Annotated in this window: 46 protein-coding genes (2 of these 46 running past the window's edge); 17 read left to right on the top strand and 29 right to left on the bottom strand. The window is 66.1% G+C overall.

What is annotated here, in order from left to right:
• The 5 genes from nucS to ACIPVB_RS02645 form a co-directional block, all read left to right on the top strand.
• A protein-coding gene (gene nucS / locus ACIPVB_RS02665) for an endonuclease NucS (RefSeq protein WP_400366724.1) crosses the window boundary here: on the top strand, positions 1 to 570 show its 3' portion. It extends 129 nt beyond the left edge of the window; the window shows 570 of its 699 coding nt (coding positions 130–699); the start codon falls outside the window, past its left edge; its stop codon occupies positions 568 to 570.
• Positions 571 to 1096: 526 nt separating this feature from the next.
• Entirely contained in the window at positions 1097 to 2188 is a 1092-nt protein-coding gene (locus ACIPVB_RS02660) for a hypothetical protein (protein ID WP_400366722.1), read from the top strand.
• Positions 2189 to 2198: 10 nt separating this feature from the next.
• The gene (locus ACIPVB_RS02655; RefSeq protein ID WP_400366721.1) at positions 2199 to 2903 is read left to right on the top strand and encodes an HAD hydrolase-like protein; all 705 of its coding nucleotides are present in this window, start codon (positions 2199 to 2201) and stop codon (positions 2901 to 2903) included.
• A complete protein-coding gene (locus tag ACIPVB_RS02650; RefSeq protein WP_400366719.1) occupies positions 2896 to 4086 on the top strand; it encodes a hypothetical protein in 1191 nt (396 codons plus the stop codon). The genes ACIPVB_RS02655 and ACIPVB_RS02650 overlap by 8 nt, the downstream gene beginning before the upstream one ends.
• A 91-nt stretch (positions 4087 to 4177) precedes the next feature.
• Positions 4178 to 6241 (top strand): bifunctional lysylphosphatidylglycerol flippase/synthetase MprF, encoded by a 2064-nt coding sequence (locus ACIPVB_RS02645; protein ID WP_400366717.1) that lies wholly within the window; start codon positions 4178 to 4180, stop codon positions 6239 to 6241.
• Between the two features lie 56 nt (positions 6242 to 6297).
• Here ACIPVB_RS02645 and ACIPVB_RS02640 read toward each other — a convergent pair whose 3' ends face one another.
• Complete coding sequence (locus ACIPVB_RS02640) at positions 6298 to 6504, bottom strand: cold-shock protein (protein ID WP_056225145.1); 207 nt, start codon at positions 6502 to 6504, stop codon at positions 6298 to 6300.
• Between the two features lie 320 nt (positions 6505 to 6824).
• Here ACIPVB_RS02640 and ACIPVB_RS02635 point away from each other — a divergent pair, with 320 nt between their 5' ends.
• Both ACIPVB_RS02635 and ACIPVB_RS02630 read left to right on the top strand, forming a co-directional pair.
• Complete coding sequence (locus ACIPVB_RS02635; protein WP_400366715.1) at positions 6825 to 7472, top strand: GntR family transcriptional regulator; 648 nt, start codon at positions 6825 to 6827, stop codon at positions 7470 to 7472.
• Positions 7473 to 7481: 9 nt separating this feature from the next.
• A complete protein-coding gene (locus tag ACIPVB_RS02630) occupies positions 7482 to 7910 on the top strand; it encodes a GNAT family N-acetyltransferase (protein ID WP_400366713.1) in 429 nt (142 codons plus the stop codon).
• 125 nt (positions 7911 to 8035) lie between these two features.
• On the opposite strand, the gene ACIPVB_RS02625 is transcribed toward ACIPVB_RS02630, so the two are convergent.
• A complete protein-coding gene (locus ACIPVB_RS02625; RefSeq protein WP_400366712.1) occupies positions 8036 to 8905 on the bottom strand; it encodes a CHAD domain-containing protein in 870 nt (289 codons plus the stop codon).
• Between the two features lie 108 nt (positions 8906 to 9013).
• On the bottom strand, positions 9014 to 9280 hold the full coding sequence (locus tag ACIPVB_RS02620; RefSeq protein ID WP_400366711.1) for a GlsB/YeaQ/YmgE family stress response membrane protein: 267 nt from the start codon (positions 9278 to 9280) through the stop codon (positions 9014 to 9016).
• Positions 9281 to 9789: 509 nt separating this feature from the next.
• On the opposite strand from ACIPVB_RS02620, the gene ACIPVB_RS02615 reads away from it, so the two are divergent.
• The 5 genes from ACIPVB_RS02615 (at position 9790) to ACIPVB_RS02595 (ending at position 13982) form a co-directional block, all read left to right on the top strand.
• Positions 9790 to 10695, top strand: a complete 906-nt coding sequence (locus tag ACIPVB_RS02615; protein WP_400366709.1) for a fumarylacetoacetate hydrolase family protein — start codon at positions 9790 to 9792, stop codon at positions 10693 to 10695.
• The gene (locus tag ACIPVB_RS02610; RefSeq protein WP_400366707.1) at positions 10692 to 11450 is read left to right on the top strand and encodes an SDR family NAD(P)-dependent oxidoreductase; all 759 of its coding nucleotides are present in this window, start codon (positions 10692 to 10694) and stop codon (positions 11448 to 11450) included. The genes ACIPVB_RS02615 and ACIPVB_RS02610 overlap by 4 nt, the downstream gene beginning before the upstream one ends.
• A 95-nt stretch (positions 11451 to 11545) precedes the next feature.
• A complete protein-coding gene (locus ACIPVB_RS02605; protein ID WP_400366705.1) occupies positions 11546 to 12577 on the top strand; it encodes a zinc-binding dehydrogenase in 1032 nt (343 codons plus the stop codon).
• Positions 12574 to 13335, top strand: a complete 762-nt coding sequence (locus tag ACIPVB_RS02600; protein ID WP_400366704.1) for an SDR family oxidoreductase — start codon at positions 12574 to 12576, stop codon at positions 13333 to 13335. Before ACIPVB_RS02605 ends, ACIPVB_RS02600 begins: the two co-directional genes overlap by 4 nt.
• The gene (locus ACIPVB_RS02595) at positions 13332 to 13982 is read left to right on the top strand and encodes a bifunctional 4-hydroxy-2-oxoglutarate aldolase/2-dehydro-3-deoxy-phosphogluconate aldolase (RefSeq protein ID WP_400366702.1); all 651 of its coding nucleotides are present in this window, start codon (positions 13332 to 13334) and stop codon (positions 13980 to 13982) included. The genes ACIPVB_RS02600 and ACIPVB_RS02595 overlap by 4 nt, the downstream gene beginning before the upstream one ends.
• Here ACIPVB_RS02595 and ACIPVB_RS02590 read toward each other — a convergent pair.
• Both ACIPVB_RS02590 and ACIPVB_RS02585 read right to left on the bottom strand, forming a co-directional pair.
• Positions 13979 to 14827, bottom strand: coding sequence for an amidohydrolase family protein (locus tag ACIPVB_RS02590; RefSeq protein ID WP_400366701.1), 849 nt, complete (start codon positions 14825 to 14827; stop codon positions 13979 to 13981). The genes ACIPVB_RS02595 and ACIPVB_RS02590 overlap by 4 nt on opposite strands.
• On the bottom strand, positions 14824 to 15813 hold the full coding sequence (locus ACIPVB_RS02585; protein WP_400366699.1) for an aldo/keto reductase: 990 nt from the start codon (positions 15811 to 15813) through the stop codon (positions 14824 to 14826). The genes ACIPVB_RS02590 and ACIPVB_RS02585 overlap by 4 nt, the downstream gene beginning before the upstream one ends.
• A 40-nt stretch (positions 15814 to 15853) precedes the next feature.
• On the opposite strand from ACIPVB_RS02585, the gene ACIPVB_RS02580 reads away from it, so the two are divergent.
• A complete protein-coding gene (locus ACIPVB_RS02580; RefSeq protein ID WP_400366698.1) occupies positions 15854 to 16183 on the top strand; it encodes an L-rhamnose mutarotase in 330 nt (109 codons plus the stop codon).
• Here the strand turns inward: ACIPVB_RS02580 and ACIPVB_RS02575 are convergent, their stop codons facing one another.
• From ACIPVB_RS02575 to ACIPVB_RS02555, 5 genes are all read right to left on the bottom strand, one after another.
• Positions 16184 to 16942, bottom strand: coding sequence for a FadR/GntR family transcriptional regulator (locus ACIPVB_RS02575; protein WP_400366697.1), 759 nt, complete (start codon positions 16940 to 16942; stop codon positions 16184 to 16186).
• 10 nt (positions 16943 to 16952) lie between these two features.
• On the bottom strand, positions 16953 to 18116 hold the full coding sequence (locus ACIPVB_RS02570) for a mandelate racemase/muconate lactonizing enzyme family protein (protein ID WP_400366696.1): 1164 nt from the start codon (positions 18114 to 18116) through the stop codon (positions 16953 to 16955).
• 31 nt (positions 18117 to 18147) lie between these two features.
• Positions 18148 to 19059: a carbohydrate ABC transporter permease gene (locus ACIPVB_RS02565; RefSeq protein ID WP_400366694.1), complete on the bottom strand. Its 912-nt coding sequence runs from the start codon at positions 19057 to 19059 to the stop codon at positions 18148 to 18150.
• Positions 19046 to 19918 carry a carbohydrate ABC transporter permease gene (locus ACIPVB_RS02560; RefSeq protein WP_400366692.1) on the bottom strand — a complete coding sequence of 291 codons (873 nt, stop codon included), beginning with the start codon at positions 19916 to 19918 and terminating at the stop codon, positions 19046 to 19048. The genes ACIPVB_RS02565 and ACIPVB_RS02560 overlap by 14 nt, the downstream gene beginning before the upstream one ends.
• Positions 19919 to 20059: 141 nt before the next feature.
• Positions 20060 to 21424 (bottom strand): extracellular solute-binding protein, encoded by a 1365-nt coding sequence (locus ACIPVB_RS02555; RefSeq protein WP_400366690.1) that lies wholly within the window; start codon positions 21422 to 21424, stop codon positions 20060 to 20062.
• Between the two features lie 126 nt (positions 21425 to 21550).
• Here ACIPVB_RS02555 and ACIPVB_RS02550 point away from each other — a divergent pair, with 126 nt between their 5' ends.
• A complete protein-coding gene (locus tag ACIPVB_RS02550; RefSeq protein ID WP_400366688.1) occupies positions 21551 to 22498 on the top strand; it encodes a sugar kinase in 948 nt (315 codons plus the stop codon).
• Positions 22499 to 22602: 104 nt separating this feature from the next.
• On the opposite strand, the gene ACIPVB_RS02545 is transcribed toward ACIPVB_RS02550, so the two are convergent.
• The 10 genes from ACIPVB_RS02545 to ACIPVB_RS02500 form a co-directional block, all read right to left on the bottom strand.
• The gene (locus ACIPVB_RS02545) at positions 22603 to 25935 is read right to left on the bottom strand and encodes a ricin-type beta-trefoil lectin domain protein (protein WP_400366687.1); all 3333 of its coding nucleotides are present in this window, start codon (positions 25933 to 25935) and stop codon (positions 22603 to 22605) included.
• A gap of 155 nt (positions 25936 to 26090) precedes the next feature.
• Entirely contained in the window at positions 26091 to 29192 is a 3102-nt protein-coding gene (locus ACIPVB_RS02540) for a ricin-type beta-trefoil lectin domain protein (protein WP_400366685.1), read from the bottom strand.
• 1743 nt (positions 29193 to 30935) lie between these two features.
• On the bottom strand, positions 30936 to 31211 hold the full coding sequence (locus ACIPVB_RS02535) for a hypothetical protein (RefSeq protein WP_400366684.1): 276 nt from the start codon (positions 31209 to 31211) through the stop codon (positions 30936 to 30938).
• A 1135-nt stretch (positions 31212 to 32346) separates the two neighbouring features.
• Complete coding sequence (locus ACIPVB_RS02530; protein WP_400366682.1) at positions 32347 to 32619, bottom strand: hypothetical protein; 273 nt, start codon at positions 32617 to 32619, stop codon at positions 32347 to 32349.
• 182 nt (positions 32620 to 32801) lie between these two features.
• Positions 32802 to 33464 (bottom strand): hypothetical protein, encoded by a 663-nt coding sequence (locus ACIPVB_RS02525; protein ID WP_400366680.1) that lies wholly within the window; start codon positions 33462 to 33464, stop codon positions 32802 to 32804.
• 928 nt (positions 33465 to 34392) lie between these two features.
• Positions 34393 to 35358: a hypothetical protein gene (locus tag ACIPVB_RS02520; protein WP_400366678.1), complete on the bottom strand. Its 966-nt coding sequence runs from the start codon at positions 35356 to 35358 to the stop codon at positions 34393 to 34395.
• 160 nt (positions 35359 to 35518) lie between these two features.
• Entirely contained in the window at positions 35519 to 35740 is a 222-nt protein-coding gene (locus ACIPVB_RS02515) for a hypothetical protein (protein ID WP_400366676.1), read from the bottom strand.
• 707 nt (positions 35741 to 36447) lie between these two features.
• Positions 36448 to 37230, bottom strand: coding sequence for a hypothetical protein (locus tag ACIPVB_RS02510; RefSeq protein ID WP_400366675.1), 783 nt, complete (start codon positions 37228 to 37230; stop codon positions 36448 to 36450).
• 237 nt (positions 37231 to 37467) lie between these two features.
• Positions 37468 to 38286, bottom strand: a complete 819-nt coding sequence (locus tag ACIPVB_RS02505) for a hypothetical protein (RefSeq protein ID WP_400366673.1) — start codon at positions 38284 to 38286, stop codon at positions 37468 to 37470.
• A 26-nt stretch (positions 38287 to 38312) separates the two neighbouring features.
• Positions 38313 to 45053, bottom strand: a complete 6741-nt coding sequence (locus ACIPVB_RS02500) for a PA14 domain-containing protein (protein WP_400366671.1) — start codon at positions 45051 to 45053, stop codon at positions 38313 to 38315.
• 155 nt (positions 45054 to 45208) lie between these two features.
• On the opposite strand from ACIPVB_RS02500, the gene ACIPVB_RS02495 reads away from it, so the two are divergent.
• Both ACIPVB_RS02495 and ACIPVB_RS02490 read left to right on the top strand, forming a co-directional pair.
• Positions 45209 to 45781, top strand: a complete 573-nt coding sequence (locus ACIPVB_RS02495; protein ID WP_400366669.1) for an ImmA/IrrE family metallo-endopeptidase — start codon at positions 45209 to 45211, stop codon at positions 45779 to 45781.
• A gap of 91 nt (positions 45782 to 45872) precedes the next feature.
• Positions 45873 to 46607 carry a hypothetical protein gene (locus tag ACIPVB_RS02490; protein WP_400366667.1) on the top strand — a complete coding sequence of 245 codons (735 nt, stop codon included), beginning with the start codon at positions 45873 to 45875 and terminating at the stop codon, positions 46605 to 46607.
• A gap of 145 nt (positions 46608 to 46752) precedes the next feature.
• Here the strand turns inward: ACIPVB_RS02490 and ACIPVB_RS02485 are convergent, their stop codons facing one another.
• The 9 genes from ACIPVB_RS02485 to ACIPVB_RS02445 form a co-directional block, all read right to left on the bottom strand.
• Complete coding sequence (locus ACIPVB_RS02485) at positions 46753 to 47292, bottom strand: hypothetical protein (RefSeq protein WP_400366665.1); 540 nt, start codon at positions 47290 to 47292, stop codon at positions 46753 to 46755.
• Between the two features lie 6 nt (positions 47293 to 47298).
• Positions 47299 to 48381: a helix-turn-helix domain-containing protein gene (locus ACIPVB_RS02480; RefSeq protein ID WP_400366663.1), complete on the bottom strand. Its 1083-nt coding sequence runs from the start codon at positions 48379 to 48381 to the stop codon at positions 47299 to 47301.
• 60 nt (positions 48382 to 48441) lie between these two features.
• Positions 48442 to 49875, bottom strand: coding sequence for a restriction endonuclease subunit S (locus tag ACIPVB_RS02475; protein ID WP_400366662.1), 1434 nt, complete (start codon positions 49873 to 49875; stop codon positions 48442 to 48444).
• Positions 49851 to 52250, bottom strand: coding sequence for an N-6 DNA methylase (locus ACIPVB_RS02470; protein WP_400366660.1), 2400 nt, complete (start codon positions 52248 to 52250; stop codon positions 49851 to 49853). Before ACIPVB_RS02470 ends, ACIPVB_RS02475 begins: the two co-directional genes overlap by 25 nt.
• An 808-nt stretch (positions 52251 to 53058) precedes the next feature.
• Complete coding sequence (locus ACIPVB_RS02465) at positions 53059 to 53754, bottom strand: hypothetical protein (protein ID WP_400366659.1); 696 nt, start codon at positions 53752 to 53754, stop codon at positions 53059 to 53061.
• A 1101-nt stretch (positions 53755 to 54855) separates the two neighbouring features.
• On the bottom strand, positions 54856 to 55113 hold the full coding sequence (locus ACIPVB_RS02460; RefSeq protein WP_400366657.1) for a hypothetical protein: 258 nt from the start codon (positions 55111 to 55113) through the stop codon (positions 54856 to 54858).
• Between the two features lie 435 nt (positions 55114 to 55548).
• Complete coding sequence (locus ACIPVB_RS02455) at positions 55549 to 56067, bottom strand: hypothetical protein (RefSeq protein WP_400366655.1); 519 nt, start codon at positions 56065 to 56067, stop codon at positions 55549 to 55551.
• A gap of 49 nt (positions 56068 to 56116) precedes the next feature.
• Positions 56117 to 56626: a hypothetical protein gene (locus ACIPVB_RS02450; RefSeq protein ID WP_400366653.1), complete on the bottom strand. Its 510-nt coding sequence runs from the start codon at positions 56624 to 56626 to the stop codon at positions 56117 to 56119.
• A 60-nt stretch (positions 56627 to 56686) separates the two neighbouring features.
• On the bottom strand, positions 56687 to 57007 hold the full coding sequence (locus ACIPVB_RS02445) for a hypothetical protein (protein WP_400366652.1): 321 nt from the start codon (positions 57005 to 57007) through the stop codon (positions 56687 to 56689).
• A 454-nt stretch (positions 57008 to 57461) separates the two neighbouring features.
• On the opposite strand from ACIPVB_RS02445, the gene ACIPVB_RS02440 reads away from it, so the two are divergent.
• On the top strand, positions 57462 to 57671 hold the 5' end (the start) of the coding sequence (locus ACIPVB_RS02440) for a peptidoglycan-binding protein (RefSeq protein ID WP_400366650.1). It continues 624 nt past the right edge of the window; only the first 210 of its 834 coding nucleotides appear in the window; the start codon lies at positions 57462 to 57464; the stop codon falls past the right edge of the window.

Raw genomic sequence — 57671 nt, 5'->3', positions numbered from 1 at the left:
TACAAGCCGTTGAACTGGATGAGCCCGCCCTGCAGCCTCACCCGCGAGCAGCCCGACGAGGTCGATGTCGAGGACGGCGTGATCGAGCGGTGGCGCGTGACCCACGCCAAGACCGGTGACGCCCTGCTGGTGCGCATCCACGAGATCGTCCACGACACCGCGCACGATCTGGGGGTCGACCCGGGCCTGATCAAGGACGGCGTCGAGGCCGACCTGCAGCGTCTGCTCGCGGAGCAGGTGTCGGTCGTGGGCGAGAACCTCACCCTGGTGCGCCGCGAGTACCCCACCGCGATCGGTCCGGTCGACCTGCTGCTGCGCAACGACGACGCCCCCGGCACCGTCGCGATCGAGGTCAAGCGCCGCGGCGACATCGACGGCGTCGAGCAGCTGACGCGCTACCTCGAGCTGCTCAACCGCGACCCGCTGCTGGCGCCCGTGACGGGCGTGTTCGCGGCGCAGGAGATCAAGCCGCAGGCCCGCGTGCTCGCCACCGACCGCGGCATCCGTTGTCTCACCCTCGATTACGACGAGATGAAGGGCGTGCAGTCCGGCGCCCCGCGCCTGTTCTGACGCCCCGGCCCCGGCGACCGTTCCCCGGCGTCGCCCGAGGAACCCGGGTTCCGGATGCCGGTGCCTCTCGCCCGGTGTGGGGCACCCACCGGATTCCCGGCGCCGGCGTCGCGCCGAAGGGCGCCCGAACTCCGGATGCCGCGACACCTCCCGGGCCCGTTCGCGGAAGCCGGCCGCGCGAGGACGCAGGGGGCGCCTCGCGCGACCGACGCGGACACGGCCGGCGCTCGCGCGACGGCCGAAGAGGTCGGGCGGGGTCTCCGCCCCCACGGAGACCCCGCCCATCACGGCATCCCCCGGGAGCCGGATCCGTCACCACCCGAACGACGGCGACGACCTCGACGCTAGGGCGCCCCGACGACGGCGCACCCGGACGGGCGGTCGATCCGGACAGTCCCGGACAACACCCGAACGGCCGCGCGGGCGAGTCGACGCGCCCGTCCGACCCGCCCGTCCCTTCGGCCGGCGCTCGCTAGAGTGGCGCGCAGCGGGCGACGCGGGGGGCGGAGTCGCGTGAGGGGGAGACGTGACTGCTGTGCCGACGCCGGGCGAAGAGGGCGACTCCCTCGACCGGATCGCCGCCGATCTGACCTCCCTCAAAGCGGCCGACGGGTGCTCCTTCGCACAACTGGGTCGGCGCGTCGGCACCGTGCGCGTCGCACGAGGTGTCCCCGCCGAGGCGGCCTCGCCCCCGCGCAGCACTGTCTACGACCTCTTCCGTCCCGGCCGCACCTGGATCGACACCGCGCTCCTGCGCGACATCGTGCGCGCGCTCGGTGCCGACGAGAGCGAGGCCGACCGGTGGGTCGAGCGCTGCGTGCGCGTGCGCCGCAGCGGCGAACGCGCCCATCCCGTGCGAACCGAGGCCGAGCCGCCCGCGCCGCCGGTACCGGCCCGCGCACCGGCGCGCCCACCGGCGGCCCCGCCGACGCGGAAGAAGCGGACGACCATGGCGCTGCTGCTGGGGGGCATCCTGCTCAACCTGCTCGGTATCGCGGTGGTCCAAGCCCTCGACCTGCCGATCTTCCTCGACATGGTGGGGACGGCGGCGACGGCGATCGTCCTGGGCCCGTGGCACGGCGTCGTCGTCGCCCTCGCCGGCAACCTGCTGGGCTTCACGGTGGGGGTCCCCGCGGCGGCGCCCTTCGCCCTGGTCAATGTGGCCGGGGCGCTGGTGTGGGGCTTCGGGGTGCACCGCTTCGGCATGGGCGACGACATCCGCCAATTCTTCGCGCTGAACCTCATCGCCGCCGTGGTGTGCGCGGCCATCGGCGCTCCCGTGGGCTTGCTGCTCTTCGGGGGATTCACCGGCCACGGCTTCGACGCCGTCACGTCGTCGATCGCGACCATGGGGGTACCCGTGATCGCCGCGGTCTTCTCCGCGAACCTGCTCACCTCGCTCATCGACAAACTGCTCACGGGGTTCATCGCGCTCATGATCTTCGTCTGGCTGCACGGGGCGGTGCGGGTACCGGCCACGCACATGCCCCTGGTCGAGCGCCTGAGCGCCCCCTCCCCCGCCCTTGAAGGATCGGGGCGGGGCGCAGCGCCCTCGACGCACGGATTCGGCCGGCTCGGTCGTCGCCCCGATCGATCCGGGCGGATGCCGCCCCGGTAGCGTGGTGCGCATGCCCGCACGCTCCCCCTTCTCCTGCGTCCTGTGGGACGTCGACGGAACCCTCGTCGACGCCTCGGAGGGCATCCTCCGCCGCTTGACGATCACCCTCGAGCACTTCGGACGCACCCCGCCGACGCGCGGCGAGCTCTCGCACTGGATCGGTCCGCCGATGTTCGAGTCGTTCCAGGCCAATGTCGACATGACCCCCGAGCAGGCCACCGAAGCCGTGGCGTTCTACCGCGGGCTCAACCGCAGCGAGGGCTACACCGTCAGCGCGCGCCTGTACCCGGGGGTCGCCGACCTCATCCACGACCTGCACGCGGCCGGCATCCCCCAGTCGACGGCGAGTTCGAAGCCCGAGGTGCAGGTGGTCGCCCTGATGGACCACTTCGGCCTCGAGCCCTCCCTCGAAGCGACCGTCGGTGCGTCGCTGGACGAGCGGGCCCTCGCGGCCAAGTCCGACATCGTGCGCGAGGCGTTGCGCCGTCTCGAGGCCCAGGGCCACGACACCTCTCGTCCCGTGCTGATCGGTGACCGGCACCACGATGTCGAGGGTGGGCGGGATGCCGAGGTGCCGGTGATCTTCGTGCGCTGGGGCTTCAGCTGGCCTCACGAGGCCGAGGGGGCCCAGGCCGCGGTCGACGACATCGACCAGCTGCGCGCCCTGCTGCTCGTCGACCGACCGGACGTCGCGGAGACCCCGGTCGGTGACTGAGATCCCCTGGCTGGTCCCCGCCGCGGTCGCCCTCGGGGTGGCCGCGGTGCTGGTGCTCGCCGTCGTCGTGATGGTGCGCGTCCATCGTCGTTCCCCTCGGATGCGCGCGGCGGCGCAGACCGCCCTACAGCAGGCGACCGAGGCCCTGGGCGGACTCGACGACGCCGTCGACGACCTCGACGTGGCGTTCGAGGCATTCGACGGCGTCGAGGCGTCGGACGTCCCGGCCGAGCTGCGCCGGGCGCGCGCGTCGGCCCAGCGCGCCCGCGATCGCGGCTTCGCCGAGGTGCTCGATCTCCGTGCCGACACGTCGGTCGCCGCTGCGCGGCGCGACCGGGCCGGACAGCTGCGCCAGTCGCTGCGGACGCAGACGGAACGCGCCGCGGCCGCGAACCAGCAGTTCGGGGAATGGGCGCGGACGCACCGCGACGTCGCGCTTCTGTACGCCACAGCGCGCCGCCGGCGCGAAGCGGTCGTGGCCGCGGCGGGCGACCCGGAACCCCTGCTCGCTGCCCTGCGGGACCGCTTCGACCCCGCGGACCGCCGCGAGGCGGAGCGGGCGGCGGGCGCGGCGTCGACCGCCCTTTCCGCGGCGGACGACGCCCTGTCGTACGACGATGCTGCGCACCTGCTCGCCGCGACGCGGGCCCTGCGCCGCGCCGCACGATGCCTGCGCGCCGTCGAGGACGAGCACCGCATCGCGGTGCAGGCGGCCGCGAACGCCGCAACCGAGATCGATGCGGCGCGCGCCGAGCTGACGGATGCCGTTTCGGCCGCCGCCGCGCGGCCCGAGGCGTGCGCGCCCGACGCTCCCGTCCGTCTGCGGGACGCGATGGCCACCCTCGACGATGCCGCCGCCCGGTCCGCGCGACGCCCCCGTGAGGCGATCGCGACCGTTGCGCGGGCGCGGGCCGCCCGCGACGTCGCCGTCCACGGAGCGCTCACCCCCCGCCGACGTCTCGAGGCGGCGCGTGCCGCTCTCCCCGGTACGCTCGCGTGCGCTCGCGCGGCGCTGGCGACCGCCGAGGCCGGCGACGCGGCCTCCGACGCGCGGCCCTCGATCGCTCGGCGTCTCGACCTCGAGGACGCGCGACGACATCTCGCGACCGCGCGCGCCGAGACCGACGCCGCACCGGCGCTCGAGGCGGCTCGCGCCGCATGGCGGGCCCTCTCCGCGGACTGACCCCGTACCGGCGCTCGAGGCGGCTCGCGTCGTTCGGCCCTCGCCGCGCACGGACCTGCGCGGCGAGGGGGCGTGCCCTATCGTGAGCGGCATGGGGCACGACAGCACGACGACCCGGCTTCGGACGCTCGCCCGACGCGTCCCGGTCACCCTGGGACTCACCGGCGTCCTGCTCGTGGTCGGTGTGGTCTCGCAGGGCCTGTGGACGCCGTTCGAGCGGTCCGATGCCTTCTCCCAGGTCGCCTACGGCCTGCCGGCCTTCGAAGCGGGGCGGTGGTGGACCCCTCTCACCGGGACGTTCTTCGTGTCGAAGCCCTGGGTGTATCTCGCGGGCGTCCCGGCGCTGGTCGGCATGGGGTATCTGGAGCACCGCCGCGGTTCGCGAGCGACCGCAGCCTTCTTCGCCATCGGCCAGCTCTTCTCCGTGATCGCGGCGGCCGGCGTGCTCTGGGTCGGCGCCTCACTGCCGTGGTCCTGGGCGCAGGAGCAGGCCACGGTGCTGGACGTCGGGCCCTCGGGCGGGGTGCTGGCCTGCGTCGCGGGTGCCGTGGCGCTCCTCCCATCGCCCTGGCGTCTGCGCGCGTGGACGGCACTGATCGCCGTCCTGTCCGTGACGTTCGTCTACTACGGCTCGCTCCCCGACCTCGAGCACGTTCTGGCCGTCGGCCTCGTCCTGGCGGTCGGTCGGTCGTTGCGTCCGCAGCGGGTGAGCGTACGCGAGCAGCGGATGCTCGCCTTCGCCATCGTGTGCGCGCTGGGGGCGATCGAGATCCTCGGCTACGTCGCACCCATGACGGGCCCGTTCGGCTACTCCGCCGCGACCTCCGGATCGTGGATCGACGTGGCCGTCAACACCGCGATCGTGCTGGCCGTCGCGACCGCGCTGCGCCGGGGGCGCCGGTGGGCGTGGATCGTGGTGCTGGTGTACAGCGCGCTCAACCTCGTCCTGGTCGTCCTGCTCATCGGCATCCTGATCCTGGTCGGCGTGATGGATCTCGAGGGCGATGTGAACGTCGATGTCACCAGCATCGCGGCCTCGTCCCTGCTGTGGGTGCTGGCGTCGGTGTATTTCGTGCTCGTGCGGGCGGCATTCCGCGCGCGTCCCCGGGCCGCCCTCGGCGACGCTCCCGCGCCGACGGTCGAAGAGGTGCGCGCGGAGCTTCGGGCGACCGGCGGCGGGACCCTGTCCTGGATGACGACGTGGGAGGGCATGTCGTACGCGCGGTTCGGACGCGGGATCGTCGCCTATCAGCGCCGCTCCGGAGTCGCCCTCGTCCTCGCCGATCCGCTCGGCCCCGTCGACGCGCGCGCGGAGACCGCGCGCGCCTTCGTCCGCGGTTCCGAGGCGGCGGGACTCGCGCCGTGCTTCTTCAGCGCCGGAGCCCACACCCGCGACGCTGTGCCCGAAGGCTGGCGCGCCATCGTCGTCGCCGACGACACCGTGGTCGATCTGCCCGGTCTGCAGTTCACGGGTAAGGCGTGGGGAGCCGTACGCACCTCGCTCAACCGCGCCCAGCGCGAGGGCATGACCTTCCGCCTGTCGCGATGGGACGATGAGACCTGGGGTGTGCGCCAACAGTTGCGGGCGATCTCCGAGAGCTGGGTCGGCGACAAGGGGCTGCCCGAGATGGGCTTCACCCTCGGCACCCTCCACGAGGCGGCGGACCCCGAGGTGCGGCTCGCCCTCGCGATCTCGCCGGACGGCGACGTCGACGGCTTCCTGTCGTGGCTGCCCGTGTACGGCGAGGACGGCGTGCGCGGGTGGACGCTGGACCTGATGCGCCGGCGCGACGGCGGGTTCGGTCCCGTCATGGAGTACCTCATCGGCTCCTCGGCCCAGCAGTTCTCGGCGGAGGGGGCGCAGGTCATGTCGCTGTCGGGTGCGCCGCTGGCGCACGAGTATCCCCCGGATGCCGGGGTCATCGCCGATCTGCAGCAGCGGATGGCCGCGATGCTCGAACCGGTCTACGGCTTCGCCTCGCTGCACCGCTTCAAGCAGAAGTTCCATCCGCGTTACGAGACCATGTACCTGCTCTACCGCGACGAGGCCGATCTCACCCGCATCGGTGCCGCCCTCACACGTGCCTTCCTGCCGCACGCGACTCTGCGACAGTTCGCCGCGGCGGGCAGGGACCTCGTCCGCCACGAACGATGAAACCCCGGCGCATCGTGGATGCGCCGGGGTTCGTGCCGAGTGGTCTCGGCGGAGGATCAGAGGGGGCGGATGTTCTCGGCCTGCAGGCCCTTGGGGCCCTGTGCGACCTCGAACTCGACGCGCTGGTTCTCTTCGAGCGAGCGATAGCCACCGGACTGGATCGCGCTGTAGTGCGCGAAGACGTCCTGGCTGCCGTCATCGGGAGCGATGAAGCCGAAGCCCTTCTCCGAGTTGAACCACTTGACCGTGCCCTGCGTGCTCATGGTGATGCCGTTTTCCGCTTGAGCCGGCACCGTGCGCACCGGACTGTGAGGCAAAGGTAACGGTCATGGCCCGCGCGCGCACGACTCCGTGACACAAACGTTGCGTCCGGCGAGGCGGACGGCGAAAGAGACCGAGCCCATACGACGCCCGGGCTGAGCAGAGCTCGAAGCCCGGGCGTCGACGGATCCCCCCGGATATGTCACGCGAGGCGTGACGGCGATCACTTTACCGTCGCCGGACGCCGCGCGCGACACGAATCGGAAGAATATGTCGATTGTGTCCAGGTTCTGTGATATCCGATGGACGTAAACTCCGCGTGATGGATGGTCGGCGTCGCGCTTCGGCCCTCGTCGACGATGCGTACCGGCAGCTCGGCGAGGCGATCGTCGACGGCCGCCTGCAGCCGGGTGACCGCCTGCGCGACGTCGAGCTGGCGGCTCTCATGGGCATCTCCCGCACGCCCGTGCGCGAGGCACTGCAGAGGCTCGAACGCATCGGACTCGTCGAGGTCGCCGCCAACCGATACACACGCGTGGCCGCGCTGAGCGACCGCGCCCGCCGCGACATGCGCGAGTACGCCGCGCACACCATCGGCGGGGCGCTGCGCGTCGCCGTCTTCCGCGCCTCCGAGGATGATCTCGTCGAGGCCGCCCGACGCCTCGACCTCATGCGCGACGCCTCGACGTCCGCCGCCTACGTCGACGCGATCCTCGCCCTCTACGCGCACGTGGTGCAGGCCTCCGGGAACGTCGTGTTCGCCAAAGCCCTGTCCCAGACCGACCTCGTGCTGCGCCGCAACCTCGAGGGGTGGCAGGGCGTGGACGACGACACCAGGATCCCGCTCTTCGCCGCCCTGCGATCCCAGATCCTCTCCCGTGACGCCAATGCAGCGACGTGGAGTTTCCTCTCCCTGCACGGTTTCGCGTGGTCGCGCAAGGACGAGGACGACGACACGGCATCCCGTTAGCGTGACCGCATGCCCCGCACCGAGCTGCACGACCTTCGAAACGACGACCGGGATGCCGCCTACGAGGCGGTCCGGGCCAGCCGGTCCGCGTGGCCCCGAGCCGCGTTCGCCGATCGTGCGCGCTTCGACGACTGGACGAGGCGTGACGACGTGTCAGCCTGGGTGGTCGGATCCGACGATGACATCGTCGGTGTCGCCGCCGCGATGGATGTCGACGGCGACCGTGAGATCCTCCTCGCCGTCTCGCCGTCCGCCGACGACGATGCCACCACCGATGCACTGCGGCTTCTGACCGCGCGCGAGCCCGAGCGGCCGCTGTACGCCTGCGTCGCGGCCGACGACCAGCCTTCGCACGACGTCCTCGCCCGGATCGGTTTCGTCGAGCATCGCCGCGACGGCGACGACGTCGTCTATGTGCTGCCGCCGACGCTGGAGTGACGCGGAGCCGCCGAGCGGCGATCTTAGACGGACGCACGCGACGGTCCGCGGCGCCATCCGCCGTCCGTTCGAAGGAGCTGCCGTATCCTCCTCGATCGCGGCTCCCGGGTCCGAGCCGCGAGGGGTCACCCCATCTTCTTCGCGGCCGCGCGCACCTTCTTCAGCGCCTTCGGCACCCGTTCGAGGTGCGCGTCGGCACGGATCTGTGCGTGACGGGCGATCTCGTCATAAGGAGCCGTCGCCTCCTGCGCGGTGAAGGCCCGGCGATGCGTCTCGACGGCGCGCTCGGCGAGCAGCAGATCGTCGCGGTGTTCCCCCAGCAGCGTGTGGACCCGCTTCGCTGCCCGTCCGAGTCGGCGATTGTCGCCACCGAGCATCGAGGCGTCGGCGGCGTTCACGGCCTCTGAGAGGTACCGAAGCCGACGGGCGGCCTTGCGCACGTCGTGCAGGCGGTCGAGCGAGCCATCGGAACGTCGCGCTGCACGCGCGAGTCGATCGACGTCGCGCCGCAGCAGACGCCGGAAGGTCTTCTTCGCCGCGGCATCGTCGAGATCGATGCGAAGACCCGCCTCGCGGATCAGCTGCCGTCGCGCGACCCCCGCCGGCGTCTCGTGCGCTTCGACGACGCGCGCGTGCAGGTGGCGGTATTCGGCGCGCTCGTCGCCGACCAGGCGACGCCGGGCGTCGGCGTCGTCGATGCCCAGCTCCGCCATCACCGCTTCCGCGCGCTCGGCGCGCACCTCGGCGTCGCGGGCCTCTCCGAGCACCTGGCCCCAGGGCTTCAGCGTCGCCCGGGTCTCGGCGAGGACGGTGTCGTCGGAGAGCCGTTCCAGGGACGACAGGATGGAACGCAGACGGCGCACCCGCGTGCGATGTGCGTGCACGCCGTCGGGTTCGTCGCGCAGGGCGCCCGGCTCGGTGCTCTCGACATCGGCCGATGCTTTCTGAACGATGCGGCGGGCGAGGGTCTGAGCGGTGATCGTGTGGCGGGACATCCCGTCACGCTAGAGCGCTCCGCACGCCGGCACGCCGGGGTTGACGTCCCCGCGAACGCGAAAAGGCCCGGGGCGCGGTCCAACCGCCCCGGGCCTTCTCGACCGATGTCAGCGCGCGGCGCGACGACCCACGATGAGGCCGTAGATCAGCAGGACGATGATCGATCCACCGATCGCCAGCAGCCACGTCTGCAGCGAGAAGAAGTCCTGGAGAGGAGCGTTGAAGAGCAGGCTGCCCAGGAACCCGCCGAGCAGAGCACCGACGACACCGAGCACGAGGGTGATGATCCAGCCGCCGCCCTGCTTGCCGGGGAGGATCAGTTTGGCGATGGCGCCGGCGATGAGGCCGAGGAGGAGAAATCCGAAGAATCCCATTGTTGTGTTCCTTTCAGCGAGTATGAACCGATGCCCGCTCGAGGCGGGACTCTCGTTGCATCCAGCTTCCTCCCAGCTAGGGGAAACGACAGGTGGGTTGCATCCGGCGGAAAATTCTGGGAGGGGCCCATGTCCGAGCCCATCCGCGTGCCACCGCAGCTGCGACTCCCGAGCTCGCGGTCGGCGGGAGACGCCTCGCGTCACTGCCCGTTTCCGCTCAGCCCGTGCGCGGAACAGTTCGGGCGCGGGCCGACGAATGACACCTCTGTAGTTTCGTAGCTATCACCGATCCGCGCGGTTCTACACATCCCCCTGCACAGATCCCCGGGCCTTTCCCACAGTTGTCCACAGAGTTATCCACACTGTGAACAAGCGTCATTCGTCCCTGCGTGCCGCGGCGGTCACTGCGACGAAGAAGCGCTCTCCGTGAAACATATGACGTAGTACTCTGGCGGACGTCGGCATCGACGCCTCCGCGATGCCCCGCGCATTCCGCATCGAGGAGACCCATGACCGCTGCAGCGTCGACCATCCCGGACCCCCGCCTCGCTTTCGCGCGCATCGGTGCGCGCGGTCGGGAACGACCCCACCTCCGAGCGGGTGGCTCGCTGCACGACCTCTCGGCTCTGACCCCCGACATCACGGGCGCCTGGCTGGCGGCGGGAGGGATGACCGAGGCGGTGGAGGCATGGCGAGCCGGCGCTCTCCCGGTCTCGACGTCCTCCGCCGAGAGATGGGGCGCCCCGGTGGCTACCCCCGGCAAGATCGTCTGCGTCGGATTGAACTATCGAGACCACGCCGAAGAGACCGGCGCCGCCCTGCCGAGCGAACCCGTCGTCTTCATGAAGGACCCGTCCACGATCATCGGGCCCTTCGACGACATCCACATCCCGCGCGCGTCGGTCAAAACTGACTGGGAGGTCGAGCTCGGCGTCGTCATCGGAGCCGAAGCCCGGTATCTCTCCTCCCCCGCCTCCGCCGCATCGCACATCGCCGGGTACGTCGTCTCGCACGACGTCTCGGAGCGGGAGTTCCAGCTCGAGCGCGGAGGCCAATGGGACAAGGGCAAGAGTTGTGAGACGTTCAACCCGCTGGGCCCCTGGTTGGTACCCGCCTCCGAGGTGCCCGATCCGCAGGAGCTCGCCCTTCGCCTGTCGGTGAACGGCGCCGTCCGACAATCCGGATCGACGTCCCGCATGATCTTCGACGTCGCCCATGTGATCTGGTACCTGAGTCAGTTCATGGTCCTGCGGCCCGGGGATCTGATCAATACGGGAACCCCCGCCGGTGTGGCGATGGGGCTCCCCGACCAGCCCTATCTGCGCCCCGGCGACGTCGTGGAGTTGAGCATCGACGGACTGGGCACGGCGCGGCAGACGGTCGTCGACGCCCCCCTGGGTGAAGGGGACCGATGATGATTCCCCAGGACCACGCCGGCCTCATCGCCGTCGTCACCGGCGGTGCGTCGGGTATCGGTCGGGCGACCGTTCACGAGCTCGCCGCACGGGGCGCACGCGTCGCATCCCTGGACGTCGACACCCCCGACCTCGGATCCGACGCGGTCTCGCTGACGTGCGACATCACCGACCGTCGATCCGTCGACGCCGCCCTCGCACGCGTGCACGAACTCTTCGGCGGACTCGACGTGCTCGTCAACAACGCGGGCGTCAGCGCCATCGGCACCGTGTCGGCCAACGACGACGACCAGTGGCTGCGCGTCCTGGACGTCAACGTCGTCGGGGTGGCGCGCGTCACGCGCGCCGCCCTCCCGCTGCTGCGCCGTTCTCCGGCGGCGTCCGTCGTGAACCTCGGCTCGATCGCCGCCGTGAACGGTCTCCCGGAGCGCGCGCTGTACTCGGCGTCGAAGGGCGCGGTCCACGCTCTGACGCTGGCCCTCGCGACCGACCATGTCCGCGAGGGCATCCGGGTGAACTGCGTGGCCCCGGGCACGGTCGACACCCCCTTCGTGGAACGGATGCTGCAGGGCTTCGCCGACCCCGTCGCCGAGCGTGCGGCGCTCGACGCGCGTCAGGCCACCGGACGCATGGTGACCTCCGAAGAGGTCGCCTCGGCGGTGGCGTTCATCGCCGGACCGGCCGCGGCATCCATCACGGGCTCCTGCCTGCTCGTGGACGGCGGGGTGACCGCACTCCGCGTGCGGCCGCTGTAACGGGGCTTTCCGGGGTCAAACATCATATGTACGATGTAGGAGCGCTGTCGCCGAGGGGCCACGGCGCCTCCCCATCGCCCACCATCGGAGGCAACATGCGCGCTGCTGCGTATCTCGGAGACGGCTCCGTGGCCGTCACCACTCTTCCCCCCACCCCGCCCGCTGTCGACCAGGTCGTCATCGACGTCGCCTACGTCGGGGTCTGCGGCACCGACCTGCACATCATCCACGGCTCGATGGACGCGCGGGTCAGTCGCCCCCTGGTCTTCGGTCACGAGATGAGCGGGACGATCCGCGAGGTCGGGGCGGGGGTGAGCGGGTGGAGCGCGGGCGACAGCGTGACCGTCATGCCGCTGGACTGGGACGGCACCTGCCCCGCGTGCCGTCACGGACACGAGCACATCTGCCAGAACCTCACCTTCATCGGTATCGACAGCCCCGGCGCCCTGCAGCAGTCCTGGACCGTCCCGGCGTCCACCCTCGTGGCGATCCCCCCGACGCTGTCTCTGCGCACCGCCGCGTTGATCGAGCCCGTGGCCGTCGCCGTCCACGACGTCCGGCGGTCGGAGCTGCGCGCCGGCGATCGGGCGGTCGTCATCGGCGGGGGGCCCATCGGCGTGCTCATCGCCTCGGTCGCGCGCCAGGCCGGCGCAGAGGTCGTCGTCCTCGAGTTGGATGCCGGACGACGGGAGTTCATCGAACGCCTCGGCTTCGCCACCGTCGACCCGTCGAGCGTGGACGCGGTCGCCTGGGTCGAGGACTGGACCTCCGGGGCCGGCGCGGACGTCGTCTTCGAGGTCTCGGGGGCCGCGGCTGCCGTGCGCTCCGCCACGGCCCTCGCCCGCGTGCGGGGGACGGTCGTGATCGTCGCCATCCACCCGACCCCGCGAGAGATCGACCTCCAGCGCGTCTTCTGGCGGGAACTCCGTCTCCTGGGCGCCCGCGTCTACCAGCGCATCGACTTCGAACGGGCCATCGAGCTGCTCGACCGACAGGTGATCGACGCCGAGGCGATCATCACCTCCGTGCACCCCCTCACCGCCGTCGACGCGGCCCTGCGAGAGCTCGAAGGCGGTCAGGCACTCAAGGTGCTCATCGACGTCCAGAGCGAGGGGGTGTCCGCATGAGCCACCCGTCCTTCGACCTCACCGGCGTGACGGCGGCGGTCACCGGCGCCTCGCGCGGGATCGGACTCGCCATGGCGGACGCCCTGGCCGGAGCCGGAGCCGACGTGATCGCCGTCGCGTCCTCGCCCTTCCTGCGCGACAGCCCCGCGGAACGAGCCGTGACGGCCCACGGGCGCGCCTTCACCGGCTTGCACGCCGATTTCTCGGACGTGGCCGCCGTCTCGGCCCTCGGCGACCGACTCGCGGACGCGGGCATCACGGTACTGGTGAACAATGCGGGCACCATCGAACGCGCCCCGGCGGCGGTCCACCCCGTCGAGTCGTGGAACCGCGTACTCGCCGTCGATCTGACCAGCCATTTCGTCCTCACGCAGAAGGTGGGCGCACGCATGCTCGACAAGGGGTATGGCAAGGTCATCTTCACGGCGAGCCTGTTGAGCTTTCAGGGCGGCATCAACGTCCCCGGTTACGCGGCGGCGAAGTCGGGCATCGCGGGGCTCACCCACGCCCTCAGCAACGAGTGGGTCGGGCAGGGCGTGACGGTGAACGCGATCGCGCCCGGTTACATCGCGACCGACAACACGCAGGCCCTGCAAGACGACCCGGATCGATCCCGCAGCATCCTGGACCGCATTCCGGCGGGCCGATGGGGGCGCCCGGCCGACCTGGGCGGCGCGACGGTGTTCCTGGCCTCTCCCGCCTCGGACTACGTCTCGGGTGTGGTCCTGCCCGTCGACGGAGGGTGGCTGGCACGATGAGCTCCCCCTTCGCCGACGTCGCCATCGTCCCGGTCCTGACCGCCCCCACGGCGAGCGCGGCCGTCATCGCCGGTCGTGCCCTGCAGCGGGCGGGCATCACCTGCGTCGAGGTCACATTGCGCACGGCCGCCGGCGTCGATGCCATCGCCGCGCTCTCGGAGCACACGAATCTCTTCGTCGGTGCGGGCACGGTGCTGCGTCCCGCTGAGGTCGACGCCGTGGCCGAAGCGGGCGCACGGTTCGTCGTCAGCCCCGGCCTCGACGAACGTGTCGTCGAAGCCACCCGCCGACACGGCCTGCATCCGCTACCGGGGGTGGCGACGGCATCCGAGGTGCAGAGAGCGGTGGGTCTCGGACTGTCGACGGTGAAGTTCTTCCCCGCCGACCGGCTCGGCGGCCTCGAGACCATCAAGGCGCTGTCGGCGCCGTTCCGCGAGGTGCAGTTCGTCCCCAGCGGGGGGATCTCTCACCACAACCTCACCGCCTATCTGGCGCACGGCGCCGTCGCGGCCGTGAGCGGTTCCTGGGTGGCGCCGTCGGGTGCGGTCGCGGCCGAAGACGGGCAGGCGATCGAGACCGCCGCCACCACCGCCGTCGAGACGCTCGTGGCGGCCGGATTCCGCGTCCCGCTGCACCCCGAGAACTAGCGGAGGTCGTAGACGCGGGTCGCCGTACCGCCGAGTACGGCGGCCCGTTCGGTCTGCGTCAGGGAGCCCAGGGCGGTACCGACGGCATCCCACACGCGGTCGTAACCGCCGGCGAGGATCGCCAGCGGCCAATCTCCGCCGAACATCAACCGCTCCGGTCCGAAGATCTGCATCGCATCCTCGACGAAGGGGACGACCTGATCGACCGTCCAGGCATCCAGGGGTCCGACAGACGAGGACAGGCCCGAGACCTTCGCCGTCGTCTGCGGAGCCGATGCGATGTCGCGCAGACGCGCGGCCCACTCGGCGCGGTCGCGATCGGTTCCCCCCACGGGGGGTTTGCCGAGATGATCCAGCACGACGCGCACCGTGGGGTGCCGCTCCAAGGTGTAGGTCACCTCCCCGAGCTCTGCGTGGACGGAGGTCACCATGTCCAGGGGTACGGCGATGGATGCCAGATGGCCGATGTTCTCTTGCTGAGCCCGGCCGCGGATCCAATGCGGATCCGCCTTGACGTGGCTGAGGTTGCGGAGGCCGACGAATCGAGGTCGTCGTCGAAGACTCCCCATCTCGGCGGCGAAGTGTTCCGCGTCCGCGGAGAGGTCTGCCCACGCGACGACCCCCCGCACCCGTGGCGAGCGCGCCGCCTCGGCGAACATGTTCTCGGTGTCCGCGGCGGTGTCGTCGGCCTGGACCAGGACGACGCCGTCTATTCCGTGGGCGTCCAGGGCGGGGGCGAGATCTTCCACGGTGAAGGTGCGGTACAGCCGGGGGACCGTTTCGTTCGGCCAGGCGTAGTCGGCGGCGACGAGATCCCACACGTGCACATGGGCATCGATGATCATCGTTCGGCCGTCCGGGCGGCCTCGGCGAGCTCGTCGGCCCGTGCGTCGAGCCGTTCCCACAGGCCTTCGGGGATCTCGACGCGGGAGCGCTCGACTCCGCTGACCACATGGTCGGCGGTGCGCGCGCCTAGGACGACGCTGCGCACGGCCGGGTGGCGCAGGGCGAACTGCACGGCGACATCCGGCAGCTCGACCCCGGCGTCGCGACACAGCTCCGCCATGTCTCTCGCCCCCTGCAGCAGCTCCCGGGGCGCCGGGGAGTAGTTGAAGCGCGCGTCCTCGGGCACCACCGGGGTGCTGAGCAGACCGGAGTTGTAGACCCCCGCCGCCACGATGCTGACGCCGTACTCCAGAGCGGCGGGAAGCAGCTCTTCTTCCGCGGAGCGGTCCAGAAGGGTGTAGCGCCCCGCGATCATCACGACGTCGATGTCGCAGTGTCGGATGAACGCGGTGGGCATCTCGGCCTGGTTCATGCCCACGCCGATGGCATCGACGACGCCCTCCTCCTTCAGTTCTCTCAACGCTTCGATCCCGGTGGTCGATGCTGCATCCCAGTGATCGTCGGGATCGTGCAGGTAGGCGATGTCGATGTGGTCGACCCCGAGGCGCTGCAGGCTCTCCTCGACGGAACGCCGAATGCCGTCCCGGCTGAAGTCCCACTGGCGGCGGACGGTCGCGGGGACGATGAAACCGTCGTCGTCGAGGTGCCCGGCCCCCTCGGGATTGTCGACGAGCAGCCGGCCCACCTTCGTGGACAGGACGTACTCCTCTCGCGGCCTGTCTCCCAGGGCGCGCCCCATCCGGCGCTCTGAGAGCCCCAGACCGTAGTGCGGTGCGGTATCGAAGTACCGGATGCCGTTGTCCCACGCGATGTCGATGGCTGCCCGGGTCGCGTCATCCGTCGTCTCGCGGAAGAGGTTGCCGAACTGGGCGCCGCCGATGCCGAGAGGGGTGAGTCGGGCGGGGTCGAAGGGAAGGCGGGTCATTTCTCCTCTTTCCAATGAAATCATACGTACGATGTCTTTCATGACACAGGTTCGCCGAGCAGGTTCCGTCATCACTCTGCGCGAGGAAGCCATCGAGGAGTACGAGCGCTATCACAGCGCCGTGTGGTCCGACGTGCTGGCCGCCCTCACCCGCGCCCACATCCGCAACTACTCGATCTACCGGTATGGAACGTTGTTGTTCTCGTACTGGGAGTACGACGGCGAGGATTACGCCAGGGACCTCGCCTGGCTCGACACCGATCCGGTGTCGATCGAATGGGTGCGCATCATGCAGACCTTCCAGGTCTCGGTCCCCGAGGCGCGACCCGGACAGTGGCTCGAACTACCCGAGGTCTTCCACCTCGACTGATCACGGACTCAGGTGGTGCGCGCCGTCGGGGAGCCGGCGGCGTCGCCACGAGCCGAGGATGTGTTCCTCCATGGCCACCCGGGCGGCTTCATGATCGCCGGCCTCGATGCACGCGAAGACGCGCTCGTGCTCCTCGAGGGTGAGCCGGACGGCGTCCACCGGACCGTTGCCGTCCCACCTGCTGCTCTGGCGCGCGCGCACGAAGAGCGATCGCGCGATGGTGCCCGCGATCTGGTTTCGCGAGGCGGCCATGACGGCGAGGTGGAACTGCAGGTCGGCTTCGAGGAACGCGGCGTTGTCGGACGTCATCGTCCGCATCTGCTCGAGGTGCGACTCGATCTGCTCGATGTCGTCCGCGCGGTGCGCGTGGGCGACCTCGCTGGCCATCACACCCTCGAGGGATGCGCGGACGACGCTGACCTCGTCGAGGACGCCGAGGCTCTCGTCGTGGCGCACCAGGGCGTCGAACACGAGCGGGTCCAGGACGTTCCATTCGTGGTAGCTGCGCACCTGCGTCCCGCGCCCCTGGGCGACGACGACGAGACCCTTCTCCTGCATGCGCTTGACGCTCTCGCGGATCACGGTCCGGCTCACGCCGAACTCATCGCACAGCGCCTGCTCCGGCGGGAGGAAATCGCCTTCGGCCATCTCGCCCGTGACGATGAGCTCGACCAGATCCTGCAGCACTCGCGAACCGATCCGGTCGATCGGCACCCGGGGCACCGTCTCCTCGGTACCGTTCCGGCGAGATGGTGACATGACCGACATCTTATTCCGCCCTCGTCGCGGCACGGGGCAGGCGCACCCCGAGCTCCAGTCCCGCGCGGCTCGAGCGGACGTGAGGACCACCCTCACCGCCCCAGACGAAATCGGCGCTGCCCGTGAGCACCACCTCGTCGAGCGCGACCCCGCCGCCCGGTGTGTCGCCCAGAACGATGCCGCCATCCTGCACCTCCCAATCCCACGTCATCCCCCGGGGTGTCGCCGCTGTCGTCACCTCGGTCGTGAGGTGGTTCGGCACGGCGGTGGCGACGTGCACCACCGCGGGGTTCGACGACAGCCCGATCGGGCTGATCGGCAGGTCTCGCGAATGCGCAGCGACGGCGACCCGCAGCGAATGCGTCACACCCCACACCGCGGCGGCTTGCACGATGTCGATGGCCCCCGCGTCGAAGAGCTGCCGGTACTGCTCCAGCCCGGTCAGGTTCTCACCGGTCGCCACCGCGACGCCCGAAGCGTCGCGCAGGTGCCGCAGACCCGCGGCATCCCATCGCCGCAGGGGCTCCTCGATCCAGGCCAGCTCGACGCGATCCTCGAGATGGCGCAGGTAGCGGACCGCCTGGGGAAGGTTCCACGATTCGTTCGCGTCCAGCATGAGGAGGGGTTCGTCGGTCGCCTGCGCGAGCAGATCGCGGACGAGCTCGAGTCGTTCGGCATCGTGCTGGTAATCGCGGCCGCCCTTGAGCTTCGCGGCGGTGAACCCGCGGTCGCGCATCGAGGTGTAGAAGGCCTCCAGCGCCGGGGCGTCCAGCGCGATGTCGAGCCCGGACGCGTATCCCGGCACGAAACGGTCCTTGCCGCCCAGGAGACGCCAGAGCGGCTCGCCGGCGAGCTTGGCCTTGATGTCCCACAGCGCGGAGTCCAGCGCGCCGATGCCGCCGAAGACCGCACCGCCATGGCCGTTCTTGAACATGCGCGCGATCATCCGGTCGTACAGCGCGGCTGTCGCCCGCGGGTCTTCCCCCTCGATCGCCTCGAAGAGCTGCGGGATGCCGTCGTGCATCCCCATGCCGATTCCTTCGACGCCCTCGTCGGTCTCGACGACGACGACCGGCAGCGCGGTCACTCCCGAGCTGATGAAGCCGTTGACGTCGCCCACGGGGCGACCCCAGCTGATGGTGGTGTTGATCAGCCGATAGCCGGTGATCTTCATGAGACGACCCTTCTCGTCGTGCGCGGCGCCGTCATTCCTTCGTCCCGCCGGCGGTCATACCCTCGACGAGGAAGCGCTGGGAGAAGAGGAAGACGATCAGAATCGGAGCCACCGAGACGAGGGTCGCGAGCGCCATCACCGGCAGATCCAACGTGACGGAGGCGGCCGAGGTGGGGTTGAACAGAGGAACGTTCGACAGCAGCTCGGCCAGTCCCACCTGGATGGGGGCCTTCCGGCCCGGTTCCATCACGAAGGGGAGGAAGTAGTTGTTCCAGTTCCCCACCAGGTTGAAGAAGCCGACCAGGGCGATGACCGGCGTGGCCAGTGGCAGCGCGACGGAGAGGAAGACCCTCAGCTCGCTGGCACCGTCGATACGCGCGGCGTTGAGCAGGTCTTGGGAGACGCTGGTCGTGAAGTAGATGTACGTCAGGTACACGCCGAAGGGGAAGAACGAGAACGGCAGGATCACCGCCCAGGGAGTGCCCACCAACTTCAGCGCGCTCATCTCGAGAAAGATCGGCAGCACGAGTGCCGTATTCGGGATCAGCATCACGACGAGCGTGACGATGAGCAGCACCCCCCTGCCGCGAAACTTCGTCATCGCCAGGGCGTATCCCGCGGGGATCGAGACGATCAGGGTGAGCACCAGTGCGGCACCGGTGTAGAACGCCGCGTTCGCCGTCCACTGCCAGATGACGCCGTTCTGGAACTCCGACAGTCGCGCCCAGTTGTCGGCGATCGTCGAGAACGAGCCGAAGCTGAACGGAGATTGACCCGTCAGTTCGGTCGCGCTCTTGGTCGGGGCCAACAGCAGCCACACGATGGGCAGACCGAACACGAGGACGAAGAACAGGATGACGACGGTCGCGAACGAGCGCCCCAGGAACGCCGCGGGGGTGAGGCGCGTGAGGGTCGTCGACCGCAGGGCCTTATTCGCGCTCAAAGAGTCCCCCTCGGAAGACGAAGAAGGCCGCGAGTCCCGCCGCGACGACGAGGAGGAGGAGCGAGATGGCGGCAGAACCGTTGAAGTCGTTCTGGCGGAAGGCATAGAGGTAGGCCACCTGATTCAGTGAGTAGTCGAGGCCGACGACGCCCTTGCTCGCCTGGGACAGGACGCGCGGCTCGACGAAGAGCTGCGTACCCGCGGCGAGCGACATGACGGCCATGTAGGAGATCCACTTGCGCAGCAGAGGGATCTGGATGTGCCACGCGGTGGCGATGGGACCGGCACCGTCGATGCGGGCGGCCTCCATCACCTCCACGCTGATGTTGTTGAGCGCGCCGTACATGATGACGATCCAGCCGCCGGCACCCGCCCAGAAGGCGATGACGGCGAAGACGACCGGCAGGTTCGGCTCACCCACCACATCGACGAAGGTGTCGAAGCCGAGCAGACGCAGGAAGCCGCTGACCGGGCTGACGGTCGGGTCGAGCATGAACAGCCAGAGCAGCACGCTCGATGCGCCCGCGAGCGCACCCGGGATGTAGAAGATGAATCGCGCGGTGGACGACAGCCAGCGGACGCGGATGGCATGGACAATGACCGCGAGGATCACCACGAGAACGAGCAGACTGCTCAACCAGATGGCGATGAAGGCCGCGACGTGTCCGACGGCGGGGAGGAAGCGATAGTCGGCGATGACGCGCTGGAAGTTGGCGAACCAGACGAAGGCGCCGTCGCGGGTGAAGGCGAGGAAGCCGGCGTACAGCGTCGGGAAGACGCCGAAGGCGAGGAGCAGGAGGACGTATCCGCTGACCATCAGGTAAGCGAAGGTCGACGTCGCTCGGCGCAGAGAGAACATGTCGCTCCGTTTCTGGGCGGTCTGGCCGCGGCCGTTCGGGGGTTGGGGGTGGCTGCGGCCAGACCTGTATCGGGGGTCTGGCCGCAGCCCGGTGGGGACGAGGCGATCAGACCGGAGGAAGACCGGTGGTCGGAATGCCGGTCAATCGACCGTGTAGCCCTGGACCTGAGCCTCGTTGCGGATCTCGGTCTGCCACTCCTCGATCGTGCTCGACACCGACTGGCCGGAAGTGATAGCGGGGATGACGATGTTCGCGTACGCCGTCTCGGCGCTGAAGCTCGGGTAGCCCCAGCCCTGCCAGACGGAGGATGCCGCCGTCGACACGGCGTCCGCGAAGTCACCGGCGTAGAAGTTGCTCGCGGCCTGCTCCTCGAGCCACGAGTCCGCGGCCGACTGGTACGCGGGCAGACCGGAAGCGAGCTCGACCGCCTTGTCGGAACTGGTGACGAATTCGAGGAACTTCGCAACCGCGGCGAGGTTCTTCGAGTGGCTGGAGCCGTACCAGACGCCTCCGCCCACGTTGCCGGTGACCTTTTCGCCGTCGGACCAGGACAGCGGGGCGGCCGCGCCGATCGTGCCGGCGGTGTAGTTCAGGCTTTCGGGGTTCTGGAAGAGCGCACCCGAGTACCAGGCGGGTCCAGGGATGGCGAGCAGCTTGTCCTTGTACTTCGAGACGAACTCGGAGCCGAAGACGCTGTCGGCGACGAGCGTCTTGTTGTCCAGCATGTGATCGAGCAGCTCGGTGACCTTCTCGGAGTTCGGGGCCGAGAAGTCCGAGGTGAAGGTGTCGCCGTCGACCTGGAAGATGGGTGCTTCGCCACCCCAGTAGTACACGTAGGGGGCTTCGAAGGAGTCACCGAGGGAGCCGAGGATGTATCCCGGGTGCTCGGCCGCGACCTTGTCGCTCAGGGTCTTGTACTCTTCCCAGGTCGTCGGGATCGAGTACCCGAACTGGTCGAAGAGGGCCTTGTTGTACCAGAGCACCACGGGCGCGAGGTCGTTGCGGAGTCCGTAGACGGTGTCGTCGACCGTCATGGGGGTCAGCGCACCGTCGGTGAAGCCGTCGAGGAAGCTCTGGTCGAGCAGGCCCTTGTTCAGGGGGGCCGCGAACGCCTGAACGCCGTTGTTCTCCTTGGAAGCCCAGGACGTGTCGTTCTGCTGAGTCGAGAACACCACGTCCGGCCAGCCCTCGCCGGACTGGTCGAACAGGGCGACCTTCTGCTGGAACGAACCGGACCCGCCGGAGCCCCCGTCGTAGGTCTCGACGTTCACGGTGATGTCGGGGTTGGCCTCGATGAAGGCCTGGGCGAGCGGTTCACGCGACGAGTCCACCCAGACCGTGATCGCGCTGGAGGGGTCCTGCTCGGCGGCGGTGAAGCCGTACTCCGTATTGCCGCCGCCCTCTCCGGCGGAGGGGCTGCACGCACTCAGTGCGAGGGCGGATACCAGCGCAACACCCCCGGCGAGGGCGATGCGACGGTGGCCGCGGATGGGGTTCAGCGTCATGGGTAATCTCCTGTCTTCTTCGACGAGGTCGGGTGACCATAGGCTAGCGTAGAACATACGTCATATGTATGAAGTAACGAAAATGCAACGGCCGTGTCGATGGCGACACGGGGGAAGGAGGCGGGCATGGCCGCTGTCTTGACGTTCGGCGAGACCATGGCGTTGGTGCGCGCCACAGAGATCGGCGGGTGGGAGACAGCGTCGGCCGCGCACATCAGCGTCGGCGGCGCCGACAGCAACGTCGCCATCGGTCTGGCACGTCTGGGGGTTCCCGTGGCGTGGATCGGCCGCGTCGGTGACGACCCCCTGGGGCGGCGCGTCGACCGCGAGATCCGCGCCGAGGGTGTTCTCACGACGAGCATCGTCGATGATCACCACCCCACCGGCCTCATGCTCAAGGAGCAGCGCACGCCCGTGCACACACGTGTGTCGTTCTACCGGGCGGGGAGCGCGGGCAGCGCCCTGCGTGCGGAGGACATCGGCGACGACGCCATCGCCGCGGCCGAGATCGTCCTGGTGAACGGGGTGACCGCCGCGCTCTCGCCCACGGCGCGCGCCGCCGTGCTGTCGGTCGCCGCCCGCGCCAGGACGTTCGGCACAGAGGTCGTCTTCGACGTGAACCACCGCCCCTCCCTCTGGCGGGGCCGTGACCCCCTTCCGACGTACCTCGAGATCGCCGAGTGCGCCGACGTGCTGTTCGCCGGCGAGGACGAGGCGCGATTGCTGCTGGCGACCGAGGGCGGCTCGGCCGCCGACCTCGCGCGAGCCCTGGCCCGGTCCGGACCCGCCGAGATCATCGTCAAGAGCGGTGCGGACGGCGCGACGGGACTCTCGGACGGTCAGCTCCGTCACGTGCGAGCGGTACCGATCGTCCCGGTCGACACCGTCGGCGCCGGAGACGCCTTCGTGGCGGGCTACCTCGCTGCTCGCTTGCGCGGCGCGACGCTCGAGGAACGCCTGTCCCTGGGAGCGCGGTGCGGCGCGTTCGCGTGTATGGGCCCCGGGGACTGGGAGAGCCTGCCGCGCACAGCCGACATCGCCCTGCTGGGCGCCGCGGACCCCGTCGAGCGCTGAGCGTTCCCGGCATCCGGGATCGCATCCCTCCCCGCGGCGCACGGGTCGCGGCGCGACGCACAGGGGCGGTCGGTGTCCGTCGACACCGACCGCCCCTGCTCGGCTCACCGCACCCGGATGGGCGTGCGTCGCATTGCCCAGAACCCGGCACCGAGAACGAGGAGCACCACCGCGGACAACGCGATTCCAAGAGGCAGCTGCGCCCCCGTCGCGGCCAACTGCCCTGGCGTCACGACCGTGAGCGGCAGACGGGCCAGCTGGCCGCCGTCCGCCCCGGTCACGACGATGGTGTGAGCACCGACCGGCGTGGTCGGCGCGATCGGGACGGTGAACACCAGAGCGCCGGACGCGGTCGCCGCCGGGATCCCGGTGATGACGACGGGGTCGCTGTGCAGGACCGCACGCACCTGCTCACCCGGCGCCAGTCCGGCCATCGTCACCCGGACCGAGCCGCCCTGTTCGACCGAGGTGGCCGAAAGAACGGCGCTCACGGCCGACCCGGGCGCGGGACGAGTGCTGGCACTCGGCTGCGCGCTCCCACTCGCTGACGGCCCCGAAGTCGGAGTCACCGACGGCTCGGGAGTCGGAGTCACCGACGGCTCGGGGGTCGGAGTCACCGACGGCTCGGGAGTCGGAGTCACCGACGGCCCCGGGGTCGGAGTCACCGACGGCTCGGGAGTCGGAGTCACCGACGGCTCGGGAGTCGGAGTCACCGACGGCTCGGTGTACTCCGAGATCGGGAAGTTCCACCGCTCCCGCGTCCCCGCCGTGCACGTCGCGAGCTCGGCGGGAGCACCGTTGTCGGAGCGCCCACCACCCGGGGCGAGGCACAGGCCCGACTGCTCCGCGATGATCTGCCCGTTCTCACCGAGCGTCCATCTCTGGTTCGCTCCGCCGCTGCAGTCCCAGATCACGACCCGGGTACCAACGGTGGTGCCGGAATACAGCACGTCCAGGCACTTGTCGCCGAACACGCGCAGTTCGTGGTCGGGCGTGTAGGTGAACCGCTGGTTCGGGTCCCCCTTGCAGTTCCACAGCGCCGGTTGCGTTCCGTTGGATCGTGACGAACCCGGGATGTCGAGGCACTTCTGCGAATCGACGTGCCGAAGCGTCTCGTTACGCGGAGCCGGATCGGTTCGCACGACCGACGCCGCGGACGCGGGCGAGACGGTGTCATCGGCATCCACGACGAACAGCTTGTAGCTGCCGGTCGCTTTCGGAACCGTGATCGTCGAGGCATTCCCGGCGGCCGCGCTCATGCGGTCTCCGACCGTGAAGACCGTCGTGCCGGCCGGAGCGAGCCACAGCGTCTTCGCGGCGTCACCGACTCCGCGGATCGGGATCGACGTGGTCGACGTCGTCACCAGTGCGCTCGCGGGCAGGGCGAAATCGACGTCCTCTTGCAGGCCGCCCAAGATGTCGCGGTAGTCCGACTGGATGCCGGAGTCGACGGCGACGCGGTACGCCTGAACCGGCCATACGAAGTCGGGGACCACGCGCACGTCCTCCACGACGCTGTTCGGGATGTTCTTGTCGAAGATGCTGTTGATCGGACCCCAGGTGTTCCGGATCTGGAGGCTGTTCTGGCGCCCCCAGGTGCCGGAATGGATGATGTCCGTCACCCCGGGGTCGATCTCCATCACGTTGTCGTTGTAGCTGATGTTCGCCGAGCCCTCATCGGGATGCAGACCGTACGTGTGTCCGGGACGCACGCCGTCGGCGTAGTTGTCATCGATGACCGTGCCCCGCTGATTCCCCAGGGAGTACAGGGGGCCCGAGTCATTCAGCGTGCGCATGGTGTCGCGGATCTCGTTGCGTTGGATGCTGTTGTTGCGCGCGACGGTGGTCGGGTTCCCGGGGGCATTGGATTCCGCGGAACCATCGAAGTTGCCCCATCCCCAGCCGAGCGAGATACCCGCCCACTGCGCGCGATCGATGCGGTTGTTCTCGATCGCCACGGTGTCCAGGAAGTAGCCCGAGATGACCGCCGATCCCCAGAAGAGGACGGCACTGTCGTGCAGGGCGTTGTTGCGCACCGAGATGTTCTTCGGGGCGCCCTCCACGCCGGCGGCGTAGTGTTCGCCGTTCGTAGGCGTCGCGTCGCCGATGTACACGTGCTGCGGATCACCGAGGTTGATGGCACTGCCGGCGATGTCCTCGGTGACGTTGCCCTCGATGGCGGAGTCGACGACGTCGTTGTTGAATTGGATGCCGTCGGCGCCGGTGTGCTGTACACGGTTGCGCTCGAATCGGATCCCGGAGGCGCTGTCGACCTCTACGGCGCCCGGCTGCACGTGGACGTTGCGGTACACGTAGTCATGGAAGTTGCGGCGGTTGTAGGTGAGATTGACGAGGTTGCCCTGCTGCGCCTGCTTGAACGACGAGCCGTCCACCTGGGCCAGGTTCCAATCGGAGTGCTGGAGCGTGAGCCCGGAGAACGTGAGGTTCTGCACCCGGTGCGTGAGGTCCTCGCCCGACACGTCGAGGATGGTCTCGACGTTGTCGGGCGCGAAGACGGATGCCGTCGACAGATCCGTGTCGGCGTCCTTGTACAGGTAGAGCATGCCCGCGTTGCGGTCGTAGAAGAACTCGCCCGCCTCATCCAGGAACTCGCGCGCGTTGGACAGCATCTGCCAACCACCGCTCTGCAGGTCGCCGTTGAAGGCCCCCTGCGCGATCGCCGCGCCGGGCTGTTGGAATCTGACGACCCTCTGGCTCGCGTCGTCGTTCGTCGTGACCTCACGGACACCCGTGATCGCCGTGGTCCACGTCGTCTGCGTCTGCACCTCCATGTCCGACTGGTTCGTGGCGATCGCCGGCACGGCATCCAGTGCGTACGACGAGCCGTCGCATTCACTGCCGGATTCCCAGGCCCACGGAGCCTGTCCGGCGGTGATCTCGTAGGTGCCGTAGCAGCCGTTCGACCACACCCATTTGCGGGCCATCACCGCCCGCTCGCCATCGACGTACAGGGCACGCAGCTTGTCGGGCCGATCGAGGCGAGCCTTCCAGACGTTGCCCGACTCCTGCGTCCAGCCGGTCACCGCTTCACCCGCCTCGAGGATCGGCTCCTCCCCCTGGTAGGCGGTGTAGATCACGCGGTGACCGTTCGTGCCCGAATCCTCTGTGCCGAAGCGGAGCGTGTCGTCGACGGGGTAGGTTCCGCCGCGCAGGTACACGGTGATGTCCTGCGTCATGTCGTCGTTGAGCGTTCGCACGACGTCGCGAGCGTGCTCGATGGTCCGGAAAGGCGCATCGAACGATCCGTTTGCGCTGTCGTCGCCGTTCGGTGCGACGTACAGGGACGGACCCGAGGGCGCCGGCGCAGGCGCGGCAATGGCGGGCGCGGCGACACCGGCGCCGACGAGCAGGGCGGTGAGAAGGGCGCCGGTCAGGGTGGGACGCCATCGGGAGGCGTGTGGCGAGGGAAGCAGCATCGAGTGCCTTTCGGGTCGGCGCCTCGGAGGGCGCGGGTTGCCCGCTCGCGAAGGAGCGGGGGGTCGGCGGGGCGACGCGGCGTCGCGCGGCATCGGACGGGCGCCCCGCGGATGCGCTCCCCGGCCGGGCGGGGGAGCGCATCCGTGCGTGCGTGTCAGCCGCGAACGGTCCAGCGCTGGACGGAACCGCCCGAGCAGCTCGACAGCTGGGTCGGTCCTCCGTTGTCGGTGCGCGAGCCCGAGGTGGCCAGGCACAACCCGGCCGATCGGGAGGTGATGGTTCCGCTGCCGTCCAGGGTCCATTTCTGGTTGGTGCCGCCGTTGCAATCCCAGATGCCGACGGCACTGCCATCGGTGGTGCCGTTGTAGAGGGCATCGAGGCACTTGTTGCCGAAGACGCGCAGCTCCCCGGCCGCGGTGTACGTGAACCGCTGGTTCACGGAACCGCTGCACGTCCAGAGGGCCGTCCGGGTGCCGTTCTGCGTCGACGCGGCGGGCACGTCCAGGCAGCGCTGGGCGTCGTTGAGGACGACCGTCGCGTTCTGCGGGACGGTGGCCTGCGCGATGGGGAACGTCCATCGCTGGTTCGTCGCGTTCGTGCAGGTGGACAGCTGCGCGGGAGCGCCGTTATCTGTGCGCGACCCGGTCAATGCCAGACACAGGTTGGATCCCTTGGCGGTGACGGTGCCGTTCCCGTTCAGCGTCCACTTCTGATTGCTTGCGCCGCTGCAGTCCCAGATGATGACGCGAGTGCCGGCGGTGGTCCCTGCCCCCGCCGCGTCGAGGCACTTGTCGCCAAAGACCCGGATCTCCTCGTCGGGGGTGTAGGTGAACTGCTGGTTGTTCGAGCCGTGGCAATCCCAGAGGCCCGGTTGTGCGCCGTTCTCGCGCGAGGCTCCGGGGACGTCCAGGCACTTCTTGGCATCCACGTGGGTCATGGCCTGCGTCCTCGGCGCGGGTGCCGTGCGAACCACCGTCGCCTTCGAGGTGGAGGCGACCGATCCGTTCGCGTCGACGACCGAGAGCGTGTAGGCGCCCTTGGCCTGCGGCACCGCGATCGAAGTCGCGTCGCCCGCCGCCGTGGTCATCGTCGGACCTTGGGTGAAGCTCGTCGTCCCCGCCGGCGCGAGCCACAGACGGCGGCTGCCGTCACCGACCCCGCGGATGGCGACGGTCGTCGTGGAGTCGTTCGCGATCACGCTGGAGGGCATGGCGAAGTCCGCCGTACGGGCGATGGTGCCGAGGATGCCGCGGTAGGACGGCTCGATCCCCGATGCCACGGTGACGTCGTACGCCTGTGCGGGCCAGACGAAGTCGCCGGATACCCGGACGTCTTCCACGACGCTGTTCGGGATGTTCTTGTCGAAGATGCTGTTGGTCGGTCCGAAGGTGTTGCGGATCTGCAGGTTGTTCTGCCGCCCCCACGTTCCGGAATGGATGATGTCGGTGACGCCGGGGTCGATCTCCATCACGTTGTCGTCGTACGAGATGTTGGCCGAGCCCTCGTCGGGGTGGATGCCGTAGGTGTGGCCGGGACGCACGCCGTTGGCGTAATTTTCGCTGATCACGCTCGTCTTCTGGTCGCCGAGTGTGTACAGCGGGCCGGAGTCGCTGAGGAAGCGCATGGTGTCGCGGATCTCGTTGCGTTGGATACTGTTGCCGCGTGCGACGTTGCTGGGCTTGCCCGGGGCGTTCGAGCCGGACGTCCCGTCGAAGTTGCCCCACCCCCAACCCATCGAGATACCGGCCCAGGACGTCTTGTCGATGCGGTTGTTCTCGATGGCGACGGTGTCGAGGAAGTAGCCGGTGATGGCGGCCGAACCGAAGAACAGCACGGCGCTGTCGTAGACGTAGTTGTTGCGCACCGAGATGTCGGTCGGAGCCCCTTCGACCCCGGCGGGGTAGTGCTCGCCGTTGCTGGAGGTGCCGTCGCCGATGTAGACGTGCTGGGGATCACCGATGTTGATCCCGGATCCGGCGACGTCGTTCGTGACGTTCCCGTCGATCCGGGAGTCCACGACGTCGTTGTTGAATTGGATGCCGTCGGATCCGGTGTGCTCGACGCGGTTGCCGACGAACTCGATCCCGGCCGCGTTGTCGACTTCGATGGCCCCCGGCTGCAGCTGGACGTTGCGGTAGACGTAGTCGTGGAAATTCTTGCGGTTGTACGTCAGGTTGACGAGGTTGCCCTGTTGGGCCTGCTTGAACGATGAGCCGTCGATCTGCGCCAGGTTCCAGTCGGAGTGCTGAAAGGACAGACCGGTGAAGACGAGGTCGTGCGCGCGGTTCGCGGTGCCTGTCCCGGCGACGGCGAGGATCGTCTCGACGTTGTCGGGGGCGACGACGGACGCCGAGGACAGGTCCGTGTTCGCGCCCTTGTAGAGGTAGACCGTCTTGGCCGCGCGGTCGTAGAAGAACTCCCCCGGCTCATCGAGGAACTCGTACGCGTTGGAGAGGGTGTGCGTCCCACCGCTCTGCAGGTCACCGTTGAAGGCGCCCTGCGCGATGGCGGCTCCCGGCTGCTGGAACAGCACGGCCCGCTGCGACCCGTCCGGGGTGGTGGTCACCTGACGGATGCCGGTGATCGCGGTCGTCCAGGTGGTCTGCGTCTGCAGTTCCATGTCCCGGGCGTTGCGCGAGACGGCGGGCACATCGTTCAGGGAGTACGTCGCTCCGTCGCACTCGCTTCCGCTCTCCCACGCCCACGGCGCCTGACCGGCGGTGATGTTGTAGGTGCCGTAGCACCCGGTGGAGTTCACGACTTTCTTCGCCATCACCGCGCGCTGGCCGTCGACGTACAGGGCGCGGAGCTTGTCCGCTCGGTCGAGAGGTGCCTTCCAGATGTTGCCGGAGTGCGGCGCCCATCCGGTGATCGGCGTTCCGGCTTCGAGCACGGGAACTTCGTTCTGGTAGGCCGAGTAGATCACTTTGTGGCCATTGGTGCCGGAGTCGGAGACACCGAAGGTGATGGTGCTGTCGACGGGGTAGGAGCCGCCGCGCAAATACACGGTGATGTCACCGCTCATACCGGCATTCATCGTGCGGACGACGTCTCGCGCTCGTTCGATGGTCCTGAAGGGGGCGCCGAGGGAGCCGTCGGCCCCGTCATTGCCGGTGGGCGACACGTACAGGGCCGTGTCGGCTGCAGAGGCGGCGGGGGCGATCACCGGAGCGGCGACCACCCCCACGCTGACAAGGAGCGCGGCGATGACGGAACCCACCGTCATCGGCCGCTTCATACGCTCGGCAGTGAGCATGAAACACCTTCCAGGGAGGGGGAATCCCGGACCTCGACGTCTAGGACATCAGTCATAGTACCTATTCGTCACCGGAGGCGCTAGGGAGGTGACCCGGTCCGCATGATCCCCTTCGCGGAAACGGCGAAGGCCCCGGGCGAACCCGGGGCCTTCGTGTGTTGTGTTGTGGCTCTGTTTATCTATCCGCGATCCCAGTCCTGGCGCGGCTCGTGACGGGCCCCGCCGAAGCGATTACACGCTAAGCCCCCACGTTTTACATGTCCCAGGTCGGAGGGCGAAGTCGAGGGACGTGTCACCCCGCCATTCCCTCCCCGTGATGGGGCTGCGACGCTACCTCCGAAGCTGAATTGTCGTCATGGCTCATCCTGTGCAGCTGTTCCCTCCCTCCGGGCTCGACGACGTGGACCGTCCCCATCGCCGGTAGGTCGGCCCAGCCAACTGTTGATCCTCTCTGACTGAAGGCGCGCGATCCTCCGCGAGGTCACGGTGCCGCTCAGGGGTATCACGCCCGAATGAGTCTCGATGATGAGATGGCCACTCTGAAGCACGCCGTCGACCACCGTCCAGCCAGCCAGGAACATCAAGCCCGTATAGGCGTCGTGGCGACATCGCAGAATATCGCTCCTCGGATAGCGCTTTGTGGTGAACCAGGAACGTGCAACCAGTTCATCGTTGCTCAGGTAAACACCTGTCCACGGCAATCGAACACAGCACCAGCCCCACGGGACGAGCAAGCTCGAGGATAACCACACGAATGCTTCCCAAGAACCACCCGGTACATACGGAGCGAGCAAGGCCGCCACGAAGAACGCCGGCATGTAAATGGACGTAGCCGCAAAGCGAGCCGCCCGCCCTAGGCGTCCACTTGGAGAGACTCTTTGAGGGGTTCGAGTATTCACACCGCATACATCGTTCTGTTGTTGGACAGTCGCACGACTCGTCCAGCTTGTCTAATGGAGGGCGCAAATGGCCTACTCACAGCGGGACGATTGGACACCACGTCCAAGGTGTTAGTCGCGGCAATCTCTCCACCTCTGGACGCCCATACGGCTCGACGCGTCGGCTTGAATGGACCGGTAGAACGATCCTGTGCCTCGGTTGATGGTCGCCACCTTCTTCGCGACGCTAATCGCTAGAACTGCTTTCGACGCGAGGCCACCCGTGACTGCGCCGAGGAGTTCGAGAGCCACGCCGTCGGGTCTACCCGCAAGTCCATACCCAATGGCCTTGACCACCGAACATACGGTGCCCACCACGCCGAAGGCGAACATACAGCCCCATTGCAGCACCGGGTTGTCGATTATGCTCTGGCCGATTGACCTAGCGTCGAGGCCGGTCAGGTCATTCTTCCCAATCGGGTCCGTCGGTCAAACGTAGTCGTTGTCGACACCACTGCCAAGCCGCACGATGTGGCAACGACCGCAATGAGGATGGTGGTGAGCCGGCGCGTGCCTGCGGGCACCGGCCGCGATGACGCTCGCTTCGGCCTCGGTGGGAATGGGTGCCCGCGTCGTCGGGCTCTCACACCCCTCACTCGCCCGTCGCCAGCACGGCCGTTGCCACCCCGAGCTGAGAGCGCCCCGGTAACACTGCGGGAACATCTCGCTCGCAGCTGGAATGCTGGAGACAGCCAGCCGCATAGGAAACGTCCAATGTGCAGACTCTGGACGCGCCTCCGCTCTGCGTCTGATGAGGCCGCTCACAAACTGTGTAGCTTGTGAAGCTAGGTGCTTACCAACGCCGTCAAAGCGTGCTCAAAACCGCCTCTGCCAATGCATCGAGCCGAGCAGCCAGGACTTCGTCGCCTGCCTCTGCAGCCGCGTCGCGGGTTTTCCGAATGGTAACTAAGGCTTCTTCGCGCTTTGATGCGCCAACCCCACCTTCGAGCCACATCTGCGATCCCGCGAAGTCGGCCGATAATTCGTAGGCTTCGACTAGAACTGACCACAAATCCTCGGGAAGGCCGGAGCCCGGGAGCGCCTTCTCAAGGTCATAGTGATCGAGAAGCGAATCAGCCATACGCATGATTTTGAGCTTCACCCTGTAGCTCACCACATCGTGTACCACTTCCCGCTCGGCGCGATCCTTCCACCCGGGACCCCTTATATTTTCCGGGAACCCCGTTGTATTTCTTCAAGGTGCTTCGCGATATGGCAAGGTAACGCGTGGGAGACTGTCCTCGCTTTACCCCGTGCTTCCCGTAGTGATAGACGGAGCTTGATTGCGAACTGCCGAAGCTGCCACGGTCCCACGATTTACCAATAGCTTGATATTTTCGTGACCTTGCAGCGAAGGCGATGACCTTGGGAGCACGGTATGCCGCATTCTCTGTCCCGCACAATCACTACAGCCCGTGAGGCAAACCGCACAGCCCTAACCGTGAGTAACGAATTGACGCGTCATCTATCATCCCGGAGCATTCGCAATATCGTGGAACACAACCACTGAGCACGTTCCTCTGCATCTTGAGCTGAGCCTTCCACCGTAAGTCGACCCTCCGCCGAAACATTATCAAAATAGCCGATGGTCGCATGAACAACCATCCGGGTTTCACCGGGCATGCTCGCGTGAACCAGCCAGACCTCCGGGGCTGACTTTTCTTCTGCCGTTATGAGTAGATTGGGTTCGAGCGCCAAGAGAAGCTCGCATGCACGCTGCGCAACACTCTGAGGTTCATCGTTCTTCAATTGAGGTAACGCCCCCTCATCCAATCGCGGTGCACTCGCGAGCCAGTCGATCTTTGAACGTACGACGAACGGAACTTTACCTGCGCCTTTCCGCCCTTCGCAAATACACTCCACCCAGTTCTGACGAACCTGTTCTTATTGTTCAAAATGCGGGTTTGACCGTTTTTCGACCCGCTACAGACCAGCCAGAGTTGCCAAAGGCTCGACTCCGTGCACCGACGAGAGGGGCACGCTCAACCATCGTCACGGTAATCTGCCGCAGACCAACTGCACCCGCGGCTCGAGCACTCCCAAAGGCTATTCCCCCAGGGACCAAGAACAACAGGGCGCTCAAGACGACCCCCTGCAACTCCCGGTTACGGGCCTTCTGTTCCTCGGTCAAGCGGTCGTAAGCGCCCATGTACGAGCTCCATCCGCACTCCGCGCAATTGTCGCGAGCAAGGACCCCTCGCTCCATCCGCGTCGACTCAACCGGTCAGTTGGCCGCAGTATGCTCCGAGTTCACTGGAAGCTTCAATGAACTTCGCCGCCGATTCCTGCAATTCGGCCATGTATGCACCCGTCCTGTCGTCGACCGCCGTCGTCAGCAGCGAAGTGAGCGTCCTCCCTGTATCTGCGACCGATTCCATACGCTCGCGCACGTCCTCATCGGCGGATTGAACAGTAGCCTCGAACTCGGTCAGCGCCTCGCGAGCTTTCGCAGGATCGACCTCCGCCCCAGACTGGACGTTGGACGCCATGTCGCTTACGGCGGACGAGATGGAAGACAGCTGATCGGCCGACCTTTGGCACGCGTTCAGTCGAGGATCGCCTGTGCAGGATGCCAAGAGGAGCGCAACTGCCACGCAAAGGACCGAAGCCGACACAGCGCTTCGGGGAGTTGGGGATCTTCTGCCTAGATACACGATCTTCGCGGGCCTTCTCAAACTTCGAACGAACGCAGGAATCGCGAACATCGCAGATTTTTCAGTAGTTCGAGGTCCGCGCTTCTCCGCGCGGTCGCTATGTTGGCGGAGAGGAGGACATTCGGCCAGTTCTCACGCAGCATCTCCTCGATGAGGACGCTGAATCGGGATGGGCCGCCGAGCACCCCCCGCCAGTCACTATCGCGCAGGTCTTCTGCCCACACCACGGCTTGGAAGCTTGGGTCGATGATCATCCGACTAGCGTCATAACCACGAACGTCCAGGCTGCCTCGTATCTCGGAAACATCCAGCGTGTAGGCGGCTCCCGCCTCCGCCTTCCGGATGGCGGGCAAGTAATGCGCAAGTCTCCCCATCGGATCCGTGATGTCGAGCACCAGAGTGCCGATCCTGCCACTAAGCCGCACCTCTTCGAATGCGCAGGCATATAAGAAACGCGAAACGGAATCCGCTTTGACGTTCCTCACCTCGACTCGCCGGAGGAGTGCCCCACTTAGACGGGTAGACGAAAGGACGAGGTTGCGCACCGAGACATCTTGGATGAGAGGTCGCTCATACCCTGTCGGGACAACCTCGACGTTGCAGTCCTGCAGGGTGATATCGGCACAGTGCCGATCCGTAATGGGCGACCCCGCGGCAACATCGAGAGTCAACTCTTGCATCTTGGTCAGCCTTCAATAATCCACTGAATTTACGTCGCAACACGCTCCGGAGAAACATAGTTGCGCGATAGATGTTTCGCGATGGTCGACGGGTTAGTCGTCGTGACTTCGAACAGGTTTCCAACGACTTTATCGGCGAAGTCTTCCCGATCGGCGGGTCCTCTCCAGCTCGCACGTCGAAGCCAACAACCAATACCTGAAGCGCGAAGGTGGCAGTGACCTCGGCGACCCCCGCCGGCGGCGGCCCCGCGGATACGCCTTTCAGGCCCTGGCTATCGCCGCGGCCACCGCAGTCAGCAACATGAGCCGCATCGTCACATTCCTCGAAGCGGCGGTCAATCGAGTGGTTTCAGCGACAGCGAGGCGGCGAGCGCGGCGCCGGCGCGACGAGCACGGCAACCGCCTCGAGCACCCGACACGTGCATAGACGACGCTCGCACCCGAACCGAACATCAGTTGTAGGACCCAGCCCCGGAAGGGGCTACTCGTGTTGGTGCGGCGCAGTTGCGCGGTCCTCGGGCGGGCTGCACGTGGGGTGGCGACGGCGGAAACGACGAAGCCGGCCAGGAAAACTACTCCTGGCCGGCTCCGTTTTTCGATTTGTAAAGAACAGCCCTACTGATTAGTAAAGACCGCCTGTTGTGGCTCTGTTTACGTATCCGCGATCCCATTCCTGGCGCGGCTCGTGACGGGCCCCGCCGGTAGCGATTACACGCTAAGTCCTCAGGTTTTACACGTCCCCGGTCAGAGGCCGAAATCGAGGGACAGGCTGCCGTCGCGTCGACGAACGATTTTGTAGCAGGGGCACAGGACTGCCCGCGTCATGCGGCGGCAGGGCGAGATCAGGATCTTCCTCCTGAGCGTCTCCGCGCGGTCCGACCGCCGGGAGCCTAGGCGCGTTGTGGAGAGCGGACCGGTGCCAGGCGACTCACGCGGCCACAAAGGGAGGACGTGGGGAATGGAGTGCACGCCAGACCGAAGTGACAGCGGCTGGGCCAGGTGCGACTCGCTCCGCCTCCTCGAGAAGGCGCACCAGCGCCAGACCGGTGACGCGCCCGTCCCCCAGCTCGAAAGACACAATCGTGGCCGCCAGAGAAGACAACACATCCTCACAGAGACCGAGCTCGTCCACACCCTGGTTGAGTGCTCGAACGATTGATCGCTCCGGCGCTCCGCTCACGTCACCGACACGAATCGCGGCCAGCGCCTGGAGGAGCTCCTCCCGCAACTCAGAGTTCGAGCGATCAGACGGGGCGGCAGATTGGACCGCATCAGACCAACGACGCCAGGCCGTCATGTCGCGGAACGGACCGAGTGGTACGCGGATGTCGAAGGGTCGCACTATCGCCCCCCTCAGGCTCGGTGACTGGAAGTCGGATGCGGGCTGGTGCGTGAGAAAGGGGTCCGGTGAGCTGAGAAGACCATCACGGAGAGAAAGAAGATTCTCCGCTACCCCCCAATCGTGAATATCGTTCAGGATCTCGACGGCAAGCACGGCCACACCCGGCGCACCCTCGGCGAGATCGAGCAACAGTCGCTGGCAGAGGAATTGTCCGACACGAGCGGACTGCCTCGCCGAGTCGGCCACCATGTTGACGAGCTCCAAGCCGGCCTGGGGCCACTCCTTCTGGCCATCTCTGAGGTAATACATGATCTGCTGCCAGCCCAGCCATTCGACAACCCCGGGCTGCTCGGCCAGATCGAGCATTGCCGCGTAGTAGGGCCAAGCAAGTGGAGCATCCTCTTCAAAGTCAGGCACCACCAGATCCTGATCGTAGGCCCCATTGCCGGGATTGACCCTCGCTCCCAGCAACTCTCTGAGAAGAGCCGCCGCGTCGCGGTTTATTGAACCCACTTTGCCGTCCTTCATATCGAGGCCGACGACGGGAGCCACGCGACACACCCACTCAGCCGCGAGCGCTGACCATAATATGCATAGTCGCAGGCCCGCTCTCGGTCCGTCGTGAAGTGCCCCCTGTCCGCTCGCGCGTCGATGATGTCAAGGCTGAACACGCTCTTCGGACCTGACTTCAAGTTCGGGCTCACGGAGGCGCCTAGTCGGCATTGCCACTCCGCTTCTTTCCGGAACAATTCCAGTCGAACAATTGCTCCACCCCAAAGAAGCGGTTTGATCCCAATACGAGCACCGGAACGAAGACCACAACCAGGCAGATCTTCAGCCACACGTCTGCTTCGCTGAAGATTATGGCGAGTGAGGCGGCTATAGCCACCAGAAACGAGCTGCTCGACAACAACCGACACGTGCGTTCCTTCATGAGAAGGTACTCCTAGGTCTCTGCCGGTCGGGAGTGTATCGAGCGGTCGAAACCGCGGAGTAGACGGAGGCAACTACCTCGACGTGTCCCGCCAAGCCGAGTAATCGACCCCATCTTGCGTTGTGCGTCGCTCTGAAATACGCTCGGGCAATCTTCTTCTGGCTCTTGCTGCTACCGGGCAAATTCCTGAACTTCATCCCTGTCCGATCAACGGCGCTAGCTCTCGCCATGACGCGGGTCAAGGTCATAGTGATCGAGAAGCGAATCAGCCATACGAATAACCGTCTGCTTCTGCCGAAAGCTCACCGCATTTCTCGCGTTCCAGCGGGTCGCTCATATTCATCTTCACTCGCTTCGCTGGTGTAGTTCATTCCAAAGCTCCTCCACGCTGAGGCTGTCAACCCACTCCGCCTGTTCGCGATTGGCCCTGACTACCCGAATCCGAGTGACTCTCCACATCCGCTTGATACCTTTCCGAGCCCACGCCACAAATTGGCTGGTGGCGTCATTGCCCAAGCTAGTCAGACGCGCGTTGCCGTCACTCACGTCTATCGCTATTGCGCATTGACGAGCATCAAAAGCAGCCACGATTTCGTCCCACATATCGTCCTCGTAAAGTCCGTCCAGATCACGAGGCGAGTCAACTCTTTGAAAATATCCGTCACTCTCGAAAATAATAACGGGCCAAGCTGGTGACTCGTCTTTCATCAAAATCCTCCCTGCCAGGGACGATGTTTCGTTATTCCCGGCCTACGGTGATAGTGCGGCAGGAATTGCGCCAAACCGGTCACCTTCTTGCTGCGGACTCGATGAGAGTGAATCCCGAATACCCGCTCTCCTTTCCAGACGAGGTCCGACCCGCGGCCGCCACCCCGGGAAAACTTGACCCCAACCCGGGCATTTTTCATGCTGTGTCCGAGTAGGCTCCCAACCCGCCCGTAGGTACCTCCGCCCATCGCGCCAACCACGGCCCCGCCCATCGCTTGCCCTCCGAGAGCCCTCCACGAGAAAGAAGAGGTCCCGGCATTCCTCGCCGAATAGGACCCGGCTGCAACCGCCGCACCAACTACAGCTCCTGCAACGATTCCGCAGACGACTGTCGCTCCGCAAGCGGCGACGGCGGCCACGCCGAGCGCAATCCCAGCGACGTTGACAGCAATGTCGAGCGCCGAGCGCCACCACTCGCCTCCCTCAGCCCGCCCCGTTAGGTCATTCTTGCCAATCGGATCGGTCGGCCAGACGTAGTCGTTATCGACGCCACCTTCCACAGGGTCCACCTGCAAGAACCGACCGAGAGCAGGAACGTAGAGTCGTGCGCCCATCTCGATCACCTGGGCAGAGCCGGCCGACTCGACGAGCTTCTGCGCACCTTGGTGCCAGCCGGTGGTGTCATTAACCGTCCCCTGGTCGTCCGTCGCAGCCGTGCCCATCGCGTACGTCGTCGGGTCTAATGGTTGACCGAACGGGTCGTAAAGACGTGCACCGGTCACCGTCGCCCCGTCACCCGTCACGAGGGTGTGGCCCTGCAGGGAGGGGTACGACCACGATGAGGCACCTGACGCGGGGACATCGACCGTGACCCCACCAGGCAGTGGAAGGAAGACGGTGGGTGCCGCGGACCCCGCCTTCACGGCCCACGGAACATCACGAGACTTATCAACCGAGCTACTTTTTTGTGCGACGGTCGAATACGCTGGGTCAAGCGACTCAGCCACCACGAGACGTTCTCAGACGCTGCTGAGAAGTGTCCATGGCGGATCTGACTTTTCTACAAGCTCCCGCACTGATGTGGCAAGATTCCCGACTACGGTGACTTCGAGACCGCGGACCTCGGCCAGGGAGGCAAGCCCATCAGCCGTTCGGCATCGGATTACGCTTAGCCGTTTAAGTGTCGACAAATCACGCAGTGTGCTGACTCCGTCCACATTCACTACCGATTCAAGCACCAGCGTCTCGAGGTGGCGAAATTCCGCGAGAGAGCGAACATCGAACCGGCGTGCCCCGTGCAGGTAGAGGGACCGCAGGCGCGACTCGTCCGGCCCTCTTCCCACAGAAACGCTTCGTATTTGCCGGGCCCCCTGCAAAGTCAGCTCGCGAAGGCGGTAAGGAATGAACGAGAACGAACCCTCGTATACGTCGTGAAACTCCGCCGACTGAAGATTCGGTGCGCGAAGAACAGATTCAAATGCCTTTAGGGTGCCGAAGTACCAAGTTAGGTTGGCGAGCCCCGAAAGATCGGTTTCAGGCGAGTCGGAGACCATCAGTTCCAACGACGCCAGCCCACGCATTTGAGCGATAATTCGCGTGTCGACATTGTGACCGTAAATGGCGAGGTGCGTCAGACCTCCAAGATGCTGCAGAAACTCGAGATTTGAATTGGAAAGAATGAGGTGAACGCCGTACCCACGGTCGCGGACTGCTGTGATCTCGTCGAACGTGGGGGCAATTCCTTCGAATATGGCGTACGGAACCGCATCTTGCGGCGCGCGCCGTACCAAGATTCCGTCCTCGATGGAGAATGGACTTCCAAATTCATCTCGTTCCATTCCGCCTCCTTGAGATCCTGGCAATATCAAAGTCCATACCTGCGCCACTTGCTCGGAGCAATTTCATTTCTCCTGTTGGCGAGCCTGGATAGGCCATATCTATTGATCATCCTCTGTTCTGCTACTCGCAGCGCGGTCCTGCCACCAACCACCGGGTAAATTTGAGCCCGGGATGCAGCCTGCGCGGTTATCTTTCCGCGAGCGACGTGTTTAGCGAGACGCTTCTCGACATTGATGGACATGCCCACATAGGGGCGTCCCGACTTCGGCACTCCGGCCCGTGCAATTGTAGACGGCACGACGTACACGCCTCTCGTTCCAGCCGCGGCCACCCGGAGGAGTCCACCGCCCGGGACGAACGTGATCGCGGCAGATATTACGTTCCCTGCGATCTCGTGTGAACGAGCTTTCTGCTGCTCTGACATGCGGTCCCAGCTGCCCATATACGAGGACCAACCGCACTGGGAGCAATTGTCCCGCATGCGTCCAGAAAGATCCGAATCGCCAACGGGGTCAGTGGGCCAGACGTAGTCGTTGTCGACACCCCCTTCGACGGGATCCACCTGGAGGAACCTTCCGACGGTGGGGACATAAAGCCGCGCCCCCATCTCAATCACGTGGGTCGATCCGACGGATTCAACAACCTTCTGCGCACCTTGGTGCCAGCCAGTGGTGTCGTTGACCGTCCCTTGGTCATCTGTCGTCACAGTGCCGATGGCGTAGCTTGTCGGGTCTACCGGTTGCCCGAAGGGATCGTATAGGCGTGCACCGGTCACGGTGGAACCGTCTCCGGTCGCCAGCGTGTGGCCCTGCAGGGAGGGGTACGACCACGACGATGCACCTGACGCGGGGACATCGACGGTGACCCCACCAGGCAGTGGAAGGAAGACGGTAGGTGCCGCGGACCCCGCCTTCACGGCCCATGGAACATCACCCGATCCCGCGAATGAGAATCGCGTCGTGACCGCGGGGGCGCTGCCGGCAGGATCCACGGTTCGCGCCACGATGCGGCCAGTGGCGTCACGCACAATCGCCACGGTCGACCCGTCGGCGTAGATCGTTCCACTGTGCTGGTTTTCCACGTCGTACGTGAACGTCATGTCTGCCAAGCGGGTGGTATTGCCGCGCACGTCGTAAGCGAGTTCCGTCGCGCTCAGTCCGTCTGCGACGGTGGTGGCGCCGGAGGGGGCTCCGGTGACGGTCGAGGAGGTGAGACGGTCCGCCCAGTCGTAGCAGTAGTTCGTCGTGGTGGTCTGGACCGTGCTTCTGCCTGGGGCGGTGTACTTGTCGGTGTACCCGGTGCGGTTACCGGACGCGCCGGCTGCTGTGTTGGGACCGCAACCGCCGCTCGACGCGAACTGGTATGTGAGCTCATGACCTGGGATCTTCGCCGTGGTGAGGCGCCCGGCTGCGTCGTACCCGTAGGTCGAGCTAAACGAACGGGTACCTTGCGTGGTCTGCTGCTGCACGATGCGCCCGGCGACCGACCTGGTCACCGCATCCGTGATGGATGTCGCAGAAGGGAAGGTCCAGGTGTTCTGTGCGACCGTTCCGCGCTTGTTGTCCCATCCGACCTGCAACTTGGACCCGCCGAGATAGGCAACCTGGGCGAGGCGCTGCTGCGCGTCGTAGGTTCCGGCCGCGTAAACCTGTCCCCCGTACTTGACCTGGGTGGTTTTGCCATCGAGGTCGTAGGTGAACTCGGTGATGGCCCCTGACAGTCCGCTCCCCGTCGTTGCGACGCTCTTGACGCGGCTGGTGAGCGGCTCGTACGTGGGAACGGTGACGGTGCCCCACACGTCCGTGTAGGACACGAGGCGGCCGAGCAGATCCGTCTTGGTGGTGATGGTCGAGTTGGTGGACCCGGGGATAGCCGACCCGGCAACGGTGACCGTCAAGCCGGTCGCCGTGGTGGTGTAGGTGGTGTTCACGGTCTGACCCGCGGCACCACTCGCCCCCACTGAGGTGTCCTTGGTCGTTCGGCCTCGGGCATCCACCACGGTGCAGGACCAGCCGGCATCGCCCGTCACCTTCGTGCCTGCGGTGCGGCCCATCACGTCGTAGACATAGGAGGTAACGATGGCCGTTCCGCTTGCGGGTGTGGCCGAAGTCGAGGACTTGAGCATTCCGAACTGTGGCGTGTCGGCAGGCACCCCGCAGGTGGCCTCAGTCAGCTTCTCCAGGTCGCCCCAGTAGGCGCGGGTGATGCTCTTGTCTGCGGTGATGTTGCCTGACGCGGCCGCTGCGGGAAGGGCCCTGGACTTCTGCCGCAGCCATCCGTCACCGCCGAGTGTTTCAAAGGTCGCCGTGGTCTTCAGGGCGAGACCGCCCGGGTCGACGGTGGTGTCCGTCGCTTGCCCCATCATCGGGTCGCTGTACGTGGTGCTGCCGGTCATGGTCGGCGCGCTCGCGCCCGTGACGGTGGTGGAATCATCGACCCTCGTGCTGGTCACCAGCCCAAAATCTGGCCGCAGTTGAGCGCCGGGCACGATGACGAAGTCCCCGTTCGACGGTGTTGCCCACTTGAGTTGCAAGGTGGCAACGGACGTGTCGTCGAAGTACTCCAAGCGGATCCGTCGTGTCTCCCCTGCTGCGACCGTGATCGGTTCGCTGGTGGCGTCAGTCGCGCCCTGGGAGCGCCAGGAGGAGACGGTCTGAACTTCGTCGAGCCACACCCGCACGCCGTCATCGCTGGTCGTGCGAAGGCGGTAGGTGCCACTCTCGGGGAATGTGATCACACCGGTTGCCCGCATGGACCAGTGGTCGGTAGATACCCCCGCGACAGGGGCGTTTTCTCCCCAGGCGCGGTCGATTGCTCCCCCAGTGACACCGGCGATGCCGAGGCTGTATGCGGCGGGCTTGCCGCTGAGCTTTTCGGTGTTGGAGTAGTAGGCGGCCTGCAGCCCGTTCAATCCGCCGTCGTAAGTCGTGCTCGAGGACGCGGGGGCGGTACCGCAGGCGGCATTGCTGGTCGCATCGGCGAGAGGGCGTCGGTCCGCGCCGAAGCACGCGGCGGGGGCGGGACCGTAGTTCTCGACCGCGCGGTCGTTACGGTCGTAGACCGTCGTTCCGGTGAGGCCGTTTGCGTCGGCTTTAGACAGGAGGAGGTCCTTGCCTGCATCCCACGTCTGCGAGGTGGTGACGCCCATTGCCGTCGTGGCCGACGTCTGCCGCCATGCGCCGTCGTAGGTGACGGTTTGGACGGAGCCAGTGAGGCCTGCGTCGGTGATGGTGGTCTGTCCGGTGCCGTAGCTGTAGCTGCGCGACGGTCGTTCAGCCGCGGTCTTCCCATCCGGTGCGGGCAGCGTCACTGACACAGCCTTGTTACCGGTGTAGACAATCGTCGTGGACGCGGGGTCGCTTGAGGACGCGGTGTCGGTGACGGGGAGCGAGTCGTTTGCGGTGCTGTCGCGGATCTGGCTGAGGAGCCCTGCGGCGCTGTCGTATCCGAGCAGGGTGAGCTCGTCGCCGGGGTCGAGGATGCCAGCGAGCTGGCCGTTGCCGTTGTAGAACAGTCGCGATTCGGTGCTGTCCGGGTAGGTGATCCGGCAGAGCATGTCGACCGGTGCTTTCGCCCATCCGGCCCCGGCTCGTTCAGGACAGACCGTTCGGTTGCCGTCTTGGTAGGTGAACGACACCTTTCGCAGGTAGCTGTCGCCGCTCTTCGACACCGGGTCGAAGACCTCGGTGGCGACGCCGTTCGCGTTCAATAGCGTCTGTGGAGATGCGGCCTTCCTGACGTCGTCGGGAGGCGTCGCCGAGGTGACGCGACCTTCCTTTCCGAACTGATAGATGGTGCCGTCTTCATCGGTGAGGACAACCCACCCGTTTCCGTCGATGGAAACCACACCGTACTCGCCCGCGGGCGGACGATAGCCACCGCCCGACAACTTCGTGTAGGTGTGCACCTTGCCTGAGGTGTCCGTGAGGACGACGGACGACTCCGTGGCTTGCGCTGCCACCCAGCTCGAGGTCGCGCCCGACAACGGGAGCGAGGAACCCCACCCCTGGGGGAGGACCTGAACGCGTTTCGTGAACCAATCCGGCGGAACAATGAATTCCTCGCCTCCAGCACGAACCCAGAGTTCGGCAGTGGCGCCACCGCCGATCTCGAAGAATTCGTATCGGAAGGGCATTGCGGAACCGCTGAACTTTTTTGCGGGACCCCAAGTCTTGATGGCAGGCGCGGCGGCCCAGTTGTCAACGAGCTTTTCCTCATTTATCCACACCCGCGCGCCGTCGTCCTGGCGGACGCCGAACTGTACGTCTTGTCCCGCGTAGCGCTGAGGGATTGTGATGAAACCGTTCCAGCGAGCCATGAAGTAGTCGCTGGGGAGGGCGTCAACGGCCGGTCCTAGTACCCAATCGAAGGATACGGCCGGATCTGTTCGAACGACAGCCGGAGTCTTGCCATTCATATCGAACACGGCATTAGCCCTGGCTTCGGACGCGTCGAAGTACTCGCCCGTAAGGCCTCTGTTGGCGTTAGGCACTTCTTGCGAGTTGTAGGTGAACGACATGCCCATGGCCCCGCCAAGCGTTTGCACAGTGGGAGAGGCGAAGGAGACGTTCACGTTGCCGTTAGCGAGGTTCGTGGATACCGCCCCGGTGGTGTCGAACGGGGACGGCCCGGATCCGCCAAGACGCAGGTCGGTGCGCAGTCGCTGCACCCACGTATTCAGCTTGTTCGTGTCCTGTCCGTCATTCGTGAACACGGTCCACGAGTAGATACCGCCGTCCTGCAGCGTCCCCGCTGGCACTGTCCAGGAGGCCGTACCGTCGGTAGCGCTGATCCAGCCGGAGGTGACGACAGCGCCCGATTTCGCATCAGAGCCGGTGGCGATCTTGAACTGATACTTCATGTTCCCGCCGGTGGGATCGGTGTCGTTGACGGCACCGACCTTCAAGGTGGGGGTGAGCGTGGTAACGGTCTCAGGTGTTTCCGCTGCGGGCTTACCCGGGGTCGCGGTCGACGCAGCGGGCAGCGGCACCTGGTTGGTGGTGAATTTGTAGACGGGGCTTTGCCGGAAGGTGGATTGCCCCATCCAGCCGTTCGCGTCGTCGACGACGGAGGTCCGCCAGAAGTACTCCCGTCCTGGGGCGAGAACGTCCTCGGGAACCTGCCATTCCCGCCAGCCGTCCCAGTTGCGGCTGGCGATGATGTTCGTCATTCCGGGGTCGGTTGCGACCTCGTAGGCAAACTGCTGCGCGCGCCCGACGGGGTTTGTCGAGTCCACGCCGAGGATCGGTCGCAGTCCAACGCCGGTGGAGCCGTCGCCGACGCGGGTGCCCCAGACGGTGGGGTAGTCCCATGCGTCGATCCATAGGTCGACGATCACGCGTTTGTGTGAGTAGGAGGACCCTTCCCACCCGCCGACCATGAACGCCGGGCGGTCTCCGATCCGCAGCTGGTTGGCGAGACGTTGAAGGACACCGTCTCCCTCGCTCTCGGACCACCCGGTGCTGAGGTTGTAATTCGCGAGGTGCGGGCCCATGCCGTTGTATCCGAAGGAGCTGGCGTGCTGGACCCACCCGGTCTGATTCGATGTGGTGCCGTATCCGTCGTAACCAACGTTCACTTTCGCGCCAGCGATGAACTTGCCCGGGATCGAGCCATAGTCGAACCCGACGACGCTACGCCAGTAGCGGTTTGTGTTGCTCTCTCGGGTGTTTCCGACGTTGAGGGTGCCGTTCCACACCGTGCCGTCTGACTTGTATGACTGACGGTGTCCCCACCCCATGAAGGTCGGGTCGATGCGAACCGGGTAGACGCGGGCTGGGTCGGCCAGCCACTTCTTGTCCGCCTGGATCGTGTACCGCCAGGTTCCATCCGACTGCTTCGCCAGGTACGGGGTCAGAGCAACTTCCGTATTTGAAGAGGTGGACTCGTTTCCCGCGGAATCCATCGCGATGGGGGTCGGGATCATCAGCACCGGCGTGCCGTCGGCATCCACGAGCTCCACCGCGCCGCCTTCAGCGAGCCGGGGTTCCAGATCGGAAGCGGACAGCACCCACGACCATGAAGACCGGGACGGAACCTTCTCGAGGACGAGCGATTCCTTCACCGCTCCCGGTTCGATGCGGTACTCGAGGTCGGTGTCGGGGCGGACATCACGGTAGGTGATCTGCTCCCAGTCGTCCCACCACCAGAACGGTGTCTCCAGATCGCCATCGGTAGCGCCCTGCAGGGTGAAGGACACCGAGTGCCCCTCCCGCTGCACCGTCACCGACGGCGCCGAACCGTTGCCGCCCTCGAAGAGGGGCGCGAGAGGATGGTCCTCGACCGTCCACGCGTCCGCGCCCGCGTCTTCCGCCCGGGACACGGATGTCTGCGGGGTTGCCCAGGTGCCATCTTCCGACTGCACGTTCAGAGCGTCGGTGGACAGGTGCGTGACCGTCGAGCCCGTGGGTGACTCGTACTCGGTGGACGAGTCCGTCCGGGCGACAGCATCCAGGCCGCTTTCCGGAACGCCGCCGTCCAGTCCCTTGGGTGCTGCGAGGGGTGCCGGCGCGACGATGGGAACAACCGGCTGCGGTTCGGCTACATCCGTCGCATCCTGAGGGATGGCCAGATCGCCCTGCGGTACCTCAGGCGCCGCCGTCGGCTCGTCCCCGGCCGGGAGCGATTCGACCTCAGGAGTCTCAGCCGTGGCCTCGGGAGCCTGCGTAGCCACCGCGTGCGCGGCGTCCGCCGGTAGGGCGGTGGAGATGCCAAGTGTCAGGATCGTGCAGATCGCAAGAGCTGAAAAATGCGCGCGAAAAGGCACACATACCTCCGACTGAAAGCCGCCCCCCGGCGGAAAGATTCGACCCTGACTTGTTCAGGCGAAGCTGAGCATACACACAGAAAATGTCCAGCTTGTGAAGCCACATTGGCCGTTAACCGCCAGATTGACCCAAACAGTGTCCCCGAAGCGAAAACTTGGCTGGTGCGCGGCGTAATCCTTCGAGTGCATGGACGCAGCCTCCAGGCCGCAGCAGATCCTCTGCCTCGCCCGATCATGCTGCCCCCGACGACTGCCAGCGGCTCACCGTCCGGCACGAAGTCGGGCACCTCGTCCTGCATGTCGGACGGCCCCAACCAGTGCGGCCGACGCGACGAGAAAAGAGAACGAAGCTCGCCGGTTTCGCCTCCGCGTTCCTCGCACCGGGTGATGCCGTCATCATTGACCATGCAGATGCACGCGTTTCGCTCACCGCGTTGACGAGGTTGAAGGAGCGGTTGGGGTGCCCCATCAAAGCGTTCTCAACCCGCTTCCGCCAACTCGGCGTGATCGACGATGACCACGCTCGCAGCCGGCAAGGCAGATCTCTGCACGGCGGTGGAGCAAGTAAGAGCCCATCCACATTCACCCGCAGACGGGTAGTGAACGAGGTGTCCAGCAATTTGACGGCACGCGCTACGGCCAAGGCCGTCGGGCGCGCGCTAGGCACGAGCGAAACCAATGAGGCCGACCGCCCAGCTGTCGTCGTCGGCACAACTCGTCACGCCTAGTAGACGCGGCTCGGGGATGTGCGGCCCGTGCACGACCATCATGCGGCCCACGCCAACGGTGACCTCGCCCCCTGATCGGTAGGCTGCAGGCGTGCCTATTGACGCAGCTTCAGCTCTCGCAGACCTTTTAGAGAATTGGCGCCTCGTTCCCGCTGGGTACACAAGCGACTCCGTTCGCGGCAATAGCGACCCAGCGACAGACGTCCGCTTCTGGCATGAGCAGGCCCGCGCGTTTGAGCTGGCCAAGGAGGTCGAACGGACCCTCTCTATGCTGGAGCAGAACGGGCGCAGAACCGGCCACTTCCGGGCGTACCTTCCTGCCATCTACGGGGCTATAGGCGGATGGACGGTGCCCTTCCGCACTGCGGAATCTCATGACAGAAACATCCTGGAGGAAAGCGCCATACATTCCTTGCGCTCTCTTTCAGATGTCCTCCACGCCTTGGGCTCCGTCGACGCCGACACCGACGAATATCGGCACTCGGTCAGCGACGCCATTGAGTACGTCCGAAGTCTTCTCACCGATTACCCAGATTTGGACCAGCGCTCGCGCGGTTACCTCCTGGCTTTGGCTACTGAGCTCGAACACGCGCTGAATGATGTCGACGTCTTCGGCACCGCGCTGGTTCGCAAGCTCAGCACCGAACTCGCTGGTGTCCTTTTCGGTCAGGCCGTGCGGGACGCCAAGACGGACCGCAGCAGGGCACGGCGGTTTTGTGAAGCAGCGACCAAGCTGTTCTGGATTGGAGCTGGCGCTGGTGCTGCAAAGGCCGCCGAGATCGGAGCAAATGAGATTGCTAATCAGTTGGGCATGATCGGGGACTGACCTACCACCACCGCGCACGGTCCAGCTTGAGGGGCGCCTGCCTGCGGGCTCTTGGTGAGCGAGACTGCGAGCGGAGGTTCGGACACCACCGACGCAACCTTTCACCCCAGCGATACTGCGTCTTGCGGTCGTTCCGCGGCCAGGGTCAGAAGGCCTCGTTCTCCAACGCAGCCTCGTAATCGTCTAACCGAACGCCGCGTTGGGCCTTCATCAGGGTGACGATGTACTCAGCGCCTTCGTGAGCCCTCAGTAGCTTGAGATTCACGGCAATCGCGAGCAGCTCCGCCGTACTCACCACTGCGACGGTGAGGGCGCGATCCTCGACGTATCTCCTGGCGCCACGATCATCGGTGAGGAAGACCCCTTTGAGGCCCCGGTTGGTGAATACTGCGAGGGACTCAGCCTCTCCGTAGCTTTTCAGGAATGGCTCGTCCGGACGACGGATTTCCCGACGGATGCGACGAGCTTGGGCTTGCTCCCCGTCGTCGGCAATCCAGGTGTGCGCTATGAGCCCGGGAACCTCTTCCAAGCCTGGATACAGACCCGTCGCGATGGAATCCTCGCATTCGGCCTGCACGGCACCCGTCCATGCCCCACGCCCGTCGAGGAGGGACCTAAGAAGATCTGTTCTCCTGATCAGTGCGAAATTTATGGGAACGGTGTTGTCACAGAGGTTGTACTGCACGGAGGTCTACGCGGAGACGGGGCGGAACAAGGCCGTGAGGCTCGCTGGAGTACGCCCCGGCCTCGCCTGGGTGTCGGTGTCGAAGTTGTAGGGAGCATCAAGCATCCACGACAACGTCGATGTGTGCGTGCCCAGTTCCTCATGGCTTGCAAGCAACCTGGTCGGGAAGCGGCGCGCCGCGGCGTCGCGTAGGCGGTTGGTAACGGGATCATCAAAAACGTTTGCGCCGCGGATGTGGCGGCGAAGAAGGGACATCAAGGAGGACGTTTGGGGCGGCTGAGCCAGACCGAGATGGCTCAATCGACGACCGAGTGCATCCAGAGAGACGCCGTGGTCCCACACCCATTGCGCGAGGTCGACATCGCTCACATGCGCCCAATCGACCTGTTCGAGAACGCTGCTCGGCATAAGCAACTCGGCGGCGTAGGCATTCGCTGACGACTCACCCGCGCTCTCCACCCCCTCCGCGAGGTCAGTGAAGTCATCGTGCGCGATGTGCCACAGTTCGTGGGCGATGGTGAAGTTCTGGCGTCCCCAAAACGCGTCGTTGGGCACCACGATGACGGTCGCATTCGGCACCTTCAAGCTCACGCCAGCCTGCGCCGGCATTCGGAGCTTGATGACATCCACCCCGAACGTCTGCTCGACTGCACTAGCGAAGTCTCGAACCCATCCGACCCCGAAGTTCTCCTGGAGCACGCGTCGGGCCTCAATCGGGTCGCGTGGCACAGCCCGGCAAACGGGCGGATCGACGAGGTTCTCCGCCTGTTCGTAGGAGGTGACGACACCTTGGATGATCCCCGCTGTCGCCTCGTCGCCGACGGAGGCTGAGTAGCCCCCGATGGCCCAGTCATGACGGGCGGCAATCTTGACGGGAAAAGGTTCCTCCCCCAGGAGAAGCCAGTCCGTGCTCACCTTGAGCTCTCGCGCCAGTGCGACAACCTCCCGTCCAGCGAGTCCACGTGAGCCATTTACCGCTCGAGACAAAGCCGACGGGTCCATACCGACGCTGCGCGCAAGCTCGGCCTGAGACATGTCGGGAAAAGTGGAGCGGAGCCGCCCGACAATCCGGTCGCCGATGGGGTTCATACGAAGAGACTACCGTTGCGTTGCGATTATCACAACGCACATGTCTGGGAGGACGCGGAGTTACAGGGCCAGAACGACGGTTCGGGCAGGCGAGATAGCCTCGACCGCCGCGGGCGGGCGCAAGAGACGTTCCTCGAGCACGGTCTCAGCTCGCTCCAGATGAGCAGCCGCGGCGCGGGCAAGCTCCGCGGCGTTGTGAAGGTCGCTGCGCAGCCGGTCAAGAAGTTGCTGCTGAACCTCGCGCGGGGGCACGGGGATGGGTGCATGCGCGAGCTTGCCAACTCCCAGATGCCACAGTGACCCGGATGTCGTCGTAGCCGCCGACTGCGCGAACGCACGACCAGCTGCACAGTTCAGCCAGGCTGCCACGAACTCAGGCGTCAAATCCGATGACTTGAGCCGTGCCCGAATGATGCTGTTCTGGATGATGGTCGTGTCCGGGCCCTCGCCATCCCACACGGCAGCGCGTCCGACCTCCTCGCGCGAGTTGCCTTCGACGACGAGGACGTCGCCGACCTCAAGGCGCAGCCGCGACACGGTGGCGTCGGTGGCCGCCATCAGCTTTAGGTCCGTCAGGGAGACGTGGCCGGCCTGGACATTCGCGGCACGGAGGTACTCCACGTCATTGCCCTCCGCCTTGGAGTGCTTGCTCGGGATCTGTGTACCCAGTCGCAGGTCCGCCACCTCACCGAACGCGCGGATCGGGTACTCGCTGACCAGCCCGCGATTGTCGGGGATGGTGTCCCACCTGTCCAGGGCCGCAAACCGTTGCACCTTGACGCCCACGTCGTTCCCCTTCGGCGCGCGGGTTGCGATCTCGTCGCTGAATCGTTCCCACGCTTGCGCGAGCTGTGCTTTCGCTTCGGCGCGAGCATGCTCCGCTGCACGCCTCTGGTTGCTGACCGCCTCGACCAATGCGAGTTGTGTGTCAGGGTCAGCCATAGGAATAGGGGCACCGGCGAGCTTGGCCGCGCCGATGTGAAACAAACCACTGGTCGTTGTGGCCTGCTCCCGAATGTAAGCGTTGCCAGCGCGGGAGTTGAACCAGGTGAGAAGGTACTCACCGCTCAGCTCTGCCGAGCGCAGTCGGGCGCGCACCACGCTGTTCTGGTGAATGCACCCGTCGACGTGGCCGTCCCAAACGGCTGCGCGTCCGACCTCGCTGACGGATCCGGACCCCTCCACGAACAGAAGGTCTCCTGCCGCTAGTGCCAGCGACTGAGCCTGCGACGCCGAAACTGTCATCTGCCGGATGTCCGAGGTGTCCACGTGACCGCGTCGGACGTTCGCGGCGCGCAGGTAGGGGTGGGAACTGCCAGGAACGCTGGTTCCCTTTCGAGGCACCTGCGCACCCAATCGGATGTCCGCGATGTCCCCCAGGGCTACGACGGGAAAGGCGTAGACCTGTTGCATGCCCGTCGCGGCGGCGTCCCACCGGTCCAACTGTGCGAACCGCGCTGTCGCCACGGTCACGGCTTGACCGCCGACTTCCACGCAGCCAGGATCTCGGGCAGGTCGTTGGGGACGTGGCTGCCGGTGTCACCCGTGGCGGTGATACCGACAGCCGATGGCGCCGCCATGAATACCGGGTAGTCGAAGGCATCGCGCACGTAGGCCCACATTTCGCTGGTGCGGGCATCGTCAGCACGACGCAGCGCAGTCCTCAGCGTTGCCAGCGCCGCAGCGACAGCGGGGACATCCGCCGCACGACGGGTGAAAGAACGGATGTGAACGCCAACTTCCCCGGTGCGGGGGGCACCCTCCCAGGACACACCACGAACGCTCGAGCGGTCTGCGGATCGGACCAGGCCGTGCATCGGCGTGGTAGATACCGGGAAGTCTGGGTGCACGCCGAACTCAGCAAGCTTTGTGATTGCCGCATCCAACTCGGCATCGCCGGTGGACTCCAGAGCCGTGACGGCTGCCGCTACCGCCGCATCGCGTTGTTGAGCCCAAGACGCCTCGGTCTTCGAAACCGCTTCCTGCCAGCATCGCTCCCAGCGCTCGGCGTCTTCATCGGTGAACTTTCGAAGAAACAGCACGGACGCCGTCACCGACGCACCCGAGAAGCGGAACGTCTCGGCGGGGAGGGCGACGACGCCCTGCAAGAACGCCTGCCCTTCCACCCACCGCCGCAACCACGCCTGAGATGCCGCGTTCAGGTTGCCGTTCGGCAGGACGATACCCATCCTCCCGCCGGGTCGAAGCAGCCGCAGACAGCGTTCTAGGAAGAGCTGCTCGGTCTTTCGCGATTTCGCCCCACGGCCGATGTCGAACGATTCCAGGATGGGGGTACGACGGGCGGCGACAACGCGGTCGTGCGCTGCGCGCCACGCCGTGCCGTAGCGGCGTTGCATCGACCTCAGGTAGGCCGGGTCATCAGGTACGTCCGTCTCGGGGGTCGCGCCTACGACTTGGGCGTTGCTGACGGTCGCACCGAACGGAGGGTTGGTGATGACCACGTCGAAGCGCCCCTCGAACACTCCGTGTGTGTCGATGAGACCGTCGTGCCAGTGAATGCCGCCATGCCCGTCGCCGTGCATGATCATGTTCATCTTGGCTGTACGGGCAGCGCGCGGCTCTTTGTCTGTGCCGTAGATGCTGCGCCACGCCAGGCGCCCAAGCCGCGTGTCGGCCTCAGTGTTACCCACACCCGTCGTCGCCAGTTCCGCGGTGATGTCTGCGACCGCTCGCGCGACCCGCGCGTCACGCTCGGCCAGCGCCTGCTCCGAGGCATCGTCGGGGTACTCCGCGGAGATCGCCTCGATGGCCGCGTCCCGCTTCTCCTGCACCTCGCTGATGATTCGCTCGCGCACATGTTCGAACGCACGAATGAGGAACCCGCCGGAGCCTGCGGCCGGGTCACAGATGATCTCCCCCTCGCGGGGGTCCAGCATGTCGACGATGAAATCGACCACCGGTCGAGGAGTGAAGAACTGCCCCAACTCGCCTCGGAAGGTGCGCCCGAGGAAGCGTTCGAAGGCGATTCCCTTGACGTCTTCGCCCGTCTTGGAGAGGTTGAAGCGTTCGAGCTTTCCAACGATCTGAGAGAAGGTGGTTTCGGAGATGCCGAGGCGGTCATCGTCAGCGAACAGGTCGTCTTCGGCGAATGCCGCCTTGGTCAGGTTGAACAGTTCTTCGTGCACCTCCAGGCGAGAGTTTGACAGGAACTCCCGAGAACGCCGCAGGTAATCGGTGGTGAAGGATTCCAGGTTCTGCTGACGCTCAGTGCGGAGCTTGATGAAGAGGATCTTCGAGATGGTGTCGAAGGCCCGGTCCGGGGTCATCGCATGGTTGTCGCGCAGTAGCGTGTGACATTCGAACAGCACTCGCTGAAACTGCTCGCGGTCGAATACCTCGAGCTCGTCGAGAAGCCGTTGCAAACGGGCACTGTCCGCCAGGTCGGCAAGGGTGGGCCAGGTGGTGATGTGTCTGGTCCGGCCCGGCATCGCATGCACAAGCTCCGAAGCAAGGAACGCGGTTTCGTTTGCCCACAGCAGGAAGCGTGCACCCGATGCGCGCGCGTACGACTCACCCTGCCAGTAGTCCGCTGGCTGGATGGGCCCTCTACCCGCTTTGGTCTCCACGACCATGACCGGAGATGCGCCGTCCTGCTTCGCCTCGACGCTTGACCACACGACGATGTCCGCACGCGGGGATCGTCGGCCGTGGACGGTGCGTCGCTCCTGGTCCAGTTGCTCGAGCGCGTACCCGCCGACGGTGTGCAGTCGGTGAATCCACTCCTGGCGAACCAACTCCTCGGGCTGGTGGGCGGCGTTCAACCACCGCCCGCGAAGGGGCACCCACAACAGGTCACCGTCACGGTGCACCCCCTCCGGTCCGAACGGTGTGGAAGGGGCAGGAGGCATGATGTCAAGGCTAAAGCAGGGCTGGAGGATCAACGTTGCGCCGGACGGGTCTGCGGGTGAGGACATGGCGAGGTTATGCGCGGTGCGGATCGCAAGATGTGACAGCGGTGGTGCGAGACGTACTCCGCCGGCCCCTCCGCTGCACCAGCTCGGGGACATGTCTCTCTCCGGCCGCGGGTGTCGGTTACGCTCTCACTCGCCCGCCCCCTCTTCGGTGCCGACCTGAGCGAGAAGCGCAGAGCGGTCACCGACATGAACGAGCACGGAGGAGACCCCGACCATCCGACGGTGCGATGGGTTGTATGACGGGGGCTGTTCGAAGTGGGATACGGTGACGCGCGCCGTATCTTCACTGGCGGTGAATCACGTAATGGCCCCATTCGCCGAAGGGGCTAGGACCCGTACCGCAGCGCCCTCGATATTGGGTACCGTCAACCGGCCCCCGCTGCCGCCCGACCGCCCCCTGCGACCCACCGACGGCGGCGGGGTCCGCCATACTCTGCGGCGACGAGTGGACCTCGCAGCTCGGAGTATCTGGCCGTCGACGCGCGCGAGACACGACCCGCTGAACTTTGACGGTATTGGGCTTCACGAACCCCACGCCGATGCCCATGGACTCAACGCCAGCTCCTAGCGAGCGTTTACTCCGGCCACTCCTGACGGAGGTCTAGAAGGTACCCGTCCGGATAGACATCGCTGAACTCGTTCACGACGGCCTCCAGCTGGTGGACATCCAGCCGTTCGGGACCGCCCGCTGCGGCCACGGTCTCGCCTGTGGGCAGGTGACGTCTCACCCGCTTTGCCCGCGTCATATCCACCACCATTGGTCCAGCGTCTGCAAGACCGGCTCCACACAACCACCATGAGCGAGCCATTGAGCTGGTGTGGCGCCTTCGAGGTCCTCGTCGACATTCTCCATGATCGCTTGCAGTGTCCGCGCCTCGATGCCGTCAGCTGCGCGCAGAACGACAGGCAAGTGCGGAAGGAGACGTCCACCCTCCATCACCTGCCACCTCGGATACACAACGCGGCCGTCGTGGTTGGCGCCGGCGAGAAGCTCCTGTTCGAACATCTCGTGGACACGCTGAACTGTGACGCCGAGCAGGTCGGCCATGTCCCGCTCGCTGAGATGGTTGGCAGACTCCTTTCGCTGATCGGCCGCGCTGCGGGCTACGTAGGCGTCGTTCTTTATCTCAGCCTCGTCCGTGAACCAAGCCTCGGGAATGTCGGCGCTGAGCGCGAAAGCCTTTTCTACAGCGGTCAGCGGGTGCCAATGAAGATCGCAGAGCACCGTTCGCGAGCGGGTTCTGGGGATGCCGGGACGGCCGCAGACTCCGCAGACCGTACGCACTTCTTCCCTGGCGCGGCGGATCCGGCGGGCGAATCGAGCGCCCCCACCGCCAGTACGGGTGAGGTAGATGAGCTCGTTATCGACCCGAGCGGCCCGCCGTAGTTGATACTCCGGGTCGATGACAGCGAGGTCGGCGTCAAGGCTGTGCAGCACTCCCCACCACCCTTCGGGCACCTCCACCTGAGGCCACCATCCTGGCGGTATGCGCCTCAGCAGCGGTGAGAGCAACTGAGGCGAAACGACCCGTTCTCCATCATTCGGCCCCACTTGGTTCATGAGAGATTGCCACCGCCGAGAGAAACCATATACACATGGGCTTTCTACGCCTGTAGAGAGGTCATGGCAAGTGTTGACGGAGCCGTCGCGCCTTACGCGCCCTAGCGGTCGACCAAGCGACTGCCGACTTTGGATGCGAAGACACGAATCTCGCTCGACGCCCCACCCCCGCATAGACACGGATCAAGCGCAACAGATAGCGTCACTATCTTATTCAATGTATTCAATTCCTTCCGGGGTGAAGCCTGCCCGCCGCAGGCCGCGGCAGCTGGTGCGAACCTCCCCGCCTGTCGTCACCACGCCGGTGTCGCATCCTCCGTTGGCCGTGACCGCGACACGAGCCATCCGGGCGTCACGGTAGAGCCATCGGATCCAGCAACTCAGTGCACCATCTTCGGTCGCCGCGCTACACGTGTTTCTCTACATCCGCGGCCACGCGTCTCGGATGCGAAATCGTCCCTCTTGAGGTTGCGGACGTCCCTGAATAACAGTGTACGAGAGCGACTTCTACGCGCGATACTGCCTATTCGGGGGACGAGGCTAGGTCGCCGACTTCAATGTCAGACTGTGACCGTGCTGGCAGACCGCTCCACCTCAACGTCCGCGAGGGAAGCCTCCGTAATGGTCGCGGGGGGTTTGCTCCTCAGCATCTCGACCGTCATGGATGTCGAAAGCGCAGTCGACTTCGCGTGGCTGCAACTTGTACTCGCTTCGGGTTTTGCGGGCATAGTGGCGGCGACCGCCGTTCTCGGGCGCCGCTCAAGTGGCCTACTGAGGTCGCTCGGCGTGTCAGGGTCGGTTGTATGGCTTCTAGGCTGGTCGTGGGGGTTTCACGTCGGGTTGTTCCTGAACGTGCCAACTGGAGTTTTCGGCGTCGTTGCGGGAGTCCTGTACTTTGCGGCAGCTATGATGGCGCTTCGCAAGAGTGAGCCGCGCATTGCGACGCCGCTCGTGGCACTGGCGGCAGGGTCGTTCTGTTCAGCGGGCATCGCCTTCACGGACGTTGTCTTCATCCCACAGTTCACCTTCCTTCCGGTGGCGGTCGCAGCTGTTCTGGCGGGTGTCGCGCTCCTCCATCCGTGCCATGCAACCTCGCGGCAGTCGCGTCACACCTGACGCCGCCTCCATCACCGGCGAGGTGGTCCTGCATTCCTGAACCACCTCTGCTTCGTTGTCCCGGCTCGCTTGTGCGGTGAACGCTGATGCCGGCGCATCTGCCGAGATCGCGAACGCCATCTCCCTGTCGGTCGGGCGAGGCACACCCTGCACGATGTCCTCGTCCGTTGTCGCGGGGCGGGCGCCGCGGCTAGGTCCGTGGTCGACGCAGAAGGTGATGAGCCGGTCTCCTGCCGCTGAAGCCACGCCCCGTCCGCGCAGTTCTCGCAGATGCGGATGAACTCCGATTGCGCTTCCACGATCAGGCTCTCAGTCTCGTCAGTCGGATTGCCGAACCCCATTGCGAAGTCGAGCACGCCCAGGTCCTCGTCGAGTGGTAGGGCTGGGGGCCACCACCCCTGGTTGATGTGCAGAGTCCGGAGACCGGAGCGCTCGAGTCTGGATACGAAGGGCATCAGTAGCGGGGCATTGCTGGGCTGTCGCCGATGTCGGCTGACGGCGCGCCCGGTCGACGCCCATCACTGATTCCTCACCTGTGTGCGACCGAGTCGAGACCTATCGCAACACACCGAGAAACAGAACGAATGGAAAGGAAGCCAAGTACGTCACCGTCCATCCCGCCGCGAGTCTGCGCCGACCCAGCCGCGCCGCCCATACACCGATGGAGCCAACTGCACCGGCGATGAACGGCATCGACCAGAGCAGAACTACCCCGGCGAAGCGAGCGAAAGAGTCAATCCCGCCGAGCAGGCCGAGAAACCCGGCGCTCAGGACAGCGGTTACCGAAGCAAAACTGTGTAACAGACCGACCCAGCGGACCCATCGTGCATCCAAGCGTTCCCGCGCGCCCGCGAGAGCAAAGACAAGATGCCCGAAAAGCAGCCCGAAGGACAACAAGGTGAGGGTCAACTGGCCCTGGACAAGCGTGTGTCCTGACTCTTCTCCGCTAACCCCGGACAGCAGGATTCGAACGGAACCACTGAAAAACCAGGCGAAGGCGACGAGGAGGCTAGACGCGCTAACTACCGCGTAGACGCCGTTGACCATCGACGTGCGCTGCGCATGTAGGGTCACGACGCACCTCGCATAACCCGGACGAGCTCATCATGTGCCGGGGTTATGTTCAGGGGCGTGGGCATTTGGTCAGCAGCGCACCGTATGTCGCTTCGTCGATGTGCCCGACGCGCGCTGGGTCGCGCAGGTGGCCGTAGGGATCGAACACTTCGCCGTCGAGGAACGCCTGCTCCGACGGCTTGTCCCCGGCGTCATACCCCTCGTCCTCAAGGCAGCGGCTCAGTTGGAGGAGTCCCCGGTACAGCGCTTTGTTCTGCTCCTCCGAGAGCACCGGTGATTCGTCGTAGTTGAGGTCCGATTTGCAGGCCTCTTCCGCGACTCGGTAGGCGGACGCCTGCGATCCGTCCAGGGTGGCCTGAATGCTGTTGTCAGCCATCACCTCGACCTCCCAGCCGGCGTCGCCGAGACATTCCGCCATCGCCTCGGCAAAATTGGGGTCAGTCCCGCTGAGCTGACCCGCCTGGTAATCGATGGGTCCCACATCCTCGGCGGCGCAGCCGGAGAGGGTGGCGGCCGCGAACAGCAGTACGACTGCGGCGATACGTGTTCTTGAAGTCATGGCTTCTCCATCGACGAGTGGGTCGACGGAGAAGCGTCGACCCACCCGTTCCGTTCCTGGTCAGACGCTGCAGCCCATTCCGCCGCTCTGCATCTGCGAGTAGTGGTTGACTGCACCCTTCTGAGCGTCCTCGTCCGCGCTGTTCAGGTAGTTGCGGACGTAGTTCGACTGCCCGGAGAACGTGCGCGAGGTGTACGTTCCGTTGCCCGCCCAGATCTCGAACATCGGCGAGCCGCCCTTGGTCGTCGCTTCGACGAACGCGTGCTGCGGCCAGTTGCAGTTCTTTGCTCCGTAGGTGATCGCGTTCGCGGCGACAGTGCCGGAAGCGACGATGCCGACGCTGAGAACGGCGGCCGCGAGAGAAATTGTGCGCTTTTTCATGAGTATTCCTAACACCATGATTCAGAACGATTAAAGGTGGGCGCCCACTCGGAGGCTAACGCGCGGCAATCCTCTCCGGAAAGCACGGCGGGAAGAGTTCGTCCATTCGGACGAACGGTCCGTGTGCTTGCGTTTTCTGGGTTTAAAGTCGATGCCGTGCTGGCAGACGCCAGAGTCGTTCGGGGCCGACCGAGGGAGTAACGGCGATATGAGTGAGCGGCGTGGAGGCTCTCATTGGGCGGCCCTCGCCGCGGCGACCGCCGCAGGGCTCGCCCTTGGCGCAGCGGGGGTCTGGGCCATTAGCACGGTGATCGTGCCCCCGACCGACCCTCTCGAGGACGCGCCTCACACCTTGGTGTCGGTGCAGACGGGGGACGTCGGGTCGAGCTTGAACGTCAACGCCACCGCCAGCTGGAGCTTGAGCGAGGCCGGCCGCAACCAAGCAGCTGGAGTGGTGACCGACATTCTCGTCACCGACGGCGCAGAGGTGCAGCAGGGCGGTCCGCTGTACGCTGTCAACCTCCGGCCGGTGACGGCGGCGGCGGGACAGACACCCGCATTCCGGGAGCTCGCCCCCGGCACCGAGGGCCCGGATGTGCGACAGCTGCAGACCATGCTGAGCGACCTCGGGTACTACGGCGGCGCAGTCGACGGGAAGCTCGGC

Origin of the sequence: Microbacterium sp. NPDC090007 (genome assembly GCF_044748345.1) — a bacterium.
Lineage (GTDB): Bacteria > Actinomycetota > Actinomycetes > Actinomycetales > Microbacteriaceae > Microbacterium.
The sequence above is the reverse complement of the archived record's forward strand: the minus strand, read 5'-3'. Positions and strand labels throughout refer to the sequence as shown.

Excerpts from the sequence above, each read along its gene's own strand:
- ACIPVB_RS02480 (WP_400366663.1), bottom strand. The coding sequence starts at position 48,381 with ATGAACCCCATCGGCGACCGGATTGTCGGGCGGCTCCGCTCCACTTTT.
- ACIPVB_RS02525 (WP_400366680.1), bottom strand. The coding sequence starts at position 33,464 with ATGCAAGAGTTGACTCTCGATGTTGCCGCGGGGTCGCCCATTACGGAT.
- ACIPVB_RS02605 (WP_400366705.1), top strand. The coding sequence starts at position 11,546 with ATGCGCGCTGCTGCGTATCTCGGAGACGGCTCCGTGGCCGTCACCACT.
- ACIPVB_RS02610 (WP_400366707.1), top strand. The coding sequence starts at position 10,692 with ATGATGATTCCCCAGGACCACGCCGGCCTCATCGCCGTCGTCACCGGC.
- ACIPVB_RS02580 (WP_400366698.1), top strand. The coding sequence starts at position 15,854 with ATGACACAGGTTCGCCGAGCAGGTTCCGTCATCACTCTGCGCGAGGAA.
- ACIPVB_RS02560 (WP_400366692.1), bottom strand. The coding sequence starts at position 19,918 with ATGTTCTCTCTGCGCCGAGCGACGTCGACCTTCGCTTACCTGATGGTC.
- ACIPVB_RS02505 (WP_400366673.1), bottom strand. The coding sequence starts at position 38,286 with ATGGAACGAGATGAATTTGGAAGTCCATTCTCCATCGAGGACGGAATC.
- ACIPVB_RS02620 (WP_400366711.1), bottom strand. The coding sequence starts at position 9,280 with ATGGGATTCTTCGGATTTCTCCTCCTCGGCCTCATCGCCGGCGCCATC.
- ACIPVB_RS02590 (WP_400366701.1), bottom strand. The coding sequence starts at position 14,827 with ATGATCATCGATGCCCATGTGCACGTGTGGGATCTCGTCGCCGCCGAC.
- ACIPVB_RS02575 (WP_400366697.1), bottom strand. The coding sequence starts at position 16,942 with ATGTCACCATCTCGCCGGAACGGTACCGAGGAGACGGTGCCCCGGGTG.
- ACIPVB_RS02550 (WP_400366688.1), top strand. The coding sequence starts at position 21,551 with ATGGCCGCTGTCTTGACGTTCGGCGAGACCATGGCGTTGGTGCGCGCC.
- ACIPVB_RS02545 (WP_400366687.1), bottom strand. The coding sequence starts at position 25,935 with ATGCTGCTTCCCTCGCCACACGCCTCCCGATGGCGTCCCACCCTGACC.
- ACIPVB_RS02470 (WP_400366660.1), bottom strand. The coding sequence starts at position 52,250 with ATGCCTCCTGCCCCTTCCACACCGTTCGGACCGGAGGGGGTGCACCGT.
- ACIPVB_RS02515 (WP_400366676.1), bottom strand. The coding sequence starts at position 35,740 with ATGAAGGAACGCACGTGTCGGTTGTTGTCGAGCAGCTCGTTTCTGGTG.
- ACIPVB_RS02615 (WP_400366709.1), top strand. The coding sequence starts at position 9,790 with ATGACCGCTGCAGCGTCGACCATCCCGGACCCCCGCCTCGCTTTCGCG.
- ACIPVB_RS02585 (WP_400366699.1), bottom strand. The coding sequence starts at position 15,813 with ATGACCCGCCTTCCCTTCGACCCCGCCCGACTCACCCCTCTCGGCATC.
- ACIPVB_RS02460 (WP_400366657.1), bottom strand. The coding sequence starts at position 55,113 with ATGGCGTTCGCGATCTCGGCAGATGCGCCGGCATCAGCGTTCACCGCA.
- ACIPVB_RS02595 (WP_400366702.1), top strand. The coding sequence starts at position 13,332 with ATGAGCTCCCCCTTCGCCGACGTCGCCATCGTCCCGGTCCTGACCGCC.
- ACIPVB_RS02645 (WP_400366717.1), top strand. The coding sequence starts at position 4,178 with ATGGGGCACGACAGCACGACGACCCGGCTTCGGACGCTCGCCCGACGC.
- ACIPVB_RS02570 (WP_400366696.1), bottom strand. The coding sequence starts at position 18,116 with ATGAAGATCACCGGCTATCGGCTGATCAACACCACCATCAGCTGGGGT.
- ACIPVB_RS02600 (WP_400366704.1), top strand. The coding sequence starts at position 12,574 with ATGAGCCACCCGTCCTTCGACCTCACCGGCGTGACGGCGGCGGTCACC.
- ACIPVB_RS02535 (WP_400366684.1), bottom strand. The coding sequence starts at position 31,211 with ATGGCTGATTCGCTTCTCGATCACTATGACCTTGAGAAGGCGCTCCCG.
- ACIPVB_RS02530 (WP_400366682.1), bottom strand. The coding sequence starts at position 32,619 with ATGGCGTCCAACGTCCAGTCTGGGGCGGAGGTCGATCCTGCGAAAGCT.
- ACIPVB_RS02635 (WP_400366715.1), top strand. The coding sequence starts at position 6,825 with ATGGATGGTCGGCGTCGCGCTTCGGCCCTCGTCGACGATGCGTACCGG.
- ACIPVB_RS02555 (WP_400366690.1), bottom strand. The coding sequence starts at position 21,424 with ATGACGCTGAACCCCATCCGCGGCCACCGTCGCATCGCCCTCGCCGGG.
- ACIPVB_RS02450 (WP_400366653.1), bottom strand. The coding sequence starts at position 56,626 with ATGACTTCAAGAACACGTATCGCCGCAGTCGTACTGCTGTTCGCGGCC.
- ACIPVB_RS02445 (WP_400366652.1), bottom strand. The coding sequence starts at position 57,007 with ATGAAAAAGCGCACAATTTCTCTCGCGGCCGCCGTTCTCAGCGTCGGC.
- ACIPVB_RS02630 (WP_400366713.1), top strand. The coding sequence starts at position 7,482 with ATGCCCCGCACCGAGCTGCACGACCTTCGAAACGACGACCGGGATGCC.
- ACIPVB_RS02540 (WP_400366685.1), bottom strand. The coding sequence starts at position 29,192 with ATGCTCACTGCCGAGCGTATGAAGCGGCCGATGACGGTGGGTTCCGTC.
- ACIPVB_RS02640 (WP_056225145.1), bottom strand. The coding sequence starts at position 6,504 with ATGAGCACGCAGGGCACGGTCAAGTGGTTCAACTCGGAGAAGGGCTTC.
- ACIPVB_RS02625 (WP_400366712.1), bottom strand. The coding sequence starts at position 8,905 with ATGTCCCGCCACACGATCACCGCTCAGACCCTCGCCCGCCGCATCGTT.
- ACIPVB_RS02655 (WP_400366721.1), top strand. The coding sequence starts at position 2,199 with ATGCCCGCACGCTCCCCCTTCTCCTGCGTCCTGTGGGACGTCGACGGA.